The organism is Anaerorhabdus sp. (assembly GCF_036637135.1).
GTDB lineage: Bacteria > Bacillota_I > Bacilli_A > Erysipelotrichales > Erysipelotrichaceae > Anaerorhabdus.
In genome coordinates this window covers 1-51,135 of record NZ_JAVWNC010000011.1, presented here as the reverse complement: position 1 = coordinate 51,135, position 51,135 = coordinate 1, and the positions used below count along the sequence as shown (strand labels likewise).

The following is a 51,135-nucleotide window of genomic DNA, read 5'->3' as shown; positions in this document are numbered from 1 at the left end:
TTCCCCTACCAAATTTGGGTTTCTCGCTTATGGGGTTTATCTCGTTCCACTCTATACGTTTCCCTATAGACTACGTCACTGTGACACTTTTATAGCCTTTTACCATAGTTTCCCTTAGGTAATTGGTCCGCCGTTAGGGAGTTCTTCCCTACCTAGCCTTATTTATTGGACTAGCATAAACACTACAATCATCACAGATTGTGCGAGCATGGACTTTCCTCTAATGCAAATGCATCAGCGATTGCCCGAGTGAGATGTTTCTATTCTTTTGAATAAACTGCTTTCTCTAAGCGAGAAATACGTTTAAGAATATCTAATTGAGATACATTTTGTCCACCTTCATCATTCAAACGTGATCTACCTTCTAACTCAATAATTTGCGCACGAAGAGTAGCATTTAAACGTTCAAGTTCAACAACTTTATCATTTAAGGATTTTGTAACATCTTGATAAGTTTCATAGTCTTCTAAAACTGCATCTAAGAAACTATCAACTTCAATTGCACTATACCCTTTGAAATCGATATTAAATTGTTTATCAAGGATTGTTTGAATATCAAGATTTAATTTTGTTGACATACTTTATCCCTCCATCCCTAACATTATGACAAACCCACCCACTAAAATCAATATATCTTCCAATTTTTCGCTCCAAAATGTATAATAGTACAAGGTGATAATATGATTAATTACCCAAATGGGAAGAAACAAAAAAACACGATTGATAGAACTCTTTCTGCGACAAACCGTGGAATGACTTTAGAAAAAGATATTAATCTTTCTAATGATTACTATTTAGAAGTGGACAAAGCAAATATTCATAAGAAACCTACACCTGTGCAAATTGTAACAGTTGATTATCCGATGCGTAGTGCAGCAAAGATTAGTGAGGCTTATTTTAAGACTCCAAGTACAACCGATTACAATGGTGTATACAAAGGTAAAGCAATTGATTTTGAAGCAAAGGAATGTTCAAGTAAAACATCATTTCCTTTCTCTAGTATTCATCCCCATCAAATCAAACATCTACAAAGTGTATTGAAACATGGAGCGATTGCTTTTGTCATTATTCGATTTTCGAAGTATAATGAAACTTACTTTGTAGAAGCACACAAAGTAATAGAGTCATATTTTGGTGAAAAAAGATCACTGCCTTACACATGGTTTAAAGATGAGGCAATTTTGATACCCATGGGCTTGTGCCCTCGTGTTGATTACTTAAAAGTAGTTGACCAACTCTACTTAGGAGGACAAAAATGAAACTGAAAAGAAGAAAAACTACAAAAACAGCTTCAAATGTGGCAAGTAAGCCAAAACCAAAAAGAAAAGTTAATCGCAGAAATCTTGTGGCAATGATTATTTCAATCTTAGTTGCTTGTGAGATTATCGTTGGTTGTGCAGGACTATTTGTTTTATTCAATATGTTATCGGATAAACCAGCATTTGATATCACACAATACGAAAGTAAAGAATCGTCACAAATTTACGATCAAAACGGAGAACTTATCGCCGATGTTGGTAAACAAATTCGTTCCAATGTAACTTATGATCAAGTTCCTACATCTTTAATTGATGCCTTTGTATCAATAGAAGATTCACGTTTCTTTGGTCATAATGGATTTGATATGGCGCGTTTTGGAAAAGCAATGCTTGAAAACTTAAAATCATTAAGTTTCGCGCAAGGTGGTTCTACACTATCCATGCAGTTAACTAAAATGACGTACTTCATGGATGATGAAAGTGGAATAGGCGCTCCAAAGAAAATCGGACGTAAAGTTCAAGAAATTGCCTTAGCATTAGAATTAGAAAACAATACAAATAAAAAAGCTATTTTTGAAATGTATTTAAATAAATCAAACTTTGGTGGTACAGGTAATATTCGTGGAGTTCAAAAAGCTGCGAACTATTATTTCAATAAAGATGTAAGTGAATTAACTCTTCCTGAATCAGCAATGCTTGCAGGAGTAGTTAATGCTCCAGGTCTTTATAACCCATTTAGATATTTAGATTATGCTACAAATCGTCGTAATACCGTTCTCAATATGATGTTACGTCATGGATATATTACAAAAGAAGAAGCAGACTTAGCAAAATCTATTGCTGTTGAAGATTTACTTGTTGATCCAAATACAAAAAAATCTGATTCAGTTGCGTCTGATGAATATGCATATCAATCATATATTGATACTGTAACTCGTGAAGTACAAGAATTAACTGGTTTGGATCCTACTTCAACATCAATGAAAATCTATACTTATATGGATAAAGATGTTCAAGCTACAATGGATTTAATACAATCTGATTCTTATGAAGGCGTTGAATTCCCAGATGAATTAATGGAAATCGGTATGGTTTCTATGAATAATCAAAATGGTCAAGTTATTGCCGTTGGTGGTGGACGTAACTATGGACGAGGAGGAAGTTTACTTCTTAACCATGCTACCGACCAATATAAACAACCAGGGTCAGCTGTAAAGCCGTTCCTAGATTATGCACTAGCCTTTGAATTTTTAGGTTGGTCAACAAGTCACGTTGTAACAGATAGACCTATCATATATCGTGGTACAACCAAGGTAATTAAGAACTTTAACGGACATTACAATGGTCAAATAACACTTGAATCGGCAGTTGGTAATTCATGGAATACACCAGCCATGCAAGCACTTGACGAAGTTATCGTTGCAATTGGTAGAGAAAAGGTCGTTGAATATTTACAAAATTTAGGATTCTCAAAAGTCACATTAGATAAATTTGACCTTGGATATGCAATCGGAGGATCAAGTTTCGAATGTAGTGTATTCGAATTAGCCGCAGCTCAAGCAGCTATGATGAATGGTGGTAACTACTATAAACCACATACTGTTTCAAGAATCGAATTTGCAGATGGAAGAGAACCATTAGAACCTACATATACTGGAACACAAGTAATTAGCGCTGAAGCAGCTTATCAAACTGCGTACATTATGAGTAAGGCTCCTTATGCTCCTTATCAAAATTATATGCAAATGGTTACTGCTGGTAAAGATTACCAAGTCTATGGTAAGACAGGTACAACCGACTGGGGAACTGAAGGTCTTCAATTTGGTATTCCTAAAGGTGCTGCCAAAGATAAATGGATGGTTATTGAAACCTCACAAATTACCAATGTAGTTTGGGTTGGTTATGAAAAAGGGGTTAAAGATAAAGACACCTATTTCACTAAAGCAAAAAACAACATGAACATTCCTGGTAAAATTAGTAGAGCATTACTAACAGCTACCAGTGATGAAACAAAACCAGAACCAGTTGCGAAACCTGAAGGAGTTACACAAATAACTCATATCTTAGGTACTTGGCCATATGCTGCAACAATTGAAGGTATGGATCCAAGATTTGTAACTACTGGATATATTAAGAAAGAATTTGCAGAACTTGTATCACCAGATACTGCAAACGTTGAACAACTAAACAATTTCACTGCCTCAGGTAGTAACGATGGATCAGTATCCATTAACTGGGGTGCTTATCCTAACCCTGATCAATTACAAGTAGCACCAGAAACTATGGACTTAAGTTTAAGTGAAAATGGTGTATATGTAGAAGCTTGGGGACCAAGAATATTTGATTACACTTGGATATTTGGACCAATACGTTATAAAGCAAGAATTAGTGAAGGTGGTTCAGTAATTAAGGAAGTTGTTTCCGAAAGTAATACTTGGACCGAGAATCTTGGTCTTGGTGGTGGTAACCATACACTTCAAGTTTGTGGTTATTACGCCTACGATTGGTTAGGAACACCAAGTAATGAAATTTGCCAAGATGTACAAGTCAACATTGCCTTTGATACAACTAATGCTGAAGGATGTAAAGCTTCTGGTAAATACTGGTGGACAAGTACAAATACATGTAGTGATGAGAAACCAGATGAAACTACAGAACGAGGATGTAAAGAGTTTGGCAAATACTGGTATGGAAATGCCTGTCATGTCGATCCAGAAACTACAACTCCTCCTACTGCATGTCCCGCTGATGCGACAGGAGAACATCCTAATTGTCAATGTACTGATCCAACAAAAAAATACGACTCAGAAGCAAAGGCTTGTGTCGTAAAATAACAAATAAAAAAACAGCTAATTCAATTTGAATTGGCTGTTTTCATTTTCTATTTAATATGAACCGTGAATTCCACAACTCAAACCGGTGCTTGTTATCGCTATCACACCACCATTGGGACATACTTCATTCTTGTAACTTGTAATTAGACTCCCCAACAAAGTTGGATCATCAGTATAAGGTCGTTTAGCATAATATTCACTCATGATTGCTTTTTGGTGGTCTTTACATACTTGTGCATTACTTGAAGTTAGCGTAGACATCAAATTTGGCGCTGTTAGTAGTGCCACAATAGAAATGATACAAATAATCACAATCATCTCAACCAATGTAAATCCCTTTTTCATACTATTCGATTCCTTTCATCGCCTTCGCTTTTTTATCAACACATTGACTGGTAAATGGACATTCATCGCATTTTGGGTTTCGAGCAGTACAGAAATACCTTCCAAAGAATATAAACAAATGATGTGCTCTATTCCATTTGTCCTTGTCAATCTTCTTCATTAGTTTTTTCTCTACTGTTAATACTGAATCGTTTTTATATGCAAACTTCAATCGTTTAGAAATTCTATCTACATGCGTATCTACTGCAATTGCAGGAACATTAAAACATACTGATAAAATAACATTGGCACTTTTTCGCCCTACGCCTGGTAATGTCAATAACTCATCCATTGTTTTTGGCATAATACCATCAAACTTTTCGACTAACCCTTGTGCTAAGCCTAATATACTTTTTGCTTTATTATGATATAAACCAATCGTTTTAATATACTTCTCTATCTCTTTTACATCCGCTTGAGCCATGGCTTGTGGAGTTGGATATACTTCAAATAATTTTGGGGTAACTTTGTTTACAGATACGTCTGTCGCTTGAGCAGATAATACAACTGCAACTGCTAGTTGAAATGCATTATCATGAATTAATTCACATTCTGCATTGGGAAACATTTCTTCAAGCTTTGTTAAAATTTCACTCGATGTCAATTTTCGTTCCTTCTTCAATCATCTTTGCTGTTACACCCTTATCACTCCATGTTTGTAAAATCTTTTGAATATAATTCATACTTACTTTTTGATACATAGAAGATTCTCTTAATGCATAAATAATTAATTTAGAATCCATTGTTTTTACCCAATCACTGAGTTTCATCATTTCTGCATTACTCAATGGTCGAGCAAACTCAGTTTCAAATAAATCAAATAAAGAACTATTTAATGCATTTTGTGTTTTCGCAACTTCTGTATCAAATAAACCATCCAGTATAAATGAAACTTGTTTATTTGTTGCACGAATTTCAAGATACTTCTTTGCAACTAAAACACTTAATGTCTTATCCAATTCATCTTGGGGCATTGCTGATTTCTTTGACAAAATATCCATCGTAATCTTAATTTGGTTACAATTAAAGAAATCTATTAATAACACGACAATTGCTTCCTGATGTGATAAACCTAAAACATCTAAGTTTTCAAGAATCCAATCACGATGATTTACATATGTTTGTTTATACCATTTCATTTTCGTACCTCTATTGTCTATTATACTCGACTTTTTGATAAAATTGCACTATTTAAAAAAAAGTGATACACTATTACAACCGAGGTGAATATACATGATTAAAAAGCTATTAATTTCGATAATGAGTTTATTTACGGTAGTTAGCCTTTTACTCGTATTCTATTGCTTTTTCACACCTAAAAATAATGATAGTATCGTACAAGCATATAGTAATTCCTTAATTATTCCTTACCCTACATTAAAAGAATATTTAATAACAAATGGTGATTCATCGACATCATATTTATTCTTTTGTAAACCGGATAGTGCAGATTGCCAATATGTCCAAAATACTGTTATGAAAACTTTAGAAGCTGAACAAGGTAGTAGCTTAAGTGATTTAATCGATTATGTTGATGTAACAGAACTTGAAGAAAATATGATGATTAATCAACTTACTGATGATTGGGGAGTTAAGAATTATCCCGCATTTGTTTCTGTAACAAATTCAAATGGCGAATTTATAGTCAACAATTCAATTCAATGGGATACTGAAAATCCAATGAGTACACGTGAGTTAAAACAATGGATGATGAGTAACAATATCTGGGCTGGATTATTTGAAGAAAAAGACGGCGAAGTTATAGTCCCCGCGAAGTAAAAGAGATACACAATTAATTTATAATAAAACAAAACCCATCTATTTGTTTCATTGAGTAGATGGGTTTAATATTTATTTTGAATAGACTTGGATAAACTTTTCACACCACAAGGCACTACGTGATGATGCTTTTTCAGCATATTCATCAAATGATAATTCATTACCTTCTTTGTGTGTTATATCAGAAAGTGAGCGAATAATTACAAATGGACATTGATAATGGCGACAAACTTGTGCAATTGCAGCCCCTTCCATTTCAGCACATAGTGCTGTTGGATAATCTTTCATAATACGTTGAATTTGATCTTCACGATAAATGAAACAATCACCTGTCGCAATATCACCAAACCATACGCGGTCACTTTCATCTACAATTGATTTTAAACAATCAATCATTTTTTGATCCGCTATAAAACTATTTCGTTCTTGATCAAATCCTACATCCCAACCAGGCACATCAATATCATGGTGTGCTACTCTTGTTGAAACTACTACATCCAATACTTCTTCTTTCATATCAAGTCCACCGGCAGTTCCAATATTAATGACTCCATCAATTTTGAAGTGCTCAAACATGATTGTTGTACTGATTGCGACAGCTACTTTCGCAACTCCACTTCTCATTACCAAACATTCAATACCCGCTAGTTTTCCTGTATAGAAATCAATATGACTGATGTCATGTTTTTTTACGTCTTCCATTCGTTTTAGAAATTCTTGTACTTCTAATTCCATTGCACCAATAAACGCTAACATTTTTCTCTCCTTGCAACTATAAATAGTTTTTCTCCCGCTTGTACTCCCCTATGAATAAAGTCTGTAAATATATCGCAACTAAATCCAAGGTCATTCAATAACTTGATAACTTCGGTGTGATCAAATACCGTTTGTATATGTTGTTCTTGAAGAATATGATTTTCTTCAAAGAATGCAAAGTGTTGATGAATTTGTTGATCTATGCTTTGAATAGTCCATTGATAAGGCACATCCAATTCACCCTCTTCAATATATAATTCGCTAAATTCTTCTAAACGATCTTGCGTATGCATATCAAAGATAAATACACCCTCATCATTCAAACAATTTGTGACCGATTGAAACATACTTCTAATATCATCCAATGAACTCAAATAATTAATACTATCGCAATAACATAAAACACCATCAAACTTCTCATTCATTTCAAAGGATATCATATCCACTACATCCGTTTTTACATCTGGATATTTTTGGTTGAGTCTTTGAATCATTGAAGAAGAGAAATCAGTCGCAAGAATATCGTATCCAACTTGCTTTAAGGCATTTGATATTTCGCCAGAACCACATGCTAATTCTAATATTTTTTTACCACGACAATATTGTGTAGTGAAGTCTACCCATTTTTGAGTAGCTTCCTCATCTGCCACCAAATCATCGTAGTATTTAGCTAAACCATCATAAATCATACTTGAACCTCAATTTTTGGTAAATCGCCCCAGAGACGTTCTAATTGATATACATGACGTTCTGCACCAACAAAGATATGTACAACAACATCATAACAATCAATCAACAACCAATCACTATCTTCATTACCATCTAATGCTCGGATTGCTCCTCCACTAGCTAAAACTTTTTCTTCAACACTATCCACAATAGATTTTGCCATTCTATGATTCAATGCTGTTGCTATCACAAAATAATCGCAAAAAGGATTATGATTTCTAAAATCAAGGACAACAATGTCTTCACCTAATCGATCATCTACAGTTTTTGTAATGAGTTCTAATAATTTATTGGACATGCTCACCCTCCTTGACTAAATATTCATCTCTTTCTTTTAATACTTTTTGATATCCTGCCTCTAAATTACGAAGTGATATTTCATACAAAGAAGAACTATCATAACCTCGACTTGGATCTATCTTATCCGCAATAAATACAATACGGCTTAACTTACTCTTACTATAACATATTGTATGGTTAAATATGGCACGAAGTACTTTTTGATTGGTATATCCCATATTTTCTTTAATCCAAGGAATTGCGGTAAAGGAATGAAATATCTTTGGAGAATATCGTAATAACTCAGGATATTCTATATTCATGACATTCATCATTTCATCAAAATTTTGTTCCTTGCATATATCATGCAACATTCCAGCCATTCTCGCTTCATGATGATTAACACCATGTTTTTTTGCCAATGCAAGACAAACCTCTGTCATCGAGAACACATGTCGTGCTCGTTTCTCACTACAATGAGCTAACACAACATCTTCTAAATAGTATTCATTTTTTAATATATAATTACGCACACCTTTTGGACAATCATTAAAATATCCTTGTCTTACACGTGTGCTACTTTCTTTTAACTTAACATCATGCATTACCCATAACCGTTCATCTTGAATATCTACTTGATTGCGATTTACCGCAATAAATTGAATCATACCTAATAACTCATCAATATTTTTCCATGCACTAAATTGAGCTACTTGATCATCACCAACAATCCAATGAAATAAAACATCAGGATATCTTTTCTTCAATTCTTTTACTGTTTGTATCGTGTAGGATGGGGTTGGTAGTTCATTCTCAATCGTGCATACTTTAAACTTACGATATGGTTTACACGCAATTTTCAACATGTTTAGACGCACAGAAAAAGGAGTACATGAGCGATCCTTTAAGGGAGTATCCTTGGTTGGAATAAACCAAATCTCATCCAATTGGAAAGCTTTCATGACTCTTTTTGCTAATGCTAGATGACCCTTATGAACGGGATCAAATGTTCCACCTAAACACCCTACTTTTCTCATGGTAGGATAATTTTTTGTTCCTTACTTTTGCGATATAAAACAACTGTACGTCCAATTGTTTGAACAACTTCACTGTGAGTATTCATCGCTAAATCAAATGCTAATTCTTTAAAATCTTCTTCACATGTTTTAAGCACACTCACTTTTACTAATTCATGAGCTTCTAATGAATCTTCAACTGTTCTATATAAATTATGAGATAATCCATCTTTCCCAATTTGAAATAACGCTCGTTGTGTATTCGCTAAACCTCTTAAATAACTCTTTTGTTTTCCTGTTAACATTACAACATCGCCTTTCTGAATGTCACATGGACATTTCTTGGATATGATACAACAATTTCGCTGACATTACCACTAACGCTTACCCAGCCCAAGCCGTCAATAACGATATCCATCTTATCATATGTTTTTTGTGTTTTTGTTTTGGTGAAATCTTTCTCGATTGGTGTTGGTTGATAGATATTACCATAAAGATTAATCCACCTTTCATCCGCACCCTCTACCTTACCTCTATGAATTGGACATTCATCAAATGTGTAGAAAACAACAGATGCTTGGCGACATCCCATAAAATCGACACGAACTAAGCCACCAATCGCAAAACTTTGATCATCTTTGCATTGAAATACTAATGGTTTTAAACGTCGTGTTGGTAAAATAGTTTTTAAATCTTTTTCATCAATGGCCATCAACATTGTTTTCTCACCCTCAATACCAGGTGTATCAATGAATGTATATCCATTCGCTTCAATTCGATTAAAATCAAGTGTTGTTCCTGGATATCTTGAACTTGTAAGACGATTTTCATTTAATAAAGCATTCAACAATGTACTCTTTCCTGCATTGGCTTTACCCATGACAATCACATCACGTCCATGCCCCAATTGATCCAAAGCATGATATACCTCTTCAACACCCTCTTTGATATTTTTGCCCGTTACAACTAATCCTTGTATTTGAATATTCAATTCTTTTAGTCGATGGAAAATGAAATTCGCAATCTTTTCATTACCTAATGTTTCTGGTAATAAATCTCTTTTTGTCGCTACCATAACAATATCACGATTCATTAAATGGCGATTTAGCCCATCAATCATACTCGCTTCAAAATCAAATAAATCAACTACCCACAAAATTAATCCATCTGTCTTATTGATTCTTTCCAAGACAACATCTGGATTAATCCCTGTTTTCATTGAAATCATTAAATCATCATAATGCATTAAACGGAAGCATCGTTGACAATAATCACTATTTTCTTTTGGTGTATATCCTAATCCTTTTGGATCAGTTGTTTGTAGCTGTATACCGCACCCTTTACAAATTGTCATAATAGTTATGTTTCCTCCACTTGTTTGTTTTTTCTAAATAATTAAATATCTTTGTCTCAATAAATCGCGTTACTTTTCCAGATGTATTATCAATATTAGTAATAGGTTCTTGAAGTATTGTAATAAACTTCATGCGATTACCACCTAATACATCTGTAATCAATTGATCACCAATAACACAAACTTCATCCTGGTTACACTTATACTCACGAAGAATTCGTTTGTATTTCAATTTTAATGGCTTCAAAGCAAAACTATAATAAGCACAATCTGCTTGTCGAGCTAATTGTTCTACTCGTTGTTTTACATTATTAGAAACAATCACAGGAATCATACCGTGATTTTTTATGTTTTCCATAAACGCTAATCCACTGTTATCTAGTTGGCTTACTTCATGAGAAATTAATGTATTATCAACATCTACGATAAAAATACGGACACCTCTTTTTTTAAGTTTATCCAAATCCAAATCCTGATAGTTTTTAATATACATCGTTGGTAAAAAATATTTCGCTATCATTATTCACACTCCACGGTATTATTATACACTATTTTGCATTTTATTAGAGATTAGATATAATAGTTAATGTAAAACTCAAAGAGGAAAAGAAAAATGATAAAATGTGTAATATTTGATTGTGATGGAACAATGTTTGATACAGAAAAACTTGCGAAGAAAGCATACGAAGACTTTGCGAGTGCTCATGATGTCGTATTGGATCAAGAGTTTTGGGGTGGAATCTGTGGAACTGGATATGAATATGCTAAGCCTCAATTAGAAAGATACCCAGTAATTGCTGAAAATTTAAGCAAAATTGCTGCAAATCGCTTGCATAACATTACTCAAGGTGCCCTCTTCGCTAAAGACAACCTTGTAAAAAAAGGATTATATGAACTACTTGATTATTGCAAAGCAAATCAAATAAAAGTTGCAATCGCTTCTAGTAGTCATCTTGAATATGTAACCATGTTACTTAACCATATGTCTAAACCTTATGAATTTGACTTCATTTTATGTGGTGATATGATTACTCACAAAAAACCTGATCCTGAGATATTCAATACAGTTGTTGAAAAATTAGGTGTAAAACCAGAGGAAACATTAGTTTTAGAAGACTCAATAATGGGTTTAATCGCAGCCAAAAGAGCTAATACAATTGCTGGTTTCATTGAAGATTGTGTTATAAAAAATGAAAAAATCGAAGAATTACTCGATGTTGAGTTCCCCGATTTCACTTTTGTACCTCAATACTTACGCTAATTATTTTAATTCAGAATACTTTGTAGAAACGCCTTTCGCCTTATCTACAGGGTATTTTTTTGCGTTCTTTTCCATTTTCAAACGGATAATCGTCTCCGGGTCTACATCCAATGCAATGCACATTTGTAAACCATAGATTAATACGTCGGCAACCTCTTCCAAAACATGTTCCTTGTCATAATTATTATTCCATTGAAAACATTCTAGCAATTCACCAGCCTCAATACTAATTGATTTAGCTAAACAATCAGGAGTATGAAATTGTCTCCAGTCTCTTTCTTCAATAAATTCTTTAATATCATTTACAATTTTTTCCATCTTTATTACCTCGATGAAATTATAGCATTATTCATGAATTAATTGAATTGAAAAAGCCCCACAAACTTGCAGGGCTTTCATCACTCTTCACTTTTTTTGGTTTTCTTCTTTCGTTTTACTGCATCGGTTAGAATATACTCGATTTGCCCATTAATGGATCTAAAGTCATCCTCAGCCCACTTGTTGATCTCTTCCCATAAAGTTGGAGATAAACGCAGTAGGATTGGCTTCTTCCCATCTTTTTTGTCAGCCACTAATAAATAGATCCACTATTCACGATTGGTTGAGCATCTTTATTTCCACAAAGGACAACGAGTAAGTTAGAAACCATTTGTGCTTTACGTTCATCATCTAATTCTACGATGTTATTTTCACTTAATTTATTTAATGCCATTTCAACCATACCTACTGCACCTTCAACAATTTTTTGACGAGCTGCGATAATTGCAGTTGCTTGTTGACGTTGTAACATTGCTGCAGCAATTTCTGGTGCATACGCTAAGTGAGCAATTCTAGCTTCTAAAATTTCAATACCTGCAAACTCAACTCTTTTTTGAATTTCTTTTTGAAGTTCAACCGCTACCTCTTGTGATGATCCACGAAGTGATTTTTCATCACCTTCATCAGAAATATCATATGGATATTGACGTGCTACTTGACGAATTGAAGCATCACATTGTGTAGAAATATAACGAATGTAGTTATCTACTTCAAATACTGCTTTGGTTGCATTGACTACTTTCCAAATAACGATAACTCCGATTTCAATTGGATTACCTTCGCAATCATTAACTTTTTGTTTATCATTATTTAATGTCATTGCCTTTAGTGATATTTTCTTCGTTACACCGATATTCACATTCACTTTTGTTCCTGAATCTTTATCATCTACTGAAACAAGACTGTTGTTGATTTGTGTGTTATTAAACGATCCACAAAATGGATTGATCCAATAAAATCCTGGTTCATTAATTGTTCCATAATAGTTACCAAATAATGTATAAACAGCTGCTTCATTTGGATTAATAACTTTTAATCCACCTAATAATATTGGGAAAACGACAAATCCTAATATAAAACCAGCAACCCCAAGAAATATGATTTCATTCACAATTCCTACAATAAATAGAATAATCGATACAATCATGCCTCCTAGAATAAATAATAACATTGGAATACCACTCATTGGTTTAATTAATTTTTCTTCTCTGTTACTCATATGTATCCTCCTTGTTGATATCATAATGATATCATTTTGTATTTAATTGTCAAGTGCAAAAGAAAAGACTAGAATTTCTTCTAGTCCTCAAATAAATCAATCATTTCAAAGTCATCATGGACTTTTTCTTCAACTTCTGCACTTTGATCCATGCTTATCATTTGGTCCATTGGACCATCAACAATCTTACATTCTTCAATACCTTTAACATAGTACCATCCATTTTTGAATACTAATGGATTGGAGAATGTTGCATCTTTTGCCATTAAAGGAATGTCTTTTGCTTGTATTGCTTGTTTATCCGGATCCAAGAATACACATTCATCATATGGAACTACCGCTACAGCATTTTCAACGATGGATGGATTACTCTTCACCTTCTTACAAATCATCTCCCCTTTAACTGAACGAGAAGTTTGGGTAATATCTGGTGTTCTTAATCGTTTCATCGAACCTTTTTCCGTTAATACAAATAGACTATGATTTTCATCTGGAACAACACACGCTGTCGCCAAACGATCTTCCTTACCAAAGTTCATCGATTTAACACCTTGCGATTTGGTGTTGGTGCTTGGCACAACATCAGCATCATATCTTGTACAAAAACCTGTTTGAGACATACAAACTATTTCTTGATTTGCGTAGACAACAAACGCTTTTAACATTTCATCTTTAGCTTTAAGCTTCATCGCCGGCATTACTTTGTTATTACGTTGAACAACCCATTGGTTCATTGGTGTTTTCTTAATATTACCTGATGCACTTATTGTTACTACCCATGCATAAGTTTCAAAGTTCTTCACTACAATTGCATTGATGATTTTATCATCTGCATCAATCTTCATGATGTTATTTAAATGTGATCCTACATCTTTCCATTTAGCTTCTTCCATCTGATACACTGGTAAGAATCCATAATTTCCTTTTGATGTAAATAGAAGCATCGTATCTAACGTATCAACTTCCAGAGTACCTATCAATCGGTCTCCTTCTTTAATACCTGTAACTTGCCCTTCACTTGCAGTATAAGAACGAAGTGACACACGTTTTACATAACCATCTTTAGAAACAGTTACCATGACACGTTCATTCGTTATCATACTTAATTTATCAATAACAATTTCTTCAACTTCACCTTGTATCTCAGTACGGCGATCATCACCATACTCTTGTCTTACTTCTTTTAATTCTTTTACAATTGTACTTCTTAAGACATTCTTGTTTTCGATGATTGTTTTTGTAATTTCCATTTCATTAACTAAGCGTGCAAATTCTTCTCTAAGCGCAACAATATCAGTAGAACTTAAACGATATAGTCTTAAGTTTACAATAGCTTCTGCTTGGGCATCACTAAATCCAAATGCTTCAGACAAGTGAATCTTAGAATCTGCTTTATCTTTTGATCTACGAATAATTTCTATTACTTCATCCATTACAGAAACAGCTTTCATCAATCCTTCTAAAATATGACAACGTGTTTCCATTTTATTTAGTTCAAAATGACTTCTACGTAAAACTACATCTTGACGATAATTAATAAATGCATCTAAGCATTGTAATAATCCCAATTGCATTGGACGTTTCTCAACAATCGCAACAACATTGTAATTGTAGTACACTTGTAAATCAGTATTTTTATAAAAATAATTTAATACTAGGTTAGGATCAATGTCCTTCTTTAAATCAATCGCAATTCTTAATCCATTTCTATCTGATTCATCGCGAACATCTAGAATTCCATCAATGTCTTTTGAAATACGGATATCATCCATTTTTTTAACAAGATTCATCTTGATAACTTCATAAGGTATTTCTGTAATGATAATTTGATTGATTGTTTTACCTTCTTCAATGAATGCTTTACCACGTACAACAATTCTTCCTTTACCTGTACGGAAGGCATCTTCAATTCCTTTTCTGCCTTGTACAATTCCACCTGTAGGAAAATCAGGTCCTGGAATAACTTCCATGACTTCTTCCAATTTACATTCTGGATTTTGTAAACGATAGATTGTTGCCTCAACTACTTCACCAAAATTTGATGGTGGAATATTTGTTGCATATCCTGATGCAATACCTGTTGCCCCATTCACAAGCAGTGTAGGGAAACGTGATGGTAAAACCGTTGGTTCTTCGATGGTGTCATCAAAGTTTGGTGAAAACTCTACTGTTTCTTTATCAATATCTAGCATCATAGTGCTTGATACTTTGGATAGACGTGCTTCTGTATAACGCATTGCTGCAGCTGGATCATCGTCAATTGACCCATTGTTACCATGCATGTCAATTAGTGGAACTCGAACTTTCCAGCTTTGTGACATACGTACCATTGCATCATAAACCGATGAATCACCATGTGGATGGTAATTACCAATAACTAAACCGACTGTTTTCGCTGATTTACGATGTGCTCTTTCAAACACATTTCCATCATTGTACATTGCATAAAGTATACGTCGTTGTACTGGTTTTAATCCATCTCGCGCATCAGGTAACGCACGTTCTTGAATAATGTATTTTGAATAACGCCCAAAGCGATCTCCCATGATTTCTTCAAGGGGCATTGGTAAAAATATTGTTTCCTTTTTTTGTTCAATCTTTTTCTTTGCCATTAGTCTATCACCTTAAATGTATCTTCCAATGTAAACGCAACATTTTCTTCTATCCAATCACGGCGAAGATTTGCTTTATCCCCCATCAATACCGATACTCTTCTTTCCGCAATCACTGCATCTTCAATTGTAACTTGTATTAATGTACGTGATTCAGGGTCCATTGTTGTATCCCACAATTGAGTGGCATTCATTTCCCCTAACCCTTTATAACGTTGTAGTTCTACTTTACCCCATTTTTCACGGACTTCATTGAGTTCCTCATCCGTATAACAATAGGTCATATCTCTTCCTTTACTCACTTTGTAAAGAGGTGGTAATGCAATATAAACCATACCCGCTTCTACTAAAGGTTTCATGTAGCGGTAAAAGAAAGTAAGAAGTAACACTTGAATATGTGCTCCATCTGTATCCGCATCGGTCATGATGATTACTTTTCCATAGTTACTATCTTTTGCTTCAAAACTAGGTCCAACACCTGCTCCTAAAGCATGGATAATTGTATTCAATTCTTCATTCTTTTCAATGTCACCCATTGAACATTTTTCTGTATTTAATACCTTACCTCTCAATGGTAAGATAGCTTGATATTTTGAATCACGTCCTTGTTTAGCACTACCTCCAGCTGAATCTCCTTCGACTAGAAATAGTTCTTTACGAGAACTATCTTTTGATTGAGCAGGTGATAACTTACCAGACAATATCTTTTCAGATTTTCCTGTTTTCTTACCCTTACGAGCTTCTTCTCTTGCCTTACGAGCTGCCTCACGAGCAAGTGAAGCCTTTTGCATTTTCTTAATTAGCGCAGTTGATAATTCCTTATTTTCTTCTAAGAAGTAGGTCATCTTTTCTAACACTGTTTGTTCAACTGCTGGTTTTGCTTCAGCAGTACCCAGTTTACCTTTTGTTTGTCCTTCAAATTGAAGTAAGTTTTCAGGCACAGAAACAGAAATAATTGAAGTTAATCCTTCACGAACATCTGTTCCTTCAAAATTCTTATCCTTTTCTTTTAAGATACCCATCTTACGTGCATAATCATTAAATGCTTTTGTTATAGCTGATTTAAATCCAATTTCATGAGTACCACCATCTGCAGTACGAACCAAGTTTACAAAACTATATGTATTTTCTTGATATGAATCAGTATATTGGAATGCACAATCTACTTGTATTCCTCTAAATTCTCCTCTAAAGCAAACTGGTTCATGCAATACATCACGATCCTCATGAAGATATTCTAAGAAAGCTGTTAATCCATTATCATAATGGAATACTTCTTTTTTATTATTACGATCATCATTCACAAGCATGGTGATACCATTCAATAAGAACGCTGTTTCTTGTGCTCTTTCGCACACTTGTTTGTAGTGAAAATCAATCGTTGAGAAAATCTTTGCATCTGGTTTAAAGCGAACTTTAGAACCAGTTTTAGTTGATTTACCAATCACTTCTAACTTACTTACTTTTTTACCACCATTTTCAAAACGCATTTGATATAGTTTACCATCAGTTGCAACTGTAACTTCTACCCATTCACTTAATGCATTGACCACCGAAGCCCCTACACCATGTAATCCTCCTGATGTTTTATAACCACCCTCTGCTGAAAACTTACCCCCTGCATGTAATACCGAGAAGATAACTTCCAAGGCTGTTTTACCCGATTTATGAAGACCAACAGGCATACCACGACCCTCATCTTCAACACAACAAACATTACCCTTTTCAAGAGTAATCGTGATTTTATTACCGAATCCGTTTAACGCTTCATCCACAGCATTATCCACAATTTCCCAAATCAAGTGATGCAATCCTCTACCATCAGTAGATCCAATATACATCCCTGGTCTTTTTCGAACCGCTTCTAAGCCTTCTAGAACTTGTATGCTATTTGCATCATAATTTTGATTATTTGCCATATTTTCACACCTAGATTAGAATCTAAGATACCCCTTTCTTTGTTAAAACACTATCTGCTACATTATACTAAAATTTAAGCAAAAGTTAAAGTTGAATAGCCAAAAGTGTGGTAAAATATGACCAGGAGAAATGACATATGACTAATATTTTTACATTACAAAACATTCTTGTTATACTTATAGCTTATTTATTCGGTTCTATCCCTTGGGCTCTTGTTATTGGGAAGGTATTTTATAAAACTGATGTGCGTGAACATGGTTCTGGAAACCTAGGAGGAAGTAATGCTGGACGCGTGCTTGGAAAAGCTGCAGGTGTTAGTGTTACGATACTTGATGCCCTAAAATCAACCTTCACTGTGCTTATTTGTGCTACGTGGTTTAAAGATGCAACTATACTTGCAGGTCTTGCAGTTTGCTTTGGACATTGCTTTCCAATCTTCGCAAAATTCAAAGGTGGAAAAGCAGTTGCCACAACAATGGGATACTTTTTAGGAATTGGACTTGTTACAGGACAATTCTTCTCAATTTTCTTATTACCAATCGTTATCTTCTTTGGAACGCTTTACTTATGTAAGATGGTTTCATTGAGTAGTATGATTGCGATAGGAATAGAAGCGATTGTTTCTTTCTTTATTCAACCAGACTTAACTTTATCCTTATCGTTTGTTGCTTTATTGCTCTTTGTAACTTATCGTCACAAATCAAACATCAAACGAATCATAAGCCATGAAGAGAAAAAAATAACTTGGATGTAAAATCTAAGTTATTTTTTTATGTAATTCATATTTATTCATCCTAATACATCTACATAACTCGATCACCACAATTAATGCATTTGATTATTCTTTTTCAAATCCCATCGCTTGATTGCGATTCAGCAAATAAGGACGCAAATATCCAACGGTACTGCACATTGGTAAGACATCATGAGATAATTCTAAACCTAACTCGTGTTGCATGTAGAAAACTCTTTCTTGCATTCGTTTGTACATTTCAGGATATTGATTCATGATATCGTTTCTTAATAATTCATCTGCAATAACAATCGTACTTTCAGCACCTGTTCCTGCATAACCTTCAAGGGTTGGAATGATATCAACTTGAAAAATCATACCACTTTGAATAATCTCATTTGAATCTTCATAGATTGGTGAAGTTAACCATTCCTCTTCAGCAGTTAAATGACCTGGACAAAGTGTCCAATTGAATTTTTCTTTTGGTAAAACTTGTTCAATGATTTGATACAGTTCTTTACCTCTCATTCCAATTCTAATCTTATTCAACCATGTAGCATAAGCATTGAAGTATGGAATCACAAGTTCTACCAAATAATTTTGTTTATCGTTTGCTAAATCTGTTTTACTCATTATCGCATAACCTGAACGGCTAGATAAACCACCACGATACCCTACTGTCATTGATATTGGATCCGCAAGTTGAATTTGTTTATTGGTTGGATATATATTTCCTTGAACATATCGTTCTCCACTGGCTGCAATGGTTACAACACTACGTCGTTGCCCTTTATTCTCCAAATAGCTTGCGAGTTCATCTTCTTGCATACCCACATCCAAATGATTCATAGCTTCTAACATACAATCAGAAGCAAGTGCTGCACCATATTCATAGTGAGCCACTTCATTTGCATTGTTTGTGATACGTATCCCATTTTCACCAATAAATAAATCTGTTTTATTGATAACCATTTTTCTGTCTTCAACTATTTTATATATTGTTTGTACAATATAATGAGGCACATCAAACATCATTGAATTATTTTCTATTGGACTTGTAAATAGTTTCCAACCAACAATACCAGTAGTTTTTAACCTTTCAATTCCTGCATCACAAAGTAATTCCTCCAATGTCATATCCTTGCGATTTGGTTGGTGTGGCAATGAAAACAAGGGTACGTGAACTGATTGATTATCAATTCTTGCTTTACTAGCTTTATTAAGATTTTCATTACCAAGTACTAAACTCGTTTTTCCTGTATCTTTTATTATAAGTAATGCTTCTTCAAAACGTGGAATATAGCCTACTAAATACTCAAAATTACTCCCATGTTCAACATCACCATAAACGATAAGTTGTTGAATGTTGTTTCTCTTCATTTGTTGTATACATTTTTGCATACGTTCATGCATCGTATCATCTGTTAGATTTCCACATAGTAAAGGACAATCTTTTCTTGGTTGTTCTACCTTCATGTGCTTGATGTTTGTTGGATTCATATGATCTCCTTGAACTAGAAATTAATCTAATATAAAACTCTATGTTTACATATTACCATAGAGTCTCATTATATTTAATTATTTCTAAGAATATTTTGGTTTGTACCTAAACTACAATTACTTACTTTTCTACAAAAACTATTTTATCATTTAAATCAAGTCTTATTTCAGTTGCTTCTATATATTCTTCATGATTTGCTAAATCAGATGAAATTGCCTCAAGCATTGTGATGCGATAACCATTTGTGAAATCAGTAACTGGATAAGATGTATACCACGAAGAAGCACAACATGTTGTACCTGCATTAAATCCATGATCAATGAGATACTCATAAATTGGCTCCATCACTGTTTCACCTTCATATCCTATACCTTTATAGTAAATACCAAAGACTTTACCACGATTTGTATATCCAATAGTTATATTTTCCTCTAAATCATTAGGCACTTCAAATGTAAAGAAATCATAAACCGTATCCACTAACTCATAGACACGATTACCCTCACTATTTAACGTGAAATCAAGTTCCACAAAATCGTCTGCCTCATCGTGATTAAGAAACTCTACATTTTCATTTATAACTACATTTGAAATGTTTATCGGAAGAATAGGTAGTAGTAGATAGTCTTCACTTTCAGAATTACCAACTTGGATATTGACCGATGCATTCTCAATGATATTTTGTAAATGTTCAACTGTATTCCCATTTAATACAATATCAGAATAAAAATATTGTCCATATAAACCTTCTGGTTGAATACCACAAGAATTAAATAAACTATTTTTCATTTTACCTGTATAAATATCTGTTTTACTTCTCTCAATCATATCTAATAACGCTTCATCATTAATACTCCATAAAGGAAAAGACTTTGGTAATGCATATAAAATCGCAACATTTGCATAGTCCTTATCAATTGGAGTAATCACAGCACAACTTTGTAAATTTTCTAAGATATCTTCTTCATTTAAGGTATAATTTTCTAAACTAAATTGTATGTTGTTAAACACAGTAGCTTTTATGTCATTGGGTATTGGTTTATTTTCATCATAAATAGTTTCAATTTTGATTGACTCATTCTCAAGAAGAGTATTTGTATTAAACAAATAACCTTCCTTAACCACAAATAAATTCATTAATACTTCCTTTGTCTGCTTATCGATTACATCAAATGATATTGCCTCTATATCTTGATTCGCAAAGATCCAATCATCAGGAGCATTTATATCAGCCTTTGTGATTTGTTTGAAATTAGTGAATTCAATTGATGCATCATTTGAATATCTAAGTGTGCCTAACCCATTATAGAACTCATAGATTTGATTATTATTTTCTTCTAACTGTGTAACATTTGGAATATGTTCGATTTCCTCTGGAGTTGTTTTAACAATATCATTTTGTTTACTACATGCCATAGTTGTAATCGAAATTCCTATTAGCATCGTAGTAAAAATCATTTTTTTCATTATCATTATTATTTTATCTCCTATCTTTATTTCATTGTATCAAAATAAAATCATCCAACAAAGATGTTGAATGATTTTTATGATTATTTAATTTTCTCTAAGAATGCTTTATATCCACGATATGCTTCAAAGATATCAACTTTTGACGCAACTTCATAAGGGGCATGCATATTTTGAACTGCAATACCTGCATCAATAACTTCCATGTTTAGATTCGCAAGTACGTAGGCAATAGTTCCGCCTCCTCCTGCATCTACTCGACCAAGTTCAGCTGTTTGAAATTGTACTTTCGAAGTATCAAAGACATTACGTATTTGTGCAATGAATTCAGGATTTGCATCACTACATCCACTTTTTCCACCAGCTCCAGTGTATTTATTTAAACAAATACCCATACCTAAGAATGCAGTATTTTTCTTTTCAAATACACTTGCATAGTTTGGATCAAAGCCTGCAGATACATCACTTGATAACATTTTAGAATTTGTGAATGTTCTTCTGAGTTTTAAATCATTAAACCCTTCAGTTGCTTCAAGTAATTCTGCAATTGTATTTTCAAAGAAACGAGATTGCATACCTGTATTCCCTTGAGAACCAACTTCTTCTTTATCCACAAGAATGCAACAACTTGTGCGTTTTGGTTTATTCATTTCAAGAATAGCAATCAATGAAGTATAAGCACAAATACGATCATCATGACCATATCCCATGACCATACTACGGTCTAATCCATAGTCTCTTGCTTTTCCAGCAGGTACAATTTCTAGTTCTGCACTAATGAAATCTTCCTCTTCAATACCATATTCTTGATTCAATAAATTTAAGAAGTAACTTTTTACTTTTTCATTTTTAGCTTTCGTATCTGGAATCGAACCAACTAATAAATTGAGATCTTCCCCTTCTACTACTTTGGCACCAGATTTTACAAGTTGTTCTCTCGCTAAATGAATTAATAAATCGCTGATTCCTACAACTGGATCAGAATCTTTTTCACCTATTCTAATTTCAATTCTTGTACCATCTTTTTTAATCACAACACCATGCAATGACATGGGTTGCGCTACCCATTGGTATTTCTTAACACCACCATAATAATGTGTATCCAGTAACACTAAACCATCTTCTTCATATACTGGTACTTGTTTAACATCAATTCTTGGTGAATCAATATGTGCACCTAATATATTTAAACCATTTGATAGTGGTTCAGTGCCAATAACATATAAACATAAATTCTTTTCTTTATTGACGAAATATACTTTATCTCCTGCTTTAAGTTTTTTATTTTTCATTGCCGCAAAATCTTTGAAGCCTTGTTTCTTAGCTAAAGCGATTGCAGATTCAACACATTCTCTTTCTGTTTTACCTGCATCAAGATATTTCTTATATCCTTCGCTAAAATCAAATACGTCTTTCATTTGGGCACTATTTAATTTTTCCCATACTGTTTTCATAACGAAATCCTCCTTGTAGTATTGTACACCGTACAATCAGTTTAATTCAATTGTTATAAACTCGAATAAACAGTTTTTCCATTGAAAATCGTGCGTATAACTTGAATTGTATGCAAATCACTTACTTCTATTTCATATGGATCTTTATCTAAAACAATAATATCTGCCAACATGCCTTCTTTTAGTTGTCCTTTAATAGTTTCTTCAAATGATGCATAGGCTCCATCTTTTGTATACGAATCAATTGCTTCTTGAAGTGTCAATGCTTCCTCTGGTCGATAAATATTATTCCGACCTATACTCGAACGTCGAATAGCACATTCAATTCCATTAAAACAGTTTACAGGCTCTACAGGTGAGTCAGAACCATTAGATATCGTTGTTGAATGATATAAAGTGTTAAATGCATACGATGTATTCGCAACATCACCTACGCGATCTCTTACGATGCGTGAATCATAATCGATGAAACAAGATTGAATGTATGCATGTAAATGATATTTCTTAATTTTATCAAGTTGTTCAAGTCGCGTAATTTGCACATGAACTAAACCCGAACGATTTGAGTTATTCTCATCATGATATTTATCAAAACTTGAAAGTACCATATCTAGACATCCATCACCAATTGTATGAATAATTGTACCCATTTTGTAATCCATACCCATTTTTACAAAATAATCAAAGTCTTCTTGCGTATAATTAGTCATACCTGTTGTTTGTGAATCATCATGATATGGTTTAGACATCTTTGCTGTACGGGCTCCAAGTGAACCATCTCCCACAACTTTAATTGGTCCTAAACGGAAGAATTCCTTGTCTTTGTGTTGAAGTTGATCTTCCTGAATAAATTGTTCAAAATCTTTACGTTCAATAAATTGACACTGTTGATTTACGCGCAATTGTAGTTGACCTTCCTGTTCAAGTTCTAAGTATGCTAATAATGGCAAATGATAATCTTTAGTTAATGTTACAAAGTCATCACTTTGAACTGAGGTAATACCATAACGATGACACTCTTTAGTCGCAACTTGAATATACTCTTTTAAATCTTGAATTGTTGTTTCTGGATATGCATGGTGGATTGCTTCAATTGCCATCTCTTTAAATAACCCTGAATCTAAATCAAAATCACCACCATCAATTTTCGTATCCTTTGTAACTTTCGCAAGTTCAATTGCCTTGGAGTTCGCAACCGCAATATGCCCACAACATCTTGTTAATAGAATTGGATGATCGACTGTAATTTCATCCAACATTTGTTTAGTTGGATAAACAGTTTCATCAAAATTATCTTGATTCCATCCTCTTCCAATAATCCATTCACCTTTAGCTTTTGTGTGTAATTTATCTTTCACTTTTTGTAATACATCATTTACTGATTTACAATCCTGTAATTGTATACTCGCTACGAAAGCACCTGTACCAATTAGATGTAAATGAGAATCATTGAATCCAGGTAATATTCTTCTACCCTCACAATCAATAATTTCATCCATTTCATCCTGATTAAAATCGCAAAGAAAACCAATCTTTGCGATCTTGTTATCGATAATAAGTAATGCGTCTTCTTCATGTTGATGTATTTTCACATGAATTAATAACGTTTTCATTATGCGTCTCTTTCATCCGCAGGATAAATTACACCCATTTGTTTTCTTGCTTCAGTACATACTTCCATAATATCTAAAGACATTTGATGAGGGAATACTTCTGATTCAATACGTCCTGCTTCAACATTCTTGATAAAATCTCTTAATTGATATGTAAATCCTTCTAAACTTGGTTGAGAAATTAATGTTTTTTCACCAGGTTTAACACCTAATGTACATCCTCCTGTTTTATTTCTAGATGTTACCCAAATATCTTGAACTCTACTTAATAAATTAATTTGAATAATACCTTCTTCACCTTGAATTTCAGATACTACTTCTGTATCAGTAATTTTTGAATGTTGGATTGTTACTTCAAATCCATCATATTGCATTAAACATGTACCTAATCCATCTACACCTGTTTCAAGTAATAACCCTGTTGCAATTATTGATTTTGGTTTTCCAAATAACGCAACTGCATCACCAATACAATAAACACCTAAATCCATTAGCGATCCATTGCTCATTTCACGACGGAAAGTCGTTGGATTTTCGCCTCTTAAATAAGCATCATATCGTGATGAGTATTTTCCAAATGTAAATACTGCACGGCGTAGTTTACCAATCATCGGTAATGCTTCTTTTACAATACTAAGATTCTCTGTATACATTGGAATTAATCCATCTTGTAAATATGTATTCATCTCTTTCGATAAATCCATCATTTCTTTTGCTTCACGATAGTTAGTAGCAAAAGGTTTTTCAGTTAAAGTCGGTATTTTTCTCTTCATACATTCACATGTCATTTCATGATGTAAATGATTTGGAACCGCTAAATAGATAGCATCTATCTTCCCTGAATCAATCATTTCTAAATAATTATCGAACACGTTTTCAATTTTATATTTTTCCGCAAATTTAATAGCATTCTCTTTTCTTCCGCTACAAACCGCTACGACTTCAATTTCAGGTACTTGATGTACTCCACTCATAAAGAAATCTGATACAAAATTTGTTCCTACTACTCCAAAGCGCATAATTCTACCTCTCATTCTCTCATTCTCTCATTCTTACTGTTAGGATAGCATAATTATGTTGAACTTTGTAGTTGAAACAAGTGCTTTAGTACAAAATATTGGATAATTGATATTGTTCCTCAATTTTCTTGAATGTTTTGCTTACTTTTTGGGGATTTAACTGCTTAAATCCACTCTTTGATATAGCTTCCAATAACCACTCAGGTAACTCTTCACCTTTGACTTCCATGAGAATTGAATCTTCTTGAAATAATGAAATGTTATCCGCTATGTCACATAGCCTAAAATCATTTGTACGATATCGCATATTCATTGAGAATGTAATACGCACTTGGGGATTGAATTTACTACAATACGCTACTCTTTCATAACCCACAAACATCTTTGGTATTAATCCATTATTACGCAATAACTCATCCACTTCATTATCGCCACACTCATGTTGTTTTGATAATAATTCATAAGCTTCATCTAAGCTCATTTCAACACGTCGTTTTGTCGTCATATTTTTTAGTGTGTCTTTAATTTCAATGTAGACTGGATCATTAACTTGAGGTATTCCATAACTTCTTAATCTAATTCTTTCTTTGTTTATTCTTTTCTTAAATACCTTGGATATCAAATCGTCACTCACTTGCGAATAATAAATGTTATAAACTGTATATTTGAAATGTTCATCCTCTTCAATATTATGAGCTACACATTTCATAAATTTTTCAACGTCTGTTTCATGAATCATATATTTTTGTTCAATAAATTGCTGACTCGATTGGATTTTCATATGGAAATCCTCCTTATACATACTTTAGTACAAAAATATGGGAATTAAATGGTATCTGCATGAATATTATGTGAAGTCTCACATAAAAGGTAGAGTTAGCCTCTACCTTTTGTTTCCAATAATTAATTCATTTGTTTGATACTTTTAACATTTCTTTCCAAAGACTTAGATGTACCATTGATTAGTAGTTCTTCTATTGTTGCAAGACTAGCAATACTGCAAATAATCAAAGCTAATTGTTCAATGTTGAGAATCAATATTAGCAAAGGACACATAGCTATTAAAAAGCCAGTACCCTTATTTAAATATGTATGTAAAAAAACAAAAGTATGATATCTACACCCAGCAATAAATAGAGAAATAAGACGTAAGATAAATATAAATCCCATCCATGTGAATATCCAATTAGGACCATCAATCATTGGAATAAATCGAATCATCATGACAAACAAGAATATAAAATCTGCTGTACTATCCAATATTGATCCAAACTTATTTGCGCAATCAAATTTTCTTGCTAAATAACCATCCAGTAAATCACTTACTATACAGAAAGTATACAGAAGTATGAAATTGATTGTTCTGATTTCAACAAAAAGAATTATAAATGCGAAGAGTATTCGAATACATGTAATAGCATTAGGTATATTTTTCTTAATCATAGTTCCTCCAAATTTTTAGTCTATTCTTTCCATGGATCTTGAGGCAATAATATCCACATCCAATCCACACACATTGTTTATAACAACATCTTTAACATGAATCGGTGCAGTTAAAACTATTCGATTGATTTCTTCCATAACACGATTCATTTGGTCAAAGGGAACTGGTTTTGATGTAATCACAGGTAACCTAGAATTCAAAGCGTGATGGATTACGACTGTTGATGTTAAGATGCGTACTGGATGAAGTATTTCATTAATTGCATATTCTTTACCACGGGGACAAGTGTTACCTTCTACTGAAAGTATTTCATTATTTTCAATATCAATCACTAAATGACAACTCATCGGGCATGTAATACAAATCATCTCTTTTTTCATGATTTCACCTCAATTTGGATACCGTGTTGAATACCCTCACAAATCATTTTGGAAAGCACAATTTTTTCCATTTCTGATGGATTCAAATGCTTCTTTTTTATTTCTTGAACAATACGTTCTCCATCTTTTATTACAAGAGTTGCATCCTGTAATGGTTTAGTAACACGGAATAAAATTTCTAATGACGATGCTATATTTTCAGGTTGTATCAACATCGGTACAACATACCCTATACCATTTCCTCCAAGACAAGGATATCCTTCATTTATATTGAGTTTATTACTTAGATACTTAGCAACTGCAATTCCTGTCTTACTAGCTTCTTGACTTACAAAGTCCACTAAGTCATGAACATGAAGTACATTACCACATGCAAAGATGCCTGGCACACTCGTCATATAAGATTCATTCACAATTGCCCCTTTTGTTTTGGGATGTAATTGAATATGTGCATCCTCACTTAATGCATTTTCTGGTATTAATCCTACTGATAATAAGATGGTGTCTACATCAAATGTTTTTTCTGTATTTTCGATGGGTTGTAAGTTTTGATCGACTTCATTGATTGTGACAGCTTCTACACGATTTAATCCTTTTATATTGGTGATGGTATGACTTAAATAAAGTGGAATATTAAAATCTTCTAGACATTGCTTCATATTACGAGGTAATCCATTGGAATACGGCATAATCTCCGCAACACCTAAAACTATTGCTCCTTCTAACGTCATGCGTCTAGCCATAATTAGACCAATATCACCTGACCCTAAAATGAAAACACGTTTACCGCACAAATAACCTTCCATGTTCAAATAGCGTTGTGCAGTACCTGCTGTCCATATACCCGCTGGGCGATATCCCGGTATTGAAATAGCACCTCTCGTTCTTTCTCGACATCCCATCGCTAGAATAATTGCATCAGCCTTTACTTGAACATATCCTTCTTTTGAGTTTACATATTCTATGACCTTTTGATTATTTATTGATGTAACCATCGTATTTAACTTAACTTGTATTCCAGTATTTTTAATGAAATCAATGTATCGTTCTGCATAAGATGGTCCTGATAATTCTTCTTTGAATGTATGTAAACCAAATCCATTGTGTATACATTGATTGAGTATCCCGCCTAATTCTTGATCTCTTTCTAAGATTAGGATATCTTTGATTCCTTCTTGATCACATGATAATGCTGCAGCTAATCCTGCAGAACCCCCACCAACGATTACGCATTTAACTTTCTTCATCATCATGTTTTGTCCTTTCAACAAGTAAATTGGATCCTAAATCATCCAACAAGATTTCCTCTTTTGTCTTATGCAGTTCTCTTGCGAGAATATCTAAAACTAAAGGTTCACAAAATCCTCCTTGGCATCTTCCCATACCAGGGCGAACTCTTTTCTTTACCCCTTTAATGGTTGTTGCACCGCAAGGTCGATGAATTGCATCTACAATTTCACCTTCAGTTATTTTTTCACATCGACAAATCATACGACCATACTGTGGATTCTTTTTAACGAACTCATTCTTTTCTTCAATTGTTAGTTCATTTAGTTTAGGATCATGATTTGCGTTAATAACATACTCTTTTTTTTCTTCAGGATTATGTTTGTTTACATACATAGATACAACCATCTTAGATATAGCAGGAGCTGATGCAAGTCCAGGAGACTCGATTGCTGCAACATTATAAAAATCAGGAAAAAGCTTTGCTTCTTCAATAATAAAATCATGCGTTGTTCCTGTAGGGCGATTCCCCGCAAAGGTACGAATAACTTTATCGAATGGAATGTGATCAATTAATTTTCCGACTTGATTCTTAACATAATTCAACCCAGCATGAGTATTATTTATTGCAGATTTATCATCAATTTCGAAACTTGTAGGCCCTAATAATGTATTACCATGTGTTGTTGGGACAATTAAAACACCTTTACCTTTTGATGATGGTACTGGATAAATCACATGATGAACTAATGGTTGTTGTAAATGATCCAAAACAAAATACTCACCTTTTCTTGCAGTAATAGAAAAATTAATCGAAGGATCAATCATCTTATAAATTTCATCTGCATAAACACCCGCACAATTAACAATACATTTTGTTTGGTATTTGTTATTGGAAGTAATAACTTGGTAAATATCCTCTTTCTTGAAGTCTATTACTTCTTGATTTAGTTTTAATTCAACACCATGAAGTATTGCTTGTTCCATACATGCAATCGCAACTTCCCAGGGATAGATTATTCCAGTTGAAGGTAGCCATAAACCTAATACAACTTCATCACTAACATGAGGTTCATGTTTTTTAATTTCATCTTTATTGTGTAATACACATGGAATATCACGTGATTGAGCTCGTTTAAATAATAAATTTAATTGTTCCACTTCTTCATCACTGGTCGCAAGTACATAGGCACCAATACGATTAAATGAACAATTTAATTCTTTACATATTGATTCATACATTTTGTTTCCTTCAAGATTGAGTTTAGCTTTTAATGTTCCATCTAACGGATCGTGTCCACTATGAATAATTGCACTATTCGCCATGGTCGCACCAATCGCTACATCATTTCCTTTTTCGAGTACTAATACTTTCAAGTCATATCGACTTAAATCCTTTGCGATAAAACATCCAACAATACCTGCGCCAATTATGATGACATCAAACATTATTCCTCCTCATAAGCCATACATGCTTTTACTGCACGTTTCCAGCCCGAATAGATTTTATTCATTTTCATTTGATCTTCTTTTGGTGTAAAGATACGTTCCATAATGAGTGATTGTTTGATTTCTTCTTTGTCTTTCCAAAAACCAACCGCAAGACCTGCCAATGCTGCCGCACCCATTGCTGTTGTTTCTAATATTTGTGGTCGGTCAACATTAACTCCTAATAAATCACTTTGAAATTGCATTAAGTAATTGTTCGCAACTGCTCCCCCATCAACTCGAAGTGAAATTAGTTGCCCTTTACTATCCTCTTGCATGGCATCTAAGATATCTTTTGTTTGATATGCAAGTGAGTCTAATGTTGATCGAATAATATGTTCTCTTGTTGTACCACGAGTTATACCAAACATCGCACCACGACATTTATCATTCCAATAAGGTGCACCCAAGCCAACAAACGCGGGTACTAAATAAACACCTTCCGTGCTTGGAACACTTTGTGCTAATTTTTCAGTTTCAGAAGCTGATGCAAAGAATTTTAATCCATCTCTTAACCATTGAATTGCACTACCTGCTACAAAGACACTACCTTCCAATGCATAAGTGACTTTTCCATCATATCCCCAAGCAATAGTAGTTACTAAGCCATGACTACTTCTGATGGGTTTACTTCCTGTATTCATTAAAAGGAAACAACCCGTACCATAGGTATTCTTGGCTTCCCCCTCTTCAAAACATGCTTGTCCAAATAGGGCTGCTTGTTGATCTCCAGCAATACCTGCTATGGGTACACAACGATTAAAGAAATGGTAACTTGCAGTTGTACCATAGATCTCACTTGATGCTTTTACTTCTGGTAACATACTTAATGGAATATCTAAAATTGAACATAACTCTTCATCCCATTTCAAATCAAAAATATTATAGATACATGTTCTTGATGCATTGGAATAATCAGTAATGTGTATAGTTTGACCTGATAGTTTCCATACAAGCCATGTATCAATCGTTCCAAACATAAGCTTCCCTTGATTCGCCAGTTCTCTTGCACCTTCCACATGGTCTAAAATCCACTTAATCTTCGTGCCAGAAAAGTAAGGATCAATTTTTAATCCTGTTTTATTTTCAAATAATTCGGTATATCCATTATCTTTTAGTTCATCACAAATCGTTGAGGTTTGACGTGATTGCCATACAATCGCATGATAAATTGGTAATCCTGTATCACGATTCCAAACAACTGTTGTTTCTCTTTGATTCGTAATACCCAATCCCACAACTTGTCCAGGATCAATTCCGGATTGCACAATACAATCCGTCATACATGACAAAACACTTAACCAAATTTCATTCGCATCATGTTCTACCCAACCTGGCTTAGGAAAGTATTGTGTAAATTCTCTTTGTGCAGTTTGAACAATTTTTAAATCATGATTAAATAAAATTGCTCGTGAACTCGTTGTTCCTTGATCAATTGCCATGATAAATTTTTCCATAACTAAATCTCCTTGCATGATTCCTTACTTTTATTATACAAGAAGAACGTAAAAGTTTATAATAAAACTACAGATAGGAGAGTATTCATGATAGATTTTAAACATTCAGTCATATACCAAATATGGCCAAGGTCATTTAAAGACAGTAATAATGATGGTATAGGCGACATACAAGGAATTATAAGTAAACTTGATTACTTAAAAGAACTAGGAATTGATTGTATTTGGTTGAGTCCCATTTATGCATCTCCCAATGATGATTATGGCTATGACATCAGTGATTACTACGCAATAGCACCAGAATATGGAACAATGAATGATTTTGATCAACTTCTATTCGAACTTAAAAAAAGAGGGATGAGTATACTCATGGATTTAGTTGCGAATCATACATCAACGAAACATGCATGGTTTATTGATGCCTATAATAACCCAAATAGTGAATATCGTGATTTCTATTTCTTTAAGGAAGGTAAGAATGGTAATCCTCCTAATAATTGGTTGAGCTTTTTTGGAGGTAGTTCATGGACTAAAGAAAATGAACATTCTTATTATTTAACTTCTTTTGCACCAACCCAAGCAGATTTGAATTGGAAAAATCCACAAGTTCGTCAAGAAATATACAATGTCATGGAATTCTATCTCAAAAAAGGTGTTGATGGTTTTCGAATGGACGTTATTAACTGCATAGATAAAAAAGATGGATTACCTGATAAAAACCCTGAAAAAAAAGGATATCAATTTCCTGATGATTATTTACTTAATGGTCCTCTCGTTCATACCTACTTAAAAGAAATGAATGAGAAGGTTTTATCTAAATATGATGCACTTGGTTTAGCAGAAGGATGTTTAGTTACACTTGATGATGCAATGAAGTATACAAACCCTGATAGTAAAGGGATTCAAATGACATTTCATTTTGATATTAGTATGCTGGGATATGGTTCATTAGGTAAATATGATTTTAGAAAATTTTATCGTTTCACAACTTCAGAATTCAAAGAAGTCACACGAAAATGGCAAAATGCGATGCAAGAAAAAAATGGTTATGTAGGTAATTTCTTATCTAACCATGACAACAAACGTCACTTAGAGCGTTTTGGCAATATCGAACTGTATTATCTTGAATCCGCTAAAGCTCTAGCCTTATATAACTTTACACTTTATGGTACTCCTTTCATTTATCAAGGTGAAGAAATCGGTATGACCAACTTAAAACTAGACTATAGTGAGTGGAAAGATTATGAAGCCATTAACAGTGTACAAGCCATGCACGATATGTTACATGTACCACTTAGTATCGCTAAGAAAATTGGCGCTTATGTGACGCGTGACAACGCAAGAACACCTGTTCAATGGTCAAATGAAAACTACGCTGGTTTCTCAAGTGTAACACCCTGGATCAAACTCAATCCAAATTATATCCACATCAACGCTCATGATAGCATGATAGATCCTCAATCGATTTACCACTTCTATAAAAAACTCATCGTATTAAGAAAGTCACATGAAGCATTATGCACAGGTAAATTTATTGAACTAAATAAAGACCATAAAAGTATTTTATGTTTCAAACGCATCAACGATGAAGAGGAACTGCTCATTCTTATTAACCTAACGAAGCAAGCTGCCGACATCACGCTTGATGAAAAATTAGATGGCATTGAATTACTTCACAATGGTTTAGATAAAGAACTTCGTCGAGTAATGAAACTCGCACCTTATGAAGCACACATCTACCAATTAACAAAAAAAGAAGAGAAAGTAAAAGTATCTCTTCACTCAAGTAAATATCGCGTTTAATTTTAACTGCATAATATTAAAAAACCTAACTGATTTCTAGTTAGGTTTTTATAATCTAAACAACTTTCCAAAAAGTCCTTCTGATTTTAATGCATACTTTAATTCATAACTTGATAGTCCTTGTTTCATCGCTTGCATAATCTCACTTATTTCTTGTTGAATGGATTCATTATCTTTATACCATCCCAACAATGTACTATTATCACCCCAAAACGATGAACCATCTATTCCAAACAAAGCATACTTAGGCTCACCTTTTTTAGTTGCGAATACATTAGATGATGTTATCTTATGACAATTTACAATTGATTTTCCATCATAAGATGCGATTAATATCTTCCCTGTATTGGTTGTGGATAAGGGTTTATCCGCAAGTGCTGTTCCCATTAAATAATCTAATGAAATATTTAGTTGACTCGCTAATAAAATCAGTTTTTCAACCTCGGGATATCCTTCATCCAATTCCCATTTCGATACCGCTTGGCGACTCACATCCAACATATTGGCTAAATCCTCTTGCGTTAATCCTTTTTCTTTTCTAATTTGTTTTAAGTTATCTGAAAATGTCATTGTAATTCCTCCTCTATTTAACTATCTTAATCATAAGATTCATTCAATAAATTTCCACCAACCTCAACTTGCATCTACGCAACTTAAAGTAGAATCACTCTTTTGATTTCTTTTCCTTAAGTAATTCTTCTTGATTTTTTAGTAATTGATCAATTTTTAGATGTAAATCAGATAAAATAATTTCTGTTTTCACATTTACGCGATAATCATTTTCAGCACGTTCTCTATCTTTTGCCTCTTGTCTATTTTGGCTCATCATTATAATCGGTGCTTGCATTGCTGCAAGACAAGACAAAACCAAGTTTAACAAAATAAATGGATAAGGATCAAACTTCTTTTCTACAGCTGAATTGTACATCATCCAACCACACAAAATAGACATAAAGATAATAATGAACGTCCAACTTCCCGCAAACTTCGCAAGACTATCTGCAGTCTTGTCACCAACAGTAAGTTTTGTTTTGATTTCTTTCTTTGCCATTTTACGATCTAGTAACAAATGAATGATTTCTTCATCTGTCATTTCTTCATCAACATCCTCAAGTATTTCTTCTAATAATTTACTTTTATCTTCCATATTATATCAATTTCCTCTTTCTAAAATAGTATAAGCATCCAAACACAACCACAACACTAATGCCTATGACAAACATATATCCATACTCCCATTCAAGCTCCGGCATATTCGCAAAATTCATACCATACCAACCCACAATTAACGTAAGAGGTAAGAAAATCGCGGTAATCACAGTAAACAATTTCATGATGTTATTTAATTGATAATCCAACATTGCATCCAACGCTTCTCTTAGATGAATCAAATCTTCTTGTTTTGCAACACAAGCATCATAAAGACGATTACTCTTATTCGCAAAATGTTTAAAATGTTTCAATTTATTTTCATCAAATAAATCATTTTCATTTTCTTGTAGGTACAATCCAATTTCTTCCAGTTGTTGATAATAATTCTTCAAGATACTTAATTGATCTTTTAGTGCAAAAATTCCTCGATTCAATTTAGAACTTGCACGTTCCTCAACAACACTTGACTCCATAATTGAAATCTTTTTATCAATATCCTCAATCACTTCATATCCATTCTGCAATAACATTTCCAAAAGTAAAGCGATAATCTTTTCAAACTCTGCATTCCCCAGATAAGCCTTAGTAACTGTTTCAAAGATATTGAATACACTCCTATTCTCATCTTTGAGTTCAATGAAATAAAAGCGATTCTTCATGATTAAGAACGCAATACGATCTTTCTCATTATAGACATTGCATATATCTATGACATTTATGATACCAAATGTAAATCCATCATAATCATCCACACTATTTTTATATTGAGCCTGATTACTGTTGCATATTATCTTAACTAATTCAGGAATATTGGTATGTGCATTTAATTCTTCCATTGTTAAGTATGCGATTATAGGTAATTCATCATTCTCTTGTTCAACAAGTTGGAGTTTATTGGATTTAATTACGTAAATCATCTTCTTCTCCTTCAACATTACCCCATGTAATTATGTTGGGATGTGGTTTCAATCCTAATTTATCTTGTAAGTGTTTTGATGCATCATTATATGGTGCAACTTGACAAAATGCATAACGATGATCTTCCAAACATTTTGAAATTAGAAATGATTCTAAATATGTACCAATACCCTGTAGTTTAAACTCATCCAGAACAACCAAGATACCCATTGACCCCTCATCATGGAAACCAATGAACCCACAACATACTTCTTCTTTAAATGCACCCCAGATATTACCACTCTCAAGTCGACTCATTATATATCTTGTATCATCATATCCATGATAATTTTCTATGACAAAATCAAAATAACTTTCATCTAGTAGTCTAATTTCAATATCATCTCGTTGTTTAAATTCAATAGATTCACCATCAAAGAAGTAATTACAACATTTGAATGCATCATCCATTCCTTGAATATATTTGCATAAACCTTCTTCTTGAATACAAAATGCCTTACAAAAGCTCAAATCAATATGACTCATTAATTCATCATATTCATTCTCGTCTTCTGAAGCAATGAAGTAACAATCCATGTCCTTCTTATACATCAGTAATGAGTTTTCAGTCTCAAATAAACGAATTACCATTGGATCATTTTGTAAATGCAGCAAATTGCAATATTTCCTAATATCTTTTCCTAAGTCCATCTTTATCACCTGATTTTATTATAACATCACAAAAGAAAAAGATGTACATGTGTTATGTTCATCCTCTTCTTATATTTATTATTGTAGATGTCACTTAATTACTTTATAAAACAACTTCCTTTCAAACCCATATTTCTCTAATGTTCTATTGCATGTATAACCCAGACGTTCCATATTGTTTAGACTATATTTATTTTTAGGAGAAACAGTTGCACATAACAAATTGATATTCTTACCTTTCGCATATTCTTCAATGAGGGTTCCTAAATGATATTGAAGAGAATTTCCAAAATATTTACTTCTTACAATACAAAGTTTATTGTTCGCTACTTTTGCTTGGCTAATATCTACATCCTTAAGTGATAACGAAAGATTTTCCTCATCTTTAGTAGGAAAATACAAAACTGAAAATCCTGCAAGTTCACCTTTGTACCAAGCACCTATTGTAACATGAGGATTACACAAACATTCTTCAAGCATATCAACACTATTTTCTCGTAATAAATCTTTTTCTGTAAGATTACTTAATGTTTCATTTTGAAGATTCAATATTAAATTTAAATCATCTAAATTACACTGCCTAATCTCAAACTCATGAAAGGGAATCTTATTGTTTATTTGCATTGATTTACCTCACTTTCGATTTAATTAATTCTTGATAAAGTCCTGGTTCAACTAAATCTTTTAATTTCAACCGATTATAAACGGTATCAATTGAATCATCTAAATCTTTACCATGTTTTTTACGCCATTCCATCCATTCATATTCCAAGCAAAAAATATTTCTAAAGTTTTGTGGTTGTGCTTTGATTTTCATTTGTTGGATTACTTTACTGTGCACAACTAAAAAGAAACGATATGCAAATAAATCATCTATTACATTGAATGATATAACACCATTTTTTTGTAGAATATAAACCGTTTCAAAAAAAGTTAAATAGTTTGAAATTTGTCCTTTTAATACATTTAAATTACAAGGTACATTTATATCTCTTGAATTACTACATTTATTACTGCATTTACAACTATTGTCTAAACAGTTTTGTAACATATTATATAAATCCAAGTAATCTTGATTTTCAACAAATGACTTATTTAATTCAATTAAAAATGTTGCCCGAGTAATCTCTTTCGAATCAGATAGCTGTTTAATCGCAATAATCAAAGATATAATCAACCCTACAGCCTCTAATACTGAAATTACGGTAGATATCAATGATCCGGGATCTAAATTAAAGATATCCTTTATGAGCGTGGTTAATGAAATAATCGCAACAACTACCAATACAGGTGTTATCGCAATTAACAACATATGTTTGTTTCCCTGTTTAAAAAAATGCATAAAATCTCCCCCTTTTAATTATTTTATAAACTTTTCAGGATACTAAATTGTAGTTAAAAATGATTTATTAAATCCATATGATTATTTACGTTATAGATCTATTAAGATGAATTTGGTTGAATATTTATTAAATATTACACTTATTCTAAGACTATTGTCAATGAACCCCTCTATTTATGTCCGCATTTAAACAAGAAAAAAGATGTACACGAATGTACATCTAACTTGGAAAGGGATAGATTATAGTAATCCAATAAATGAACAAGCAATTGCAAGAACGATTGTTCCAATGATTAGAATTACTGGGCTTACTTGTTTCTTCTTTAGAAGGTAGAACATTAATAATGTATATCCAAGAGGTAAAATTTTAGGGAAAATAGTATCTAAGAATGCTGTTTGGATACTAACTTCGATTCCTCCTGCAACACTAATTACAGGCAATAAATTAATTTTTACATATGATGCGATTAGAGCACCAATAACTGTGATACCAAGAATTGTTGCAGAGTTTGCAATAATATCTGAGTTTTCTTGAAGCATTTCAAATGATTTAGTACCTAAACGATATCCCATATGAGTCCATACGATACGTAATACCCAAATAGCTAAATAAGCACCTACGAAAATAATTGGACCAATAATTAATCCTTGAGATGCAAATGAGCAAGAGACACCTGCGATAATTGGTAGGAATGTAAACCAGAAGATAGCATCTCCAATCCCTGCGATAGGACCAAATAGAGCAAGTTTTAAACCTTTAATTAAACTACGGTCTTCTCCATTTTCTTCAAGAGAGATTAATAATCCCATCAAGAATCCAACTAAGTTTGGATGTGTATTAATGAATTCAAGGTTATCTGTCATTGCAGTTGATAGACCTTCTGGATCATCTGCATAAATTTTTTCTAATGCTGGAAGTTGAGCTAGTAACCATCCACCTGCTTGCATTCTTTCATAGTTAAATGAAGCTTGTAGGAAAGATGAACGTAAACCTAGCATTGTTATATCTTTTTTAGTAAGTTTTTTAGATGCCGACATTTTTATTTCCTCCTGTGCTTCCTGAATTGTTCTTGATTGCTTCTTCAATAGCAGTTCTTCTTGCTTTTGCATTAAAGAAATCAAACAATGCAAATGCTGTACCTAACATTGCTACTGGAAGTAGGTTGTTCATTGGGATGAAGTTCATCATTAAGAATCCAGCGATAAAGAATGGGATGTATTTTGCTTTCATCATAACGCGTAGTAACATACCAAATCCGATAGCAGGTAAGATTCCTCCTGCAACTTCTAAACCATGGATTAACCATGCAGGCATTGCAGTAACAAATTGTGCCATAGGTTCTTGTGCTAAGTAAGTACAAGCAAATACGATAACACCATATGATAATGCTACGATAAGTGTAGTTGTGATGTTAATATTACGAATTTTCGTAACATTTCCTTCTTCTGCAGCTTTATCAGCTCCAGCCATAAAGAATGAAAATGATGAATAGAAGAATAAAATTACATATTGCATTAAGAATGAGAATGGTAAACATAATCCTAATGCGATTTCAGGACTTACACCTGCTGTGTATGCGATTGTTGTTGACATAAATCCAGCTAAAACTGGGTTAGGAGGTTGTGTTCCTCCAGCAGGTGTTAATCCTGCAAAAGCTAATTCTGTTAAAGCCCCTGTTGCTAAACCTAGTTGAACATTACCTAATATAATTCCTGTCACTGTTGATACAACAAGTGGACGGAAAATAAATAATGCTTCTAACCAGTAATCCACACCGATAATAATAGCGGCAATTGCAAGCATTAAACCTTGCATTAATGTGATTTGCATTTTTCTTTCTCCTTTTTTATTTTAAATTTTTTCGATTGAGTCGCCTGGAACGTCTTGACAATAAACATTGCTACCATGTTCCTTTACAAAGATTAAATCAGCCATGTCTTGATCATCAACATAAACTTTCTTTGTGATTGCACGTTTCCCATTTGAGAAGTGCATGTTACCAACGTTGACGTCCTTTAATACAACACCTTGTTCAATTAAGCGCTTAACTGTTTCTGGTGTTTTAACTACAAGGAAAATCTTTTGGTCAGGTGAAGCATTATCAATAACTTGTGCAGTATAATCAACTGTAAAGAAACGAATGCCTACACCACTTGATTTAGCAGTGAAAGTCATCAATTGTTGTTGAAGTTGATCATTAGCTACATCATCATCACAAACTACAATTAAATTTGCTCCGATAGTTTTTGTCCAAGTCACCCCTACTTGTCCATGTACCAAGCGATTATCGATACGTGTCAAAAGAATATTTTCTCCTTTCATCATTTCACCTCCATTTCCTTACCCTTTATCTAGCAAAAAGCGTGCCAACTTTATGTCGGCACGCTAATTATCCTTTATTTATAAGTAATTTTCAATGTAATTAAATATATAATAAATTTCAGAAACAGGTATTTCGACACTATAGTTCATTTCTACGACACTAAATATCTCTTTTATTATTTGAATGAAGTCACCATGGTTTTCAATAAACTCAATTGGTTCTTCAATAAGTTGAACTTCATTCTTCAGTATCAAGCGTTCAATTAAGCACGATAAGTGAACATAGAGCCCAACTTTACTTGCTGCTGGCAAAGGTTTTGATAAGTGTTGTTCCATACCAATAACCAATTCTTCTACATCATCCAATACTTTTTCAGCATTTAATATTGTTAAATGGTTGACGATATTGTTTAATGTAAAGTTCTTGATGATGTTTTTCTTCATAATCTCGATTTCATCTTCACTTAAGAAGTCTTTCATCAATGATTCCAATTGATCCATTTCCGAGTTGAGTACTAAATCCTCAATAGCGATAAATGGTATGTCTTCAATGTATGGATTCATTGTTCCTAATATGAAAGAAACATCATATTTTTCAAATATATAATCTGTCTTACCATGCTCTGCAAGCTTATTGTAGTCGTAACTAACAATCTCTGCATCAATGTTTTTTGGTAAACTTTTCTTAAATAAGTCAATAATTTTCTCTGCAGCACCCATTCCTGTAGCACATACAGAGAGAATTGCTTTTTTCTTTGCACGGTTTTGAATGTATTTATATTGCGATGTTGTATCTAAACAAGCAGTCTGTAATATCTTAGAAATATCTTCCCCTTGTTTAATCTTACTTCCAATAATTAACGCAAGTTTTGTATTTACGTTATTCACAATACTGATATTCACATTCGGTATTTGCTTAATTCCTTTGTAGATATCTTCCAATGAACCCATATCAACAAGCAAAACCAAATCATCAAAATAATTCTTCATTTTCAAGTAATCATTTAGTTGATTTGTAATCTTATCAACACTAACATCCAATTGCATATCAATTGCATCAAAGATATTTACATTTAACATCTTATTCACCGCGTCGGCAAGTGATGATGCCGTTGAATAGCCATGACATAAGATAACAGCGATCGTTTTGTTATTGGATTCTTCACGATGCATATCACAAATCATCAACATCAATCGGATCTTCATCATTTCATCTACTTCAATGTCCAAGTTAATTCCAATGTTATCAACAATTTCAGTCGCTATTGCATATTCACGAGGATACTTCATTTGGAATATCTCTGAGAAGTCATGAATTTCTTGGGTATGATTACTTAACCAATTCTTAAGTTCGTGACTAAGTCTTGCATATTCACTTAAATAACGAGATACAAGTAAAATATCATTGTTACTTATTTTTAAGTTGTACCGATTCATTACGATAGAAAATATTTTATCAGTAATCTTTTTTGTAAATTCATGATTAGGACTTGAACCTTGACTACGATCAAACATTAAATAATCACTATATTGATCTATGACTCCTTGAAGTGTTTCGTTGAGAATACGGTTCGTCAATGGGTTTTCTTGATATTTACGATAACTATCCAACATCTTTTCATAAACCCCAATTAACTTCGCATCATATGGATTGGGTTGATATGGAAAACACAATTTCACCATTTTCTTGTCTTTAGTGCCTTGTAGCTTAAAGTTAATTACTGGAGCAAGTTGTAATACATATTCAGGTAAATTATTCGCATGGATTTCAAGTAAATCACTACCTTGGTTATCCTCTAGAAACGCATTCGCGCACGTAGCACGAATACTATTCATTAAACCTCCAACATTACCTGGTATAGTTGTATCCATAAATATTTGATAAGCTAATGAACTTATCTCTATTGTTTTACCAATTTCTTTTGATTCATTTTTAAAGATTGATGCTAAAAGCGCAGATTTTTCATTTCTTGGTCTTTCTTCTAATGCTGGTATTTTAACTACAATTGGAATTCTTCTCAATAGTGTTTTCAATAAGACATCTTCAGGATTTTCAGTTGTTGCGAAGATCAGCCGAACGTCCGAATGGAACCAATTTTCGTTATCCCCTACACGATGATATACTCCTTTATCCATGAATAAGAATAACTTTTCTTGGCATTCAGCCTTCAAACAATGCACTTCATCCAAAAAAAGGACTCCACCATCAGCTAGTTGTATTAAACCTGGATTGTCTTTATCAGCACCCGTATAAGCCCCTTTTTTATGACCAAACAAATTCGCAGTCAATAATTCAGGGTTATTTGCATACTCACTACAATTGACTACAACAAACTTACTTTCTGGTGTTATGATTTTTGCACAAATTGCATACTCATACGTCGTTTGTGCAATTCTACTTTTACCAGTGCCTGTAGCCCCATTCAATAATATTGGTAATCCCAGTGGCGGATAACTAATAGCTGCTTTACATTGTTCAATCGCATGACGCAATGAATCACGAGCTCCTATCAATCGATCAAAATCTTCTTTTTTTAATGTTAGTTCTTCAAATGACTCAAAGACACTATTTTCTAACTCTATTCCTTGTTTCTCTAACTCTTTAACACCAAAAAAATAGACAGGTCTCGAATTAATTTTAACAACTTTATTGTCTTGGATGAATTCATTTAAGTATTGAGATACACTGTTTCTACTCAATGACAATTCATTTGCAAGACATGAAGCAGTAAAACATTCCATTGGTACAGGTCCATTCTTTTCGGTATAGAAGTTTAAGAGTTCTAGTAATTTTTCTTTCATAGCTCTACCTCATTAAACATATTCTAACGTAAATGAAGTTATGTTACAATCTTGTTAAGGTCGAAGAGCACATGAAAACTAAATTAATACAAACATTAAAACCTACTCATAAGATTTCAATGAAGCAAGTTCAATCCCTTGCTGTTTTAGCGATGAATCAAACTGATGTTGAAACGCTTGTTAATGAGATTGTACAAGAACATCCTTTATTAGAAATACATTCAGATTATTACCCAGTAAGTCATGACATTGATTTCAATCAAATCGCAGCCACTGATGATATTTCATTAGTAGATGAACTATTAGAACAAATCAACACAAGTAAATTCAAGAATATAAACTGTGCCAAGGCTATTATTTATCATTTAGATTCTAATGGATATTTACTTACTTCATTTCAAGAAATAAAACGTGCTACTCACTTTACAATTAAAGAATTAAAAGAAAGTTTGTTGTTTATTCAAACGCTTCAACCCTATGGAGTAGGAGCTCGAGATTTAAAAGAGTGTCTATTGATACAATGTAAAAGAATGCAAATCAAAGACCAAGATCTTGTTATACAATGTATCGATTATCTACAAGATTTATCAAAAGGTTATTTCGCAAAAGTTGCTAAGGCTCTAGAAACAGATGAAAATACCATTAAATATTGTTTAAGCAAAATAAAATTATGCAATCCGAAACCAGGTGCAAATTTCAATCATATTTCCAATTATATCTACCCTGAAATTACAATCATAGAAACCGATGATGATTACATCATCCAAACAAAAAATATAAGCCAATTTTTATCTATCAACCAAGAACTAAATGAGACAGCGGATGTCGAAGTTAAAAAATACATCAAGGAACAAACTCGTGTATTAAAAGAATTACTTAACTCATTAGCTAAAAGAGAATCCACATTACAAGAGATATGTACTGTATTATTTCATATTCAAAAAGATTCTATTTTACACGACTTACCCCTTAAGCCTTGCACCTATAAACAAGTAGCTGAGCTTGTGAATCGACATCCATCTACTGTTTTTCGTTGTATCCAAAACAAAGCTATGCAATATCAAGAAAAAGTCATTTTACTTTCTTCCTTATTTACCAACCAAAGTACGGATGGATTAAGTAGTGATGCCATTAAAGATCAAATCAAAAAAATAGTGCAAAACGAAAATAAAAATCGCCCCTTCAGTGATGAACAGTTAGTTCAACTACTTAAGGAACGAGATATTCATATTTCTAGACGATGTATTGCGAAATATCGTGATCAATGTCGTATACCAAACTCAACATTGCGTAAGACTATTTCTTGAACTTGATGTGAATAAGAGTTGTAACTTCTTCTCGATAACTTCCAGGTACATCTTGTACAAAACAAGTTACACCATGATCAAGGATTGATTGAATTGAAACCGCATCTTCCTCATTGATATATACTTTTCTAGACAAAGGAACTTTCCCTTTCTCATAATGCATATTGCCAAGATTTACTGCATCAATCGGTAAATCTTTTTCTAATAATTTCTTTACTGTTTGTACATTTCTTACAACTAAGAACATTTTAGAATGAGGACTACTATCTTGCACCGCTTCCACAAATTCATCTATTGAAAAGAATAAAATACGGATATTATTTGATTTTGCGACAAATTCCATCAAACGTTGTTGAAGAGGATCCAATACAACCTCATCATCAACCACCACGAGGACATTAACATCTAAACTTGCAGACCAAGGACCACCCACTTGTCCATGTACTAATCGATTATCAACACGAACTAAAACAATTTTACCCTCAACCTGCATAATAAACCTTATACTCTATTTTAATTGTTTTGCTTGATTATAGAGACTACCTTTCATTACTAAAAGTAATACCACAATTTCAATAGCGATGCAACCACTCACTGTTCCTATGATGAGTGTATTTTGAGTTCCACTCAAATGTGTAATTAAGATTCCTATATATGCCCATATAATCACCGCCATATAATACGGATTCTTAAACTTCCATGCAGTTAGTGATGTAATTATTAAACCTACTATTGTAATGATAATCATCCATGTAACAGGTGATTTACCAAAGCCATTCCAATTGATTGATACCAAGAAAACAACAATATTTGCTATGGTTGCAATACTTATCCAACCCGTATATATACCAAAACAACTTTTTAACCAAATATCAGGTTTAAATTTTCTTAATTCAAACATAATCATCAACAAGGTCACAAGAATTCCTAACATAATCACAACCGTGATTGTGATTTGATTCAAATGCCAAAACAACATCCATATTCCATTAAACACATTGGAAATACTCAATATATATCCAATACGATTCATGGTATTAAATTCAATATCACTCAATTGCTTTTTACTGAAATATTTGAATACAACAACGATTAATAAGATATATATCACACTCCATATTAAAAAGGTAATTGGTGCTGGAGTGAATAAGTTAGGATATAAGTCCGAAATATCTTTTGTAGAATATCCATTAAATTTGAATATATTGGTGTAACTATTCATCAATAAAGTGAAGATTGTAGTAACTAAAACTAGGTAACGCGATGGTATCTTTCTAATCATAAAAACACCTCCTACTTCTAATTACATCACGCTTTCTATAGAAGTCAACGAATATGATATTTCACAATATGTTCAAAATACATTTCTAATATTCTATGTTATGATATTTATAGATAGATGGATGGAGGTATTTATGATTTATCAAGATATAATGAATCATCAAAGAATTTTTTTCGATTCAAACAAAACTAAAACTGTCGAATTTCGTAAAGCTCAATTATTGAAGCTTAAGCATATGTTAAAAACACATGAGGATGAGATATTAGACGCTTTAAATATGGATTTAAGTAAGTCTAAGTCTGAATCTTATTTAACTGAGCTAAGTATTGTCTATTCAGAAATACATACTGCATTAAAAATGTTAGATAGATTCGCAAGACCTTCTTATAAATGTGTACCAATTCATTTATTAGGTTCGTATAGTTATACATTAAAAGAACCCTATGGTATTGTGCTTATCCTAGCTCCATGGAATTATCCTGTACAATTGACACTAGCACCTTTAGTAGGTGCGTTAGCTGCAGGTAATACTGCTATTATCAAGAGTTCAAAGAGTAGCTATGCTACATCATCACTACTTCAAAAATTAATTAATGAAACATTCACTATTGATACAGTGTATGCATTAGATCCAAAAGTAGATCCTGAATTATTATTCAAGTTTAAATATGATTACATCTTCTTTACAGGAAGTGAACGAGTTGGAAAGATGGTCATGGCTCACGCAGCTAAGTCATTAACCCCGGTAACACTTGAACTTGGTGGCAAGAGTCCAACATTTGTAACTCGTAGTGCAAATATTGCGCAAGCTGCAAGACGTATTGTATGGGCTAAATTATTAAATGCAGGACAAACCTGTGTTGCTCCTGATTATATTCTTGTAGATAAAAATGTAAAAGATGAGTTAGTTGAACACTTAATTGACCAAATCCAAAGACAATGTCCTAAAGGTATTAATGAAGAAAGTTATCCTCGTTTAATATCTGCAAAAGCATATCTTCGAATTAAGAAATTAATCGGTGATGAAATGTATAAAACAGAAACATCTTTTGATGATCAAACTTTCAAGATTGGTCTTACCCTATTTACTCACGCTACATTTAAGAGTCCTGTTATGAAAGAAGAAATCTTTGGACCAATTCTTCCTATTATTGAATATGAAGATTTATCGCAAGCAATCGAAACCGTGAAACAACAACCTAAACCGCTTGCATGTTATATCTTCAGTAGAGATAGCATTACGACAAAGAAAATCACTGATGAAGTATCATTTGGTGGTGGTTGCGTCAATGATTGTGTTATGCATCTTGCGAATCACAATCTACCATTTGGTGGTGTTGGGCAAAGTGGTATGGGCACATATCATGGTAAATATAGTCTTGATACTTTCTCTCATACAAAATCAATTCAAAATAATTCATACTTAATTGATTTACCATTACGATATAGTAAAAATGATAAGACTTTAAATATCATTCGTAAAATTCTGAAATAGAAAAAATCCAGTCGCACATGACTGGATTTTATTTATTTAGCTAAGATAATTGATGTAAGTTCGATAGGTTCTACAATCTTACCATCTTTGTATACACGCATGTTTCCACTAGCGATTTCATCAATTAGAATTACTTCATTGTTATTATAACCAAATTCAAATTTAATATCATATAAATCTAGACCTTTTTTCTTTAGATCTTCAGCAACAACTTTTGTGATTTCAATTGTTTGTTCTTTCATGCTGTCATACATTTCTTCACTCATGATACCTAATAATGCTAAAGCATCTTTTGTGATGAGTGGATCCCCTTTATCATCATCTTTTAATGTTGTTTCAACGTATCCATTAGGAATAACAGTTCCATCTTCAATGTAAGCACCATAACGACGTACAAAGCTTCCTGTTGCAACTAAACGGCAAATTACTTCAAGCCCTTTACCAAATACTGTTGCAGGTAAAACTTCCATTGTAGCTTCTTCCACATTTGCATCTACATAATGTGTTTTTACACCTTTTTCTTTAAGAATTTCAAAGAAATGAATAGATGTTTCTAAATTTGCACGACCAATTCCATCAATTGTTAAACCTACAGAATTTTCACCTGGATCAAATACTCCATCTTTTCCTGTGCAATCATCTTTAAACTTCAAAAGAACATTGCCATTGTCTAAAGAATAAACATCTTTAGTTTTCCCTTCGTAAACTTTTTTCATTAACCTTTTCCTCCATGTTCAGGTTGCCCTAAAACGTTATTATTATAGCACGCACACATTTCCATGAAAATATATTTTATTTCAAAATGATATACTTTCTTATTAATCTTATAAACTATCCTTTATTCATAATAAAAGGAATTATCAATTATTTGACAATTCCATATTTCCACGTATTTAAACCTCCAAAATCAAAAATATGAGTAAATCCTTGTTTAACTAATAAATTCGATGCACTTTTACTACGATTACCACTACGACAATAAACAAGAATCGTATCCTCTTTATTTAATTCTTCAAATCTTGTTTCTATTTCATCCAATGGAATATTGATGGAATCTTCAATATGTCCTTCTGCATACTCTTCCGGTGTTCTAACATCTAAAATGACTACATCTTCTTCTTGAATCATGCGATATGCTTCCTTTGAATCAATTGTCTTAAACCCTGAATCACTAGAACATGATGTTAAAAATCCCAATGATAAAGTAACTAGTAAGGTCTTAACGAGTGAATTTTTCATAATGTACTTTGCTTTCTTCATAACGGTCACTACTTTCGCGAATTTCATCTGGATGACCAATCGATATACATGCTACAGGTATGATATGCTGAGGTAATTCAAATTCAGTTTGATACCATTCTTTCATGGAGTCAATTTTAACCCCAAGCCAAACTGCTCCTAATCCCATTGCATGGGCAGATAACAATATATTTTGTACCGCCGCGGAACAATCATTGATAATATAATCATGTTCTAATAAATCGGTATCACCACATACTAAAATCGCAAGTGGTGCTTCGTTTAACATTTTATAGTATTTTCCATACTCAGATAATTTTTTTAATTTAGCACGATCTTGAATAACCACAAAATGCCAAGGTCGACGATTTCTTGCGGATGGAGCACAAAAACCTGAATTCAATAATTCATGAATCATTTCATCAGATATTGCCTCATTTGTATATTTACGTATACTTTTTCTTGTATTGATAGCTTGTAGTGTATCCATTATAGTTGTTCCCATTCCTTTTCCTTAAATCCTACTAGTACTTTATCATCGCAAATAATCAAAGGTCTTTTCACTAACATACCATCCGTCGCAAGTAATTTGATTTGTTCCTCATCACTCATTGTTGGTAATTTCTTTGTTAATTCTAATTCACGATATAACATACCACTTGTATTAAAAAATTTCTTGATGGGTAATCCACTCTTTTGTATCCAATGCTTCAACTCTTTTTCTGTTGGATGATTGAGTTTAATATCTCTAAATTCATATTCCATTCCCTTTGTATCTAACCATGCTTTTGCTTTTTGACAAGTTGTACATTTTGGGTAACAAATAAATAACATCTTCATCTTACTCTCTCTCCTTTATCACGACTTTAATTGTATCTCCTGCTTGCTTATTTATTTTAGCACGAATTTCTTTTCTTATACCAATGATATGGCAAGGCGTCTTCATGCGTACAAGACTTCCTTCATACGGTTCGCCATCAAAGGTGGCATAAACTTTCACTCTGCCTTTACCAAATTCTTCTTTAACATCATATGGAAATTCAATATATGCACCATCTATATCTGGCACTTTTTTTATTATTGCCTCAAATTCATATTGTTTTAGATTCATAAACTACCTCTCTTTGTATTTATTATAAAATATTCTTCTCTAAATTTGTAAAACAAGCATTTTTAAAAGTGGGTTTCCCCACTTTTATTGCACTAATTCTAATGAATTTGATAAACGACTTTGTGTCTCTGTCTCCATAATGAAGAAATGTAGATGAGATCCTGATGCCTTCCCAGACATACCAGTAACTCCCAGTTTGTCACCTTGATTCACTTTTGCGCCAACTTCAAGAGTAGATTCATCTTTTAATTGCCCATAATAACTGCTTTGACCATTATCATGCTCAATAATGATATAGTTTCCATTATTAGTATCATAACTTGCCTCATTAACTATACCATCAGCAATTGCCTTAACATCCGCATTAGAATTGTTTGGATCTCGAATATCAAATGCTTCATGTCCTATATAACATCCCCAACTACAAGTTACTTCATACTTATCTAAAGGTGCAATATAAGATAGATTCTTATTTTCTAAATCTGTTTTCATCTCCTGAACATTATTTTCAAAATTGATTATTTCAGTATTAGATTTGATAATTTCTATCTTAGCTTTATTCATATTAAGTTTTTTTAATAATTCTTCCATTCGTTGGTTCTTTATTAACAGATCACTTTCTTCATTCTCTAAAACTTCAATTTCTTTTTCAATTTCTTCTTGTTCACGAACAAGCAAAGTTTTTCTTTCCTCTAATTCCTCTATTGTAAAATCATTTATTTCATCTCGAAATGCTTGAATTTCTTCGGATTCTTCAGTTGCCTCATTAGTAGGTTCACGAGTTTCATTAACTATTGGTGTTGGTGCAATCTTCGGTGTTGGTTCTGGTGCTGACTTTGGATTAGTGAGTAATGGTACAATCAGAAATAACCCAATAACTACACAAAAGATTAATACCCAAAATTTTGGTTTTTTATAGTTCAACATATTTTTAATCCTTTCTTTTGTGTTCGATTCTTTAAAAGACACAACCATAACATAAGGACTTGTTGCAAAATCTAGCAATGTCATACCAAACCTTTGTTTACATTCTGTACCTAATCGATTCACAACTTTTTCATCACATGAGAATTCCATATCTTTTGACATTAAATAGAAACTCAACCATACAAGCGGATGAAACCAATAAACAGTTAATATCATGATTCCAACAAACTTAATTAATGAATCTTTTCTTTCAATATGAATAATTTCGTGCGCTAATATAATTTGTTTTTGTCTTTCATTTAAATTCATTGGGATATAAATCTTTGGATGAAAAACTCCTACAATGAATGGTGATAAAATCGAATCTGATTCATAAATATTATCCACAACTCGAATTGAAAATCGTAGTCTTTGTTTTAGCTTAATATAATTTATACTAAAATAAAGAATCAACACCACAATTCCAATGATCCAAATCAGTGCTAAAATATTCATCAATGATATTGATTGATTTACCTCAATACCTTGATAGACAGTTTTTTGTATTTCTTCGCTAACCTTTGGCATATCATCTAATACCTGATAAGTAATTGTCGAAGGCACACTTAAAACACTTACTTTACTTTCAAATGAAATTGGAATTAGTAAGCGAATTAATACAAATAACCATAGAGTGTAACTGAATATTTTAGGGGCTTTTTTAAATAACAATCGAACTATTAATACAACAACAATAACAATACTTGCACCATATGACATGGATAAGATTGTACAAAATAGCGATGTTATTAATTCCATAGGAATCACCTCTATTCTTTATAGTTATCAATTAAGTTTTTTAAATCATCTACTTCTTTTTTTGATAATTTCTTGTCTGACAAGAAAGCTGTAACAAACTTAGGTAATGATCCTGAAAAGGTTGTCTCAATCACATCTTCACTTTCATACTTTTGAATCTCTTCTCTTTTTACAAGAGCAGATACCATTGAACTATCATTCTTTACTGCACCTTTTTCTTGTAACCGTTTTAAGAAAGTGTAAGTGGTTGATTTTTTCCAATCAAAAACATCAGCACAAATTGTAACCAATTCTCCTGATTGAATAGGTTCATTATCCCAAATCAATGACATGAAACGAATCTCTGTACTTGTTAATTTCATTTTACCACCTCAAGTCTACTCGTGTAGTCTTTATACATGAAGTTTAGACTATCCACTCTCTTTTGTCAATATCAACAATAA

General features: G+C 32.9%; 53 protein-coding genes and 1 other RNA gene. 8 read left to right on the top strand and 46 right to left on the bottom strand.

Annotated elements, in window-relative coordinates; all coding sequences use genetic code 11:
* Nucleotides 1-253: RNase P RNA component class B (gene rnpB, locus RR643_RS03525), an RNA gene on the bottom strand; the annotation flags it as partial.
* A 7-nt stretch (nt 254-260) separates the two neighbouring features.
* Entirely contained in the window at nt 261-578 is a 318-nt protein-coding gene (locus RR643_RS03520) for a DivIVA domain-containing protein (RefSeq protein WP_332468730.1), read from the bottom strand.
* Between the two features lie 102 nt (nt 579-680).
* Between RR643_RS03520 and recU the strand changes: the two genes are divergently transcribed.
* On the top strand, nt 681-1,259 hold the full coding sequence (gene recU, locus RR643_RS03515; protein WP_332468731.1) for a Holliday junction resolvase RecU: 579 nt from the start codon (nt 681-683) through the stop codon (nt 1,257-1,259).
* Nucleotides 1,256-4,093 carry a transglycosylase domain-containing protein gene (locus RR643_RS03510; protein WP_332482344.1) on the top strand — a complete coding sequence of 946 codons (2,838 nt, stop codon included), beginning with the start codon at nt 1,256-1,258 and terminating at the stop codon, nt 4,091-4,093. Before recU ends, RR643_RS03510 begins: the two co-directional genes overlap by 4 nt.
* A gap of 51 nt (nt 4,094-4,144) precedes the next feature.
* On the opposite strand, the gene RR643_RS03505 is transcribed toward RR643_RS03510, so the two are convergent.
* The 3 genes from RR643_RS03505 to RR643_RS03495 are packed head-to-tail and all read right to left on the bottom strand — an operon-like array spanning nt 4,145 to nt 5,616.
* On the bottom strand, nt 4,145-4,438 hold the full coding sequence (locus RR643_RS03505) for a prepilin-type N-terminal cleavage/methylation domain-containing protein (RefSeq protein ID WP_332468733.1): 294 nt from the start codon (nt 4,436-4,438) through the stop codon (nt 4,145-4,147).
* A 1-nt stretch (nt 4,439) separates the two neighbouring features.
* Nucleotides 4,440-5,081, bottom strand: a complete 642-nt coding sequence (gene nth / locus RR643_RS03500) for an endonuclease III (protein WP_332482343.1) — start codon at nt 5,079-5,081, stop codon at nt 4,440-4,442.
* Nucleotides 5,068-5,616, bottom strand: coding sequence for a DnaD domain-containing protein (locus tag RR643_RS03495; protein WP_332468735.1), 549 nt, complete (start codon nt 5,614-5,616; stop codon nt 5,068-5,070). Before RR643_RS03495 ends, nth begins: the two co-directional genes overlap by 14 nt.
* A 94-nt stretch (nt 5,617-5,710) precedes the next feature.
* On the opposite strand from RR643_RS03495, the gene RR643_RS03490 reads away from it, so the two are divergent.
* Nucleotides 5,711-6,256, top strand: coding sequence for a hypothetical protein (locus RR643_RS03490; protein WP_332468736.1), 546 nt, complete (start codon nt 5,711-5,713; stop codon nt 6,254-6,256).
* Nucleotides 6,257-6,328: 72 nt separating this feature from the next.
* Here RR643_RS03490 and RR643_RS03485 read toward each other — a convergent pair whose 3' ends face one another.
* From RR643_RS03485 to RR643_RS03455, 7 genes are read right to left on the bottom strand one after another with little or no spacing between them, the layout of a single operon-like run.
* Complete coding sequence (locus RR643_RS03485) at nt 6,329-7,012, bottom strand: 5'-methylthioadenosine/adenosylhomocysteine nucleosidase (protein ID WP_332482342.1); 684 nt, start codon at nt 7,010-7,012, stop codon at nt 6,329-6,331.
* Nucleotides 7,006-7,701, bottom strand: a complete 696-nt coding sequence (locus RR643_RS03480; RefSeq protein WP_332482341.1) for a class I SAM-dependent DNA methyltransferase — start codon at nt 7,699-7,701, stop codon at nt 7,006-7,008. The genes RR643_RS03485 and RR643_RS03480 overlap by 7 nt, the downstream gene beginning before the upstream one ends.
* Nucleotides 7,698-8,039 carry a ribosome silencing factor gene (gene rsfS, locus RR643_RS03475; RefSeq protein WP_332482340.1) on the bottom strand — a complete coding sequence of 114 codons (342 nt, stop codon included), beginning with the start codon at nt 8,037-8,039 and terminating at the stop codon, nt 7,698-7,700. The genes RR643_RS03480 and rsfS overlap by 4 nt, the downstream gene beginning before the upstream one ends.
* The gene (gene nadD, locus RR643_RS03470; RefSeq protein ID WP_332482339.1) at nt 8,029-9,057 is read right to left on the bottom strand and encodes a nicotinate (nicotinamide) nucleotide adenylyltransferase; all 1,029 of its coding nucleotides are present in this window, start codon (nt 9,055-9,057) and stop codon (nt 8,029-8,031) included. The genes rsfS and nadD overlap by 11 nt, the downstream gene beginning before the upstream one ends.
* Nucleotides 9,054-9,341 carry a ribosome assembly RNA-binding protein YhbY gene (yhbY, locus tag RR643_RS03465; protein ID WP_332468741.1) on the bottom strand — a complete coding sequence of 96 codons (288 nt, stop codon included), beginning with the start codon at nt 9,339-9,341 and terminating at the stop codon, nt 9,054-9,056. Before yhbY ends, nadD begins: the two co-directional genes overlap by 4 nt.
* A complete protein-coding gene (yqeH, locus tag RR643_RS03460; protein ID WP_332482338.1) occupies nt 9,341-10,390 on the bottom strand; it encodes a ribosome biogenesis GTPase YqeH in 1,050 nt (349 codons plus the stop codon). Before yqeH ends, yhbY begins: the two co-directional genes overlap by 1 nt.
* Nucleotides 10,377-10,910 (bottom strand): YqeG family HAD IIIA-type phosphatase, encoded by a 534-nt coding sequence (locus tag RR643_RS03455; protein WP_332482337.1) that lies wholly within the window; start codon nt 10,908-10,910, stop codon nt 10,377-10,379. Before RR643_RS03455 ends, yqeH begins: the two co-directional genes overlap by 14 nt.
* Before the next feature lie 93 nt (nt 10,911-11,003).
* On the opposite strand from RR643_RS03455, the gene RR643_RS03450 reads away from it, so the two are divergent.
* Entirely contained in the window at nt 11,004-11,651 is a 648-nt protein-coding gene (locus RR643_RS03450; RefSeq protein ID WP_332468744.1) for an HAD family hydrolase, read from the top strand.
* Here RR643_RS03450 and RR643_RS03445 read toward each other — a convergent pair whose 3' ends face one another.
* The 4 genes from RR643_RS03445 to parE all read right to left on the bottom strand — a co-directional run bounded on the left by RR643_RS03445 (nt 11,652) and on the right by parE (nt 17,719).
* Complete coding sequence (locus tag RR643_RS03445; RefSeq protein ID WP_332468745.1) at nt 11,652-11,969, bottom strand: nucleotide pyrophosphohydrolase; 318 nt, start codon at nt 11,967-11,969, stop codon at nt 11,652-11,654. It lies immediately after the preceding gene.
* Nucleotides 11,970-12,222: 253 nt separating this feature from the next.
* Nucleotides 12,223-13,188, bottom strand: a complete 966-nt coding sequence (locus tag RR643_RS03440; protein ID WP_332482336.1) for an SPFH domain-containing protein — start codon at nt 13,186-13,188, stop codon at nt 12,223-12,225.
* Nucleotides 13,189-13,268: 80 nt separating this feature from the next.
* Entirely contained in the window at nt 13,269-15,800 is a 2,532-nt protein-coding gene (parC, locus tag RR643_RS03435) for a DNA topoisomerase IV subunit A (protein WP_332482335.1), read from the bottom strand.
* Nucleotides 15,800-17,719 (bottom strand): DNA topoisomerase IV subunit B, encoded by a 1,920-nt coding sequence (gene parE / locus RR643_RS03430; protein ID WP_332468748.1) that lies wholly within the window; start codon nt 17,717-17,719, stop codon nt 15,800-15,802. The genes parC and parE overlap by 1 nt, the downstream gene beginning before the upstream one ends.
* Nucleotides 17,720-17,856: 137 nt before the next feature.
* Here parE and plsY point away from each other — a divergent pair, with 137 nt between their 5' ends.
* Nucleotides 17,857-18,474 (top strand): glycerol-3-phosphate 1-O-acyltransferase PlsY, encoded by a 618-nt coding sequence (gene plsY, locus RR643_RS03425; protein ID WP_332468749.1) that lies wholly within the window; start codon nt 17,857-17,859, stop codon nt 18,472-18,474.
* Between the two features lie 84 nt (nt 18,475-18,558).
* On the opposite strand, the gene RR643_RS03420 is transcribed toward plsY, so the two are convergent.
* From RR643_RS03420 to glpK, 11 genes are all read right to left on the bottom strand, one after another.
* Nucleotides 18,559-19,953, bottom strand: a complete 1,395-nt coding sequence (locus RR643_RS03420; RefSeq protein WP_332482334.1) for a M24 family metallopeptidase — start codon at nt 19,951-19,953, stop codon at nt 18,559-18,561.
* A 121-nt stretch (nt 19,954-20,074) separates the two neighbouring features.
* Nucleotides 20,075-21,427, bottom strand: a complete 1,353-nt coding sequence (locus RR643_RS03415; RefSeq protein ID WP_332482333.1) for a hypothetical protein — start codon at nt 21,425-21,427, stop codon at nt 20,075-20,077.
* 77 nt (nt 21,428-21,504) lie between these two features.
* Nucleotides 21,505-22,875, bottom strand: coding sequence for an aminopeptidase (locus RR643_RS03410; protein WP_332482332.1), 1,371 nt, complete (start codon nt 22,873-22,875; stop codon nt 21,505-21,507).
* A 53-nt stretch (nt 22,876-22,928) separates the two neighbouring features.
* Nucleotides 22,929-24,488: an amidohydrolase gene (locus tag RR643_RS03405; RefSeq protein ID WP_332482331.1), complete on the bottom strand. Its 1,560-nt coding sequence runs from the start codon at nt 24,486-24,488 to the stop codon at nt 22,929-22,931.
* The gene (locus RR643_RS03400) at nt 24,488-25,522 is read right to left on the bottom strand and encodes a Gfo/Idh/MocA family protein (protein ID WP_332482330.1); all 1,035 of its coding nucleotides are present in this window, start codon (nt 25,520-25,522) and stop codon (nt 24,488-24,490) included. Before RR643_RS03400 ends, RR643_RS03405 begins: the two co-directional genes overlap by 1 nt.
* A gap of 70 nt (nt 25,523-25,592) precedes the next feature.
* The gene (locus RR643_RS03395) at nt 25,593-26,288 is read right to left on the bottom strand and encodes a VTC domain-containing protein (RefSeq protein WP_332482329.1); all 696 of its coding nucleotides are present in this window, start codon (nt 26,286-26,288) and stop codon (nt 25,593-25,595) included.
* Nucleotides 26,289-26,410: 122 nt separating this feature from the next.
* Complete coding sequence (locus tag RR643_RS03390) at nt 26,411-26,950, bottom strand: CDP-alcohol phosphatidyltransferase family protein (RefSeq protein ID WP_332482328.1); 540 nt, start codon at nt 26,948-26,950, stop codon at nt 26,411-26,413.
* 15 nt (nt 26,951-26,965) lie between these two features.
* Nucleotides 26,966-27,331 (bottom strand): DUF1667 domain-containing protein, encoded by a 366-nt coding sequence (locus tag RR643_RS03385; protein WP_332482327.1) that lies wholly within the window; start codon nt 27,329-27,331, stop codon nt 26,966-26,968.
* On the bottom strand, nt 27,328-28,578 hold the full coding sequence (locus RR643_RS03380; RefSeq protein ID WP_332482345.1) for an NAD(P)/FAD-dependent oxidoreductase: 1,251 nt from the start codon (nt 28,576-28,578) through the stop codon (nt 27,328-27,330). Before RR643_RS03380 ends, RR643_RS03385 begins: the two co-directional genes overlap by 4 nt.
* A complete protein-coding gene (locus RR643_RS03375; RefSeq protein WP_332482326.1) occupies nt 28,565-30,007 on the bottom strand; it encodes an NAD(P)/FAD-dependent oxidoreductase in 1,443 nt (480 codons plus the stop codon). Before RR643_RS03375 ends, RR643_RS03380 begins: the two co-directional genes overlap by 14 nt.
* Entirely contained in the window at nt 30,007-31,503 is a 1,497-nt protein-coding gene (glpK, locus tag RR643_RS03370; RefSeq protein ID WP_332468759.1) for a glycerol kinase GlpK, read from the bottom strand. Before glpK ends, RR643_RS03375 begins: the two co-directional genes overlap by 1 nt.
* Before the next feature lie 87 nt (nt 31,504-31,590).
* Here glpK and RR643_RS03365 point away from each other — a divergent pair, with 87 nt between their 5' ends.
* Nucleotides 31,591-33,306 carry a glycoside hydrolase family 13 protein gene (locus tag RR643_RS03365; RefSeq protein WP_332482325.1) on the top strand — a complete coding sequence of 572 codons (1,716 nt, stop codon included), beginning with the start codon at nt 31,591-31,593 and terminating at the stop codon, nt 33,304-33,306.
* Between the two features lie 48 nt (nt 33,307-33,354).
* Here RR643_RS03365 and RR643_RS03360 read toward each other — a convergent pair whose 3' ends face one another.
* The 10 genes from RR643_RS03360 to RR643_RS03315 form a co-directional block, all read right to left on the bottom strand.
* Complete coding sequence (locus RR643_RS03360; protein ID WP_332468761.1) at nt 33,355-33,876, bottom strand: helix-turn-helix domain-containing protein; 522 nt, start codon at nt 33,874-33,876, stop codon at nt 33,355-33,357.
* 94 nt (nt 33,877-33,970) lie between these two features.
* Nucleotides 33,971-34,453, bottom strand: coding sequence for a DUF1003 domain-containing protein (locus tag RR643_RS03355; protein WP_332468762.1), 483 nt, complete (start codon nt 34,451-34,453; stop codon nt 33,971-33,973).
* A 1-nt stretch (nt 34,454) separates the two neighbouring features.
* Entirely contained in the window at nt 34,455-35,375 is a 921-nt protein-coding gene (locus RR643_RS03350; protein ID WP_332468763.1) for a magnesium transporter CorA family protein, read from the bottom strand.
* Nucleotides 35,359-36,066, bottom strand: coding sequence for a GNAT family N-acetyltransferase (locus RR643_RS03345; RefSeq protein WP_332482324.1), 708 nt, complete (start codon nt 36,064-36,066; stop codon nt 35,359-35,361). Before RR643_RS03345 ends, RR643_RS03350 begins: the two co-directional genes overlap by 17 nt.
* Before the next feature lie 90 nt (nt 36,067-36,156).
* Nucleotides 36,157-36,690, bottom strand: a complete 534-nt coding sequence (locus RR643_RS03340; protein ID WP_332482323.1) for a hypothetical protein — start codon at nt 36,688-36,690, stop codon at nt 36,157-36,159.
* A gap of 4 nt (nt 36,691-36,694) precedes the next feature.
* Complete coding sequence (locus RR643_RS03335) at nt 36,695-37,408, bottom strand: hypothetical protein (protein WP_332468766.1); 714 nt, start codon at nt 37,406-37,408, stop codon at nt 36,695-36,697.
* Nucleotides 37,409-37,648: 240 nt separating this feature from the next.
* Nucleotides 37,649-38,446 (bottom strand): PTS galactosamine transporter subunit IID, encoded by a 798-nt coding sequence (gene agaD, locus RR643_RS03330; RefSeq protein WP_332468767.1) that lies wholly within the window; start codon nt 38,444-38,446, stop codon nt 37,649-37,651.
* Nucleotides 38,433-39,239, bottom strand: coding sequence for a PTS galactosamine transporter subunit IIC (gene agaC, locus RR643_RS03325; RefSeq protein WP_332468768.1), 807 nt, complete (start codon nt 39,237-39,239; stop codon nt 38,433-38,435). The genes agaD and agaC overlap by 14 nt, the downstream gene beginning before the upstream one ends.
* Nucleotides 39,240-39,260: 21 nt before the next feature.
* On the bottom strand, nt 39,261-39,734 hold the full coding sequence (gene agaB, locus RR643_RS03320; protein WP_332468769.1) for a PTS galactosamine transporter subunit IIB: 474 nt from the start codon (nt 39,732-39,734) through the stop codon (nt 39,261-39,263).
* Between the two features lie 75 nt (nt 39,735-39,809).
* Nucleotides 39,810-42,533, bottom strand: coding sequence for a sigma 54-interacting transcriptional regulator (locus RR643_RS03315; protein WP_332468770.1), 2,724 nt, complete (start codon nt 42,531-42,533; stop codon nt 39,810-39,812).
* A gap of 71 nt (nt 42,534-42,604) precedes the next feature.
* Between RR643_RS03315 and RR643_RS03310 the strand changes: the two genes are divergently transcribed.
* Nucleotides 42,605-43,840: an RNA polymerase factor sigma-54 gene (locus RR643_RS03310; RefSeq protein WP_332482322.1), complete on the top strand. Its 1,236-nt coding sequence runs from the start codon at nt 42,605-42,607 to the stop codon at nt 43,838-43,840.
* Here RR643_RS03310 and agaB (RR643_RS03305) read toward each other — a convergent pair.
* Nucleotides 43,830-44,333: a PTS galactosamine transporter subunit IIB gene (gene agaB, locus RR643_RS03305; protein WP_332468772.1), complete on the bottom strand. Its 504-nt coding sequence runs from the start codon at nt 44,331-44,333 to the stop codon at nt 43,830-43,832. The two genes, RR643_RS03310 and agaB (RR643_RS03305), sit on opposite strands and share 11 nt — an antisense overlap.
* 15 nt (nt 44,334-44,348) lie before the next feature.
* Nucleotides 44,349-45,122, bottom strand: a complete 774-nt coding sequence (locus tag RR643_RS03300; protein WP_332468773.1) for a hypothetical protein — start codon at nt 45,120-45,122, stop codon at nt 44,349-44,351.
* Between the two features lie 133 nt (nt 45,123-45,255).
* Between RR643_RS03300 and RR643_RS03295 the strand changes: the two genes are divergently transcribed.
* A complete protein-coding gene (locus tag RR643_RS03295; protein ID WP_332482321.1) occupies nt 45,256-46,617 on the top strand; it encodes an aldehyde dehydrogenase family protein in 1,362 nt (453 codons plus the stop codon).
* Between the two features lie 32 nt (nt 46,618-46,649).
* Here the strand turns inward: RR643_RS03295 and RR643_RS03290 are convergent, their stop codons facing one another.
* The 7 genes from RR643_RS03290 to RR643_RS03260 form a co-directional block, all read right to left on the bottom strand.
* Nucleotides 46,650-47,333: a phosphoribosylaminoimidazolesuccinocarboxamide synthase gene (locus tag RR643_RS03290; RefSeq protein WP_332468775.1), complete on the bottom strand. Its 684-nt coding sequence runs from the start codon at nt 47,331-47,333 to the stop codon at nt 46,650-46,652.
* A 148-nt stretch (nt 47,334-47,481) separates the two neighbouring features.
* Nucleotides 47,482-47,877, bottom strand: a complete 396-nt coding sequence (locus RR643_RS03285; RefSeq protein ID WP_332482320.1) for a rhodanese-like domain-containing protein — start codon at nt 47,875-47,877, stop codon at nt 47,482-47,484.
* Complete coding sequence (locus RR643_RS03280; protein WP_332482319.1) at nt 47,837-48,361, bottom strand: nitroreductase family protein; 525 nt, start codon at nt 48,359-48,361, stop codon at nt 47,837-47,839. Before RR643_RS03280 ends, RR643_RS03285 begins: the two co-directional genes overlap by 41 nt.
* Complete coding sequence (locus RR643_RS03275; RefSeq protein WP_332468778.1) at nt 48,346-48,696, bottom strand: arsenate reductase family protein; 351 nt, start codon at nt 48,694-48,696, stop codon at nt 48,346-48,348. The genes RR643_RS03280 and RR643_RS03275 overlap by 16 nt, the downstream gene beginning before the upstream one ends.
* Nucleotide 48,697: 1 nt before the next feature.
* Complete coding sequence (locus RR643_RS03270) at nt 48,698-48,967, bottom strand: DUF1905 domain-containing protein (RefSeq protein ID WP_332468779.1); 270 nt, start codon at nt 48,965-48,967, stop codon at nt 48,698-48,700.
* Between the two features lie 84 nt (nt 48,968-49,051).
* On the bottom strand, nt 49,052-50,692 hold the full coding sequence (locus RR643_RS03265; RefSeq protein WP_332482318.1) for a M56 family metallopeptidase: 1,641 nt from the start codon (nt 50,690-50,692) through the stop codon (nt 49,052-49,054).
* Between the two features lie 11 nt (nt 50,693-50,703).
* A complete protein-coding gene (locus tag RR643_RS03260; RefSeq protein WP_332468781.1) occupies nt 50,704-51,054 on the bottom strand; it encodes a BlaI/MecI/CopY family transcriptional regulator in 351 nt (116 codons plus the stop codon).
* Nucleotides 51,055-51,135 lie beyond the last annotated feature (81 nt).

What these genes read in the sequence shown, in the direction of transcription:
- RR643_RS03520 (WP_332468730.1), bottom strand. Translation starts at nt 578, where the DNA reads ATGTCAACAAAATTAAATCTTGATATTCAAACAATCCTTGATAAACAA.
- recU (WP_332468731.1), top strand. Translation starts at nt 681, where the DNA reads ATGATTAATTACCCAAATGGGAAGAAACAAAAAAACACGATTGATAGA.
- RR643_RS03510 (WP_332482344.1), top strand. Translation starts at nt 1,256, where the DNA reads ATGAAACTGAAAAGAAGAAAAACTACAAAAACAGCTTCAAATGTGGCA.
- RR643_RS03505 (WP_332468733.1), bottom strand. Translation starts at nt 4,438, where the DNA reads ATGAAAAAGGGATTTACATTGGTTGAGATGATTGTGATTATTTGTATC.
- RR643_RS03495 (WP_332468735.1), bottom strand. Translation starts at nt 5,616, where the DNA reads ATGAAATGGTATAAACAAACATATGTAAATCATCGTGATTGGATTCTT.
- RR643_RS03490 (WP_332468736.1), top strand. Translation starts at nt 5,711, where the DNA reads ATGATTAAAAAGCTATTAATTTCGATAATGAGTTTATTTACGGTAGTT.
- RR643_RS03485 (WP_332482342.1), bottom strand. Translation starts at nt 7,012, where the DNA reads ATGTTAGCGTTTATTGGTGCAATGGAATTAGAAGTACAAGAATTTCTA.
- RR643_RS03480 (WP_332482341.1), bottom strand. Translation starts at nt 7,701, where the DNA reads ATGATTTATGATGGTTTAGCTAAATACTACGATGATTTGGTGGCAGAT.
- rsfS (WP_332482340.1), bottom strand. Translation starts at nt 8,039, where the DNA reads ATGTCCAATAAATTATTAGAACTCATTACAAAAACTGTAGATGATCGA.
- nadD (WP_332482339.1), bottom strand. Translation starts at nt 9,057, where the DNA reads ATGAGAAAAGTAGGGTGTTTAGGTGGAACATTTGATCCCGTTCATAAG.
- yhbY (WP_332468741.1), bottom strand. Translation starts at nt 9,341, where the DNA reads ATGTTAACAGGAAAACAAAAGAGTTATTTAAGAGGTTTAGCGAATACA.
- yqeH (WP_332482338.1), bottom strand. Translation starts at nt 10,390, where the DNA reads ATGACAATTTGTAAAGGGTGCGGTATACAGCTACAAACAACTGATCCA.
- RR643_RS03455 (WP_332482337.1), bottom strand. Translation starts at nt 10,910, where the DNA reads ATGATAGCGAAATATTTTTTACCAACGATGTATATTAAAAACTATCAG.
- RR643_RS03450 (WP_332468744.1), top strand. Translation starts at nt 11,004, where the DNA reads ATGATAAAATGTGTAATATTTGATTGTGATGGAACAATGTTTGATACA.
- RR643_RS03445 (WP_332468745.1), bottom strand. Translation starts at nt 11,969, where the DNA reads ATGGAAAAAATTGTAAATGATATTAAAGAATTTATTGAAGAAAGAGAC.
- RR643_RS03440 (WP_332482336.1), bottom strand. Translation starts at nt 13,188, where the DNA reads ATGAGTAACAGAGAAGAAAAATTAATTAAACCAATGAGTGGTATTCCA.
- parC (WP_332482335.1), bottom strand. Translation starts at nt 15,800, where the DNA reads ATGGCAAAGAAAAAGATTGAACAAAAAAAGGAAACAATATTTTTACCA.
- parE (WP_332468748.1), bottom strand. Translation starts at nt 17,719, where the DNA reads ATGGCAAATAATCAAAATTATGATGCAAATAGCATACAAGTTCTAGAA.
- plsY (WP_332468749.1), top strand. Translation starts at nt 17,857, where the DNA reads ATGACTAATATTTTTACATTACAAAACATTCTTGTTATACTTATAGCT.
- RR643_RS03420 (WP_332482334.1), bottom strand. Translation starts at nt 19,953, where the DNA reads ATGAATCCAACAAACATCAAGCACATGAAGGTAGAACAACCAAGAAAA.
- RR643_RS03415 (WP_332482333.1), bottom strand. Translation starts at nt 21,427, where the DNA reads ATGATAATGAAAAAAATGATTTTTACTACGATGCTAATAGGAATTTCG.
- RR643_RS03410 (WP_332482332.1), bottom strand. Translation starts at nt 22,875, where the DNA reads ATGAAAACAGTATGGGAAAAATTAAATAGTGCCCAAATGAAAGACGTA.
- RR643_RS03405 (WP_332482331.1), bottom strand. Translation starts at nt 24,488, where the DNA reads ATGAAAACGTTATTAATTCATGTGAAAATACATCAACATGAAGAAGAC.
- RR643_RS03400 (WP_332482330.1), bottom strand. Translation starts at nt 25,522, where the DNA reads ATGAGAGGTAGAATTATGCGCTTTGGAGTAGTAGGAACAAATTTTGTA.
- RR643_RS03395 (WP_332482329.1), bottom strand. Translation starts at nt 26,288, where the DNA reads ATGAAAATCCAATCGAGTCAGCAATTTATTGAACAAAAATATATGATT.
- RR643_RS03390 (WP_332482328.1), bottom strand. Translation starts at nt 26,950, where the DNA reads ATGATTAAGAAAAATATACCTAATGCTATTACATGTATTCGAATACTC.
- RR643_RS03385 (WP_332482327.1), bottom strand. Translation starts at nt 27,331, where the DNA reads ATGAAAAAAGAGATGATTTGTATTACATGCCCGATGAGTTGTCATTTA.
- RR643_RS03380 (WP_332482345.1), bottom strand. Translation starts at nt 28,578, where the DNA reads ATGAAGAAAGTTAAATGCGTAATCGTTGGTGGGGGTTCTGCAGGATTA.
- RR643_RS03375 (WP_332482326.1), bottom strand. Translation starts at nt 30,007, where the DNA reads ATGTTTGATGTCATCATAATTGGCGCAGGTATTGTTGGATGTTTTATC.
- glpK (WP_332468759.1), bottom strand. Translation starts at nt 31,503, where the DNA reads ATGGAAAAATTTATCATGGCAATTGATCAAGGAACAACGAGTTCACGA.
- RR643_RS03365 (WP_332482325.1), top strand. Translation starts at nt 31,591, where the DNA reads ATGATAGATTTTAAACATTCAGTCATATACCAAATATGGCCAAGGTCA.
- RR643_RS03360 (WP_332468761.1), bottom strand. Translation starts at nt 33,876, where the DNA reads ATGACATTTTCAGATAACTTAAAACAAATTAGAAAAGAAAAAGGATTA.
- RR643_RS03355 (WP_332468762.1), bottom strand. Translation starts at nt 34,453, where the DNA reads ATGGAAGATAAAAGTAAATTATTAGAAGAAATACTTGAGGATGTTGAT.
- RR643_RS03350 (WP_332468763.1), bottom strand. Translation starts at nt 35,375, where the DNA reads ATGATTTACGTAATTAAATCCAATAAACTCCAACTTGTTGAACAAGAG.
- RR643_RS03345 (WP_332482324.1), bottom strand. Translation starts at nt 36,066, where the DNA reads ATGGACTTAGGAAAAGATATTAGGAAATATTGCAATTTGCTGCATTTA.
- RR643_RS03340 (WP_332482323.1), bottom strand. Translation starts at nt 36,690, where the DNA reads ATGCAAATAAACAATAAGATTCCCTTTCATGAGTTTGAGATTAGGCAG.
- RR643_RS03335 (WP_332468766.1), bottom strand. Translation starts at nt 37,408, where the DNA reads ATGCATTTTTTTAAACAGGGAAACAAACATATGTTGTTAATTGCGATA.
- agaD (WP_332468767.1), bottom strand. Translation starts at nt 38,446, where the DNA reads ATGTCGGCATCTAAAAAACTTACTAAAAAAGATATAACAATGCTAGGT.
- agaC (WP_332468768.1), bottom strand. Translation starts at nt 39,239, where the DNA reads ATGCAAATCACATTAATGCAAGGTTTAATGCTTGCAATTGCCGCTATT.
- agaB (WP_332468769.1), bottom strand. Translation starts at nt 39,734, where the DNA reads ATGATGAAAGGAGAAAATATTCTTTTGACACGTATCGATAATCGCTTG.
- RR643_RS03315 (WP_332468770.1), bottom strand. Translation starts at nt 42,533, where the DNA reads ATGAAAGAAAAATTACTAGAACTCTTAAACTTCTATACCGAAAAGAAT.
- RR643_RS03310 (WP_332482322.1), top strand. Translation starts at nt 42,605, where the DNA reads ATGAAAACTAAATTAATACAAACATTAAAACCTACTCATAAGATTTCA.
- agaB (WP_332468772.1), bottom strand. Translation starts at nt 44,333, where the DNA reads ATGCAGGTTGAGGGTAAAATTGTTTTAGTTCGTGTTGATAATCGATTA.
- RR643_RS03300 (WP_332468773.1), bottom strand. Translation starts at nt 45,122, where the DNA reads ATGATTAGAAAGATACCATCGCGTTACCTAGTTTTAGTTACTACAATC.
- RR643_RS03295 (WP_332482321.1), top strand. Translation starts at nt 45,256, where the DNA reads ATGATTTATCAAGATATAATGAATCATCAAAGAATTTTTTTCGATTCA.
- RR643_RS03290 (WP_332468775.1), bottom strand. Translation starts at nt 47,333, where the DNA reads ATGAAAAAAGTTTACGAAGGGAAAACTAAAGATGTTTATTCTTTAGAC.
- RR643_RS03285 (WP_332482320.1), bottom strand. Translation starts at nt 47,877, where the DNA reads ATGAAGAAAGCAAAGTACATTATGAAAAATTCACTCGTTAAGACCTTA.
- RR643_RS03280 (WP_332482319.1), bottom strand. Translation starts at nt 48,361, where the DNA reads ATGGGAACAACTATAATGGATACACTACAAGCTATCAATACAAGAAAA.
- RR643_RS03275 (WP_332468778.1), bottom strand. Translation starts at nt 48,696, where the DNA reads ATGAAGATGTTATTTATTTGTTACCCAAAATGTACAACTTGTCAAAAA.
- RR643_RS03270 (WP_332468779.1), bottom strand. Translation starts at nt 48,967, where the DNA reads ATGAATCTAAAACAATATGAATTTGAGGCAATAATAAAAAAAGTGCCA.
- RR643_RS03265 (WP_332482318.1), bottom strand. Translation starts at nt 50,692, where the DNA reads ATGGAATTAATAACATCGCTATTTTGTACAATCTTATCCATGTCATAT.
- RR643_RS03260 (WP_332468781.1), bottom strand. Translation starts at nt 51,054, where the DNA reads ATGAAATTAACAAGTACAGAGATTCGTTTCATGTCATTGATTTGGGAT.